The organism is Bacillus sp. UNC41MFS5 (assembly GCF_000686805.1).
In genome coordinates this window covers 58,307-115,977 of the sequence record NZ_JMLP01000005.1, presented here as the reverse complement: position 1 = coordinate 115,977, position 57,671 = coordinate 58,307, and the positions used below count along the sequence as shown (strand labels likewise).

The following is a 57,671-nucleotide window of genomic DNA, read 5'->3' as shown; positions in this document are numbered from 1 at the left end:
GTGAGCTTTCCTCTGTATCGGCCCAAAAAACACGGGGGGAAGTAACATTACCGAAAAATCCAAGTTTGTTGATGTTCAATGTTAGTGATGTCTCATCGCTAAGGGCAATTTTAACGTTTTTAACTGCTTCTGTTAATTTATCAGACGGAGCACCGCCAAGAAACGCTAGGGTTATATGTAAATCCTGATAATGGACCCATCGGCTAAACGGGATCCTTTCCCTGATTTTTTCCACATGGTCTCTCATCACTAGTTTCGTATGCTCTGGTATTCTTACGGCAAAGAAATAATGGGATTGTTTTTCCATAGTTATGTTCCCTTCTATAAATAATTCTAGTCTATTTTGTCCTAAATGTATCTATTAGCAGACAGACAATTAGCCGATTTTTTTTACAAAGAGTTAATATTTATTTATTATTAGTTATGAAATTAAGTATTAGGTATTTACTTCAAAGGATGGAAAGGACGCGGGCCTCTTGAAAGTAGTCAATAATATAGCTGAACTAATCGGAGATACACCACTCGTTAAACTAAATCGATTAGCACCTAAGGATGGGGCATCGGTTTATTTAAAGTTGGAATACTTTAATCCTAGTAAAAGTGTAAAAGACCGTGCAGCATTTAATATGATTGTGGAAGCTGAAAAGGCTGGAAAATTAACCAAAGGTTCCACTATTATCGAGCCGACAAGTGGAAATACAGGGATTGGCCTTGCCATGAATGCTGCGGCACGAGGATATAAATCTATTATCGTCATGCCTGATACGATGACGCAAGAAAGAATCAGTATTTTAAGGGCATACGGTGCGGAAGTTGTCCTTACACGTGGGGATGAAAAAATGCCAGGGGCCATAAAAAAAGCACTTGAATTAGCCAGCGAGATTCCCAATAGCTTTGTCCCGATGCAATTTGAAAATCATGCGAACTCAGATGCACACCGACATACGACCGCTGTAGAAATTATCGCAGCAATGAACGAACTTGGAAAACCGCTTGCTGCCTTTGTTGCCACCGCCGGAACAGGGGGAACCATTACTGGTACAGGCGAAACCTTAAAAGCACATTTTGAAAATATAACCGTCCACGTGGTGGAACCAAAAGGCTCGCCTGTTTTGTCTGGCGGCAAACCTGGTAAGCACAAACTTGTTGGAACAAGTCCAGGATTTATTCCAGACATACTTAATCAGGATGTCTATGATGAAATCCATCAAATCAATGATGAAGATGCCTATGATATTGCGCGCAGGCTGGCTACAGAAGAAGGAATTCTTGTCGGGCCATCCTCGGGTGGGGCTTGCTTTGCTGCGATAGAAGTTGCCAAACGATTAACCCCTAATGATGTCGTTGTTTGTATTGCTTGCGATACAGGGGAACGGTATTTAACTAGTGATTTATTTCAATTTTAAGTAAAAGACGTGGACACTTCCGTGTTCACGTCTTTATTGCTATTGAAGAATTTTGTCAATAAGTGCTCCACATTGTTTTTCAATTTCTAGCTCAAACCATTCCTGCAATCTTTGGGTGACAGGACCAGGTAAACCATCCCCTACACGCTTCCCATCCACTTCAATAATTGGCATTACTTCTGCCGTCGTACTTGAAAGGAACACTTCCTCAGCATCTTTTAATTCATCAAGAGTAAATGTTCGTTCCTCAACAACAATGTTATTTCTTTCGCAGACCTGCAAAATAACATCTTTTGTAATTCCTTTTAAAATTAAGTTATCCGACTGATGTGTGATTATCTTGCCATTTTTAATTATATAAATATTTGATGAACTTCCTTCCGTCACATCCCCGCTGCGATGTTGAATTGCCTCAAAGCAGTCCACTTCGGAAGCTTTTTGTTTTGCTAATAAATTTCCTAGTAAATTTAAACTTTTAATATCACAGCGCAGCCAGCGAATATCTTCTGTAACGATTGTTTTTACACCCATCTTCAAACTCTCTAACGGCCTAGATACTTCCTTCGTATATGCTACTAGACTTGGCCTCACATTTTCTGTTGGGAAAGCATGATTACGAGGGGCGACTCCTCTCGAAATTTGCATATAAATCGTTCCTAGCTGAAGGTTATTTTTCTCAATCAGTTCTTTCAGCAAATTTGTTAATTGATCCATCGTATATGGGAGTTTGATTCCGATACTATCTAAACTTTTCACTAAACGATTTAGATGTTCAGTACCTGTGAACATTTTTCCGTTGTAGACACGGACCACCTCGTATACACCATCCCCAAATTGATAGCCACGATCTTCTACATCCACCTTTGCCTCTGTTCGCTCAATTATTTTTCCATCCATGATTGCAAATTTCATTCTCCCATTTCCCCTTTATTTTTTATTTAAATCATTATTAAAGTAACCATATCATTTTTCCAAATCTGTTATCAATTTTGCTTCGACTTTTTATTATGCAAAATTAAAAATAATAATTTAACTAAAAATTCAAATAATTTGTCATAATCCATACATTATAACCCATAACCTATAGTAAGAGTACTGCAAGGGAGGGCGAATAACCGAACAATTTTTGTTAATTTTTGAAGATTATTTTGTAAAATAAAGTATATTGGTGGAAATTTTCAGATTTTGTGGTTACAATAAGGGTAGATGGACAACATCTACGTATCCACAGTAATCATCCATAAAAAGGAGTTGTCTGCGCGGAAAAGAAAACTACATATTTCTTGAAGAGGAATCTTCAAACAGGCTGTCGGTAGAGGGATTAAGCCATAGGTTTGAAAAAAGGATAGGGAGTGGTTCTTTGAAACCTTCGACTAACCGGATGTTAAACCGCATCAAATGTATCTACATGTTTATTCGCAATAATGGAACTGTCACAACGCAGGAACTTGTAGAGGAATTTGGTATCACTCCTCGCACCATACAACGAGATTTAAATGTCTTAGCCTATAATGACTTGGTAATAAGCCCAAGCCGCGGAAAATGGACGACTACACAAAAGAGAGTTAAAATGTCTTCTTAACACGAAAAGTAAAGTAACAGGATAGCATAAAAAAGCACACGAGATATTCTCGGTGCTTTTTGTTTGTCAAAATATTAAGTCCGGCCATGTACATGATTAGTGATTTTGTTATATTCTTGTTCACTTAAGATGCCGAGCTTTCTAAAAACATATGAATACATGAAAATTCTCCGCTGCAATCGAGGGGTTATGAACATATTTATCATCCTCCTAATTTACTTTATTTATATTCGCCACTTCAAACAAAGTTTCCTTCAACCAAAAAAAATTCTTCTGGTTAATATTTTAACCTACTGTCAAAATTCCCAATGAAATAATGCGTCTATCCAGGTCAAAATGGGGATATGGCTTATCTGCTCAGTCTTCGACTCCATTTGACAGATTTAAATAGTATGGTAATATACTATTATAGAAAAATACTTTAGCGCTTAAAAGCGTTTAAGTGAAAAAGTTTAGTGGGAGAAGAGTATGAAAAAAAATCATCAGAACTTACAAAAAGGATTATTACCAAGGCATGTCCAGTTTATGGCTTTGGCAGGTATGATTGGGACGGGAATATTTAAAGGCAGTTCCGATACATTAGCCATTGCTGGACCTAGTGTAGTCGTTGCCTATTTAATTGGCGGTCTATTACTATTTATCATAATGGCTGCCCTTGGGGAAATGGCGCTCGCTTTTCCAAACTTAAATGTCCAGCACTTAGTAAACAAAGCATTTGGATTCCAAGTTTCTTATATGGTGGGATGGCTGTACTGGATCAACTGGACTCTTGTTACGGTTGTTGAATTATTAGCAGCGGGAAGTTTTCTACAATTTTGGTTTCCTACGATACCTTTATGGCTGTTAAGTTTCCTTTGTGCAGTTGTAATCGTGGGAATCAATTTAACTCAAGTAAAAAATTATGGGGAGCTAGAATTTTGGTTTGCAGGAATTAAAATCTTTGCACTAGTGGCCTTTATTATCTTAGGCTTTTCACTCCTCTTTGGTATCATTCCTAGTTCGATTCATGATCCGCTCTCAAACTATACCGCACATGGCGGATTTTTCCCGCACGGAATGGGTGGAACGTTTAGTGCCTTTTTAGTCGTCATGTTTTCTTATGGTGGTGCGGAATTAATCGGGGTAGCTATAACCGAAACAAAGGATGCCGAGCGAGTATTGCCAAAAATTATTAAAGGTGCCGTATGGCGTGTCATGATTTTTTATATTTTACCAATTCTAATCATTTGTGGACTCATGCCTTGGGACAAAGTTACTGGTACAGACAGTCCCTTCGTTCAGGTCTTTAGTGCAACCGGGTTACCTGGCGCAGCGCATATTATGAACTTTGTCCTTTTGACTGCTGTTTTATCTGCTGCAAATTCGGGAATCTATGCGACATCAAGAACGCTATTTTCAATGGCACAAAGTGGAGTTGCTCCTAAGGTTTTAGCAAAACTCTCTGCAAAGGGAATCCCAATAACAGGAATCATGCTTACGAGTGCATGTATTCTTGGAGCTGTCTTTTTAGCCTATTTAACACCTAGTCAGGTAATCGGCTATCTTATGACCATTCCAGGTTTTACAGTCATGATGCTCTGGAGTAGCATTTGTGCAGCGCAGTTAAAACTAAGACCACTTTACAAAAATCAACCAGCGTTCCAAGTAAAATGGTTTCCATATACGACAATCTTCGCACTTGTATCTTTAAGTATTATCTTTATTGGATTTGTGTTTAATCCAAATAATATTATTGGTACATCGGTAAGCCTAGCAACAATAGGCTTGCTAATCATCCTCTCTTTTCTTGTTAGAAAAAATGGGTTGAATGAAATTACAGTTTAATATGAACAGAAAAGGCCACCAAAAAATTGGTTGGCCTTTTTTGCTTTTTCAAAATTCTCATTCCTTATTATCCGTTGGCGTATCTTGCTCATCCGACTCCACAAATAGCCTAAGGGCTGATAATTTATTTTCCCAAAATAACTCAAAATATTTGAGCCAATCTTTTAATTCATATAACGGTTCCGGCTCCAGCTTGTACCTTGTTTCCCTGCCAGCTTTCCGTTCCTTGACCAGCCCTGCCTCCGCTAATACACGAAGATGCTTAGACACGGCGGTACGGCTTATCGGGAAGTGTTCACTTATTGCCGTTACGGGCATCTCTTCTTTGCTAAGCAGTTTTAACAGCTTTCTTCTTGTTGGATCAGCGATGGCTTGAAAGACATCATGCTTTGCCGAGGAAGCTGCCATTTATGCCTCAACATATCCCTGCAATTTTTTCACAAGACCTGCCCAGCCTTGATTCATGTGTTCACGGATTGGAGTATGCGGTTGACCAAATTCAGTGACTTTATTTGCATCCCAACCGCCATGGATTAATGTTAACTCCGTTTTATCATCTAGTTCTTTTAGTTCAAATGTCAGTGTCCAATCCTTGCCCCAATTAAATGATAGACGGTTTGGAGGATCAACATGTGTTACCTTACATGGAGACATACCAAATTGCACTGCATTTAAATGAAATTCATGACCTTCAATAGGCTGAAGATCATTCGGCATGAACCAAGCACCCAAACCCTCTGCTGTCGCTACTGCATCCCATACTTTTGCAATCGGAGCATTATAAACAACCGTATACTTTATATCCTCTAATGTTGCCTGTGACTCGTTACTCATATTAATTGCCTCCTCGAATTTTGCTACGATATTTTTCATTACGAAACCATTTGGTTTCATAAAGTCACTATATAACACCATTTGGTTGCACGTCAAGCAATTTTTTAAGGCTTTTTGCATCTACGTGACTTTAATCTTGATTCTGACATGATTTAAGTCACGTAGACTCCTTCTACGTGACCTTAGTCTTAGATTCAAATTCTGTTTGGGTCACGTAGAACTGATTTACACCACTGTCTTTATATTTCTACTTCTTATCATGCTATTGAACAATATTTTTCCCATAAAAGATTTCATCCATTTCAATCTTTAACCGCTCAGTAATTTCAATATGTTCATCAGGGGTTAATGTATCCTTGGTATATCCAAATAAATAATTATTTAAATCGAATTCACGCAGTTTGCATTTCGTGTGAAAAATATGCTCCTGATAAACATTGACGTCAATCATATCGAATAGTTCGCCAACATCATCCGGAATATAATTCTGAATCGAATTGATTTCATGGTCAATAAAGAGCTTGTGCCCCGATTTATCCCGTGTAAACCCGCGCACACGATAATCAATCGTCATTACATCTGTTTCAAACGATCTGATTAAGTAATGAAGAGCTTTCAGCGGCGAAATCTCCCCGCAAGTGGAAACATCAATATCCGCTCTAAACGTACTGATACCTTCATCAGGGTGAAATTCCGGGTATGTATGAACCGTGATATGACTCTTATCTAACTGCATAACTACCGATTCTGGCAGTGGTCCTGGTGATTCTTCAAATGATTCATCTGGTGCATTCGCAACCGGCCCCTCAGAAACCAATAAAGTCACGCTCGCCCCAGCCGGTTCAAAGTCTTGGCTTGCAACATTTAAAACATGGGCACCAATGATATCTGATACATGCTTTAATATTTTTTGCAGCCTGTCCGCACTGTATTGTTCATCAATATACTTTAAATAAGCTTCACGCTCTTCCCTCGTTCTAGTAAAACAAATGTCATACATATTAAAACTTAACGATTTCGTCAAGTTATTAAAGCCGTGTAACTCTATTGCCTGCTCGTGTGTAAGTTTCATGACAGTTCCCCCTTAATATTAAGTTATCCTTTTCAAGTAAATATTATTAAGATACCCAGAAATCCGTATAGTTAATTATTTTTTTGACTTATTTATAATAATTATAATTTAATATTTACTTTTAATTGATATGTGTTATAATTAATTCAGATAAGAAATTAGGAGGAATGCTAAATGACAGTCGAACAAATAATCAACCAACAAATTGCCAACTGGAATGTACTATATACTAAATTACATCGTTTTCACTGGTATGTGAAAGGTCCTCACTTCTTTACCTTACACGCAAAATTTGAAGAATTATATGAAGAAGCAGCCGCTACAATTGATGAGTTTGCAGAACAATTATTAACGATCGGAGGCCGTCCTGTTTCTACCCTTAAAGAGTATCTTCAACTTGCAACAATTGAAGAAACAAATGAAACACTTACAGCCGAAGAAATGGTACAAGCAATTGTACATGACTTTTCTTTAATCATTGATGAGTTAAAAGTTGGGATGGAGGTCGCTGACCAAAATAATGACGAAGTCACCAGTGATATGTTTTTAGGTTTAGTCGGAACACTCAACAAACATAACTGGATGTTGCAAGCTTTTTTACAGGCTTAACCCGAAAATGAAAAAAGGACAAGGCTTATGGCTTGTCCTTTTTTCATGGGATAAAACTGATTTCTTCCAATATTAAATTTAGAAGTTCGCTGATAGAATGTGAAAATTCGCTGATTGAACTTAGAAATTCGCCGATAGAATGCGAAAATTCGCTGATTGAACCTTAAAATTCGCTGATAGAAATATTTATTCGAGAAAAAAGCTGTACCTAGTACTATAAAAAGAGAAAAAGCAGCTTCCAATGAGGCTGCTTTTTCACATATATAGCTATTTCACTTGATAATTTCGGAGTAACTCCACTTCTTCATCAGTTAGTTCTCGATATTCACCTAATTCCAGTGTCTCATCGAGTGGCAATGGACCCATCGAAATCCGCTGAAGATAGACTACTCTTTTCCCAACGGCTTCAAACATTCTTTTCACCTGATGAAATTTCCCTTCCGTGATTGTTAATTCAATGTCAGAACGGATGCCAGATTTTAAAATTTTCAATTCACCGGGCTTGGTTTCATAGCCATCATCCAAGGTAACGCCATTAGCAAACGCCTCAATATCGTCCTCAGTCACTTCACGATCAATGACCGCAAAATACGTCTTCGGAACATGCTTTTTCGGTGAAAGCAACCGGTGGGCTAATTGACCATCATTGGTGATAAGCAGCAACCCTTCTGTATCCTTATCCAATCTACCAACAGGAAACGGTTCATAAACTTGGTCCTCGAGTTCCAATAAATCGATGACTGTTTCGGTAGAACTATCTTCTGTGGCTGATAGCACACCTTGGGGCTTGTTCATCATTAAATAAATAAATTCTTTGTATTCGATAATTTCTCCGTTTAAGGTTACAGTTTGTGTGGATGGATCCACATGCTGTTTGGCATCTTTTACAACCACATCATCTACTTTAACCGCACTGCTTTTTAACAGTTGCTTAACTTCTTTTCTGCTTCCATAGCCTAGGTTTGCAAGCATTTTGTCAATTCTCAACGCTTCTCTTCCTCCCAGGTAATTTTAATTTGTTCATGATCCGATCAAGTTTATCTCCAAATAAACGGCTGGCAAGTCCTGATTTTAAGCCAAGATAAAAATAAATCCCAGCGCCCACTGCCGCACAAATAACAATCATTATAACAGATTGAATTTTTGATGCCGGAGAAAGAAATAACAATAATAGTTTGTACATTAATTCTGTGCCCACCCACATGAATCCAGCAAAGATGACAATTAACAAGCTCCTTCTCCAAACAAGTCGGAATGGATAACGGGCATATGCCTTAATAACAATAAAATTGATGAGAATGGCTGCAACATATCCAAGTGTTGTTGCCAATACTGCCCCTCTTGTTTCCATCATTTTTATTAACGGAATATTTAGAGACAGTTTAATTAATAATCCAACAAGTAAACTTAACACCGTAAATCGTTGTTCGTTGATCCCTTGTAATATGGCTGCAGTGACAGAATATAAGGAAAAAAGAATGGCTACAGGTGCGTATGCCCTTAATACTTCCGTACCAATTACATCATGCTGATAGAATGCCGTATAAACAGGTTCTGCCAATAACGAAAGACCGATAGCTGCAGGTAACGTTAAAAATAACAGGACCTGAAATGTCTGATTTAACTGTTGGTTTAGGCTTTCTCCTTCTCCCTCAACGAAGGCCCTCGTTATACTTGGTACAAGGGTTAACGAAAATCCTGTTGCCAGCGAAACTGGAATAATGACAATTTTATGGGATTCAAAGTTCAAAATAGAGAAAAAGGATTCTGCAAATTTCGCTTTCCCTATTTCTGCCATTGCCTGACTAAAGGTAAATTGATCAATAGCCTGAAATAAAGGGTTGGCAATTCCCACTAACACGAACGGAAAAGCATAAACAAGAATTTCCTTATAGATATCCTTAAGTGAGATATCAATTGTGCCCTTATCATGTAAAAGGAGTTCGTCTAAATACGGTTTTCGTTTATACCAATACCAAAATAAAACGAATAAACCGCCTATAGCGCCAATAAAGGCAGCAAACGTCGCCACACTTACAGCTGTTACCATTTTGCCATTAAAAAAATGTAAGACAGCGAAGGCCCCTAGAAGGGTAAACGCAATCCTGACAACTTGCTCCACGACTTGAGAAAGTGCAGAGGGTCCCATCGATTGGTGCCCTTGAAAGAAACCCCTAATGAGGCTCATGAATGGAACAACAATTAACGCAAAGCTTACAGCTCGCATGACCGTTGTGACACTATCTAAATTTGCCTTTTTATCACCAACACTCATTTCCGCTAATGTCGGTGCCGCAAGATACATCACTAGAAAAGCCATAACCCCTGTTAACATCATAATGACTAAACCCGATTTAAACAGCTTCCTGCCAACTGCATATTCCTCAAGAGCATTATATTTTGAAATAAATTTCGAAACGGCGAGCGGCACACCAGCTGTTGCAACGCTAATAAAAATCGTATACGGCACATAGGAAAACTGATAAAGCGTAGTCCCCTCCCGACCGACAATTTGAAAAAATGGTATAACATAAATTAAGCCAATAACCTTTGAAAGAATCGTTCCTAGCGTTAATATAAATGTTCCTCTTAAAAGCTTAGACTGCATAAAATCCCTTCCTACCCGAAGAAATACGTGCGCTTTTTCACAAAAATAAATAGACTTTTTTGCACACTATAGTAGTTTACAACTTCTTGCTCCCGGACGCTACTAACAACCAAGTGAAATTTATGAAAATATGGGCACATTCGTTTTATTTTGATGATAAATGTTTATAATGGAGTGATGGATTAATAAAAAGTTGGTGTATATATGGAATATGATGTAATTGTCATCGGCGGCGGCCCATCAGGGTTAATGGCGGCCATTGCCGCTGGTGAAAAAGGCGCAAAAGTTCTTTTAATAGATAAAGGTGACAAACTTGGCAGAAAACTAGCGATATCCGGAGGCGGACGCTGTAACGTTACCAATCGCCTGCCAATTGAAGAAATCATCAAGCACTTGCCGGGTAACGGGAAATTTTTATATAGTGCCTTTTCTATCTTTAGTAATGAAGATATTATTAAATTCTTTGAGAAATTAGGGATTGCCTTAAAGGAAGAAGATCACGGGCGGATGTTTCCAGTCAGTAATAAAGCACAGTCCGTTGTGGACGCATTACTAAATCAATTAGAAAAACTTCATGTACGAGTCTTTAAAAATAGCCCTGTCCGCGAAATAATTTATGAGGATGAGCGTGTCTCGGCTGTATCTCTTAAGGATGGTCAAACAATTTCAGCTAAATCAATTGTGATTGCTGTCGGGGGAAAGTCTGTCCCTCATACAGGTTCTACAGGTGATGGCTATGCCTGGGCCCAAAAAGCTGGTCATACCATTACTGAACTTTTTCCAACCGAGGTTCCAGTGACATCGAATGAACCATTTATAAAAAACAAAGTCCTTCAAGGGTTATCGTTAAGAGATATCGACTTAAGTGTTTTGAACCCAAAAGGAAAGCCCCTCATCTCGCATCGAATGGATATGATTTTTACACATTTTGGGCTAAGCGGTCCAGCCGTCCTTCGCTGCAGCCAGTTCGTGGTGAAAGCAATGAAAAAGTGGAAACTATCAGAAGTAACTATGAGCCTTGATGTCTTGCCTGATAAGAAAGAGGAAGAAGTTTTTCAAGAAATTCTTTCGCTCGTTAAAAGTGAGCCTAAGAAAAGCATTAAAAATACACTCAAAGGGCTCGTCCCTGAACGTTACCTTCTGTTTCTTTTAGAGCATAACGGGATTGACCCATCTGAACAAGGCAGTACTTTTTCTAATGAAAAAATTCGTAGTTTTACAAAAAGCTGCAAGCACTTTCCTATTAAAGTCAACGGCACCCTGCCACTTGAAAAAGCGTTTGTCACTGGCGGCGGTGTGTCTGTAAAAGAAATTGAACCGCAAACGATGGGATCGAAACTAATGAATGGTTTATATTTTTGCGGTGAAATCCTAGATATCCATGGGTACACAGGAGGATATAATATTACCTCTGCACTTGTAACTGGAAGATTAGCTGGAACTAATGCAGCCCTATCCGCAAAAAATAATAAGGTCTGACAAGTTGTCAGGCCTTATAAATAATCATCGCTGAAAAACAGTAAATCTGCTCCTCTTCTTCTTCCTCTGCCATTGCGGCCACATTATATTTAATATCAAGCAGACTTGTTTCATCCAGCCCTTTTAAAAAACGATTCATTTCCTTTTCCAAATCCTTCTCATGCTCCCTGTCAAACAACTTCACCTGTATCAATGTTCTCTCCCTTTCTTTTTTACTACTATTCTTACCAGTTTTCTGAATTTTAAAAATCCACTCCTCGTAAAAAGTTAAGTTTATTTTAAGTTTAAGCTTGTAAACTTCCTTTTAGAAAACTGTTTTTCATTTTAAAAGGAGAATAAACATGGATAATAAACAACGAATCTCATGGGGCGTTAGTTTTGGAAGCTTAGCATTAGTAGCCGGATTGGTCTCCTATTTTGGACTATCTAACAACAATCAAGCAGCGCTTAACCAAGGGCAAACTGCAGATAATAATTCCATTCAGCAATCACAGGATGGCTTTTCTACACAGCAGCGCTACGGACATGGACATGGTTTCGACCAATCCATGAGTGGAGATGGCTCATCGGAAACTGATGGTTCAACCAATAATTTTAATAATAATGATCAATCCTCGACAAGTAATGATCCATTCTATGGAAATAGCAATCAACAAGGGCAATTCTCAAATGAGGGCGGTCCTGGAATGGGACAACAGGGCGGCTTTGATACAACTACAGGTGGTACCTAATGGATACCTACAGCCGTTTCCGTACTGATAGTGAAACCGTTCTTATACTCGGTGAACAAGAAGGCCAAGAGTGGATAACTAGAAAAGGACTTACGGCTGTGTTGTTTTGAAATGTTTTAAGAAGCCCAAATTTCGGAATCTCAATTAACCATATACCTACTGAAGTCGATTCCTTAATGTACAGGAAATCGGCTTTTTTAATGGGAGGAGACACTTTCTTTACGTTGTTAAACCGCATTTTCCTGACGTGGTGACTCAATTTTCCCCCAGAATAAATGACAAAAATCAGCATTTGTAATATAGCACCTCCCGGACAAGCAGCATTTAATATACAGAAGTCAAAAATAAAGTAAAACAAAGGAAGGAAGATTTATATGTGTGGATCAAATCATAATAAAAGAAATTGCTGCCCGGATGCACAGATTTTACAAGAAGAAATTTGTGGTAACCTAACTGGACCAATTGGTATTGGGCCGGATTTCCCGGCTCCTTTTGCAGTATGGACTGCACCAACAACAGGGGGGAAATGATTTTATTCAAGGGACCTTTTCAGTATTCAATGCTGGACCGGGAGATATAATTTTTGCAGTAACATTTGAAGGTGGGCAAACTGCAGATATAACTGTACCAGCTGGAACTACCAGATCAGTATCAGTTATCAATCCCACTTCGCTCTGAGTTATTGTACCAGCTGGAACACGAGGCAAATTTTGCATTAACCTGTTCAAGCGTGTTTTCGCTTAATCCATCCATTCATAAAAGAAGGGAGGACAGACTCTACCGACTTATCCGGTGGTCTGCCTCCCTTTTATTTTTGTTCTTAACCCTAGAGGAATCAATTATTCTGTGTATTCCGTCTCTCCAGTCCAGGCCAGCATCCCACCAACCATATTGCGGACCTTATAACCCTGGTCCTGCAAATAATGGCAGACATTCCCGCTTCGTGCACTGGAGCGGCAGATAAAGATATACTCTTTTTCCTTGTCAAAATAGTCGAGATGATCAGGAATCTCACCCATACGGATATGCTTTGCCCCTGGGACCATCCCAAATACAACCTCATGATCTTCCCTTACATCAACCAGCTCAAGTTTTTCCCCTGCCTCAAGCTTTTTTTGTAATTCTTCTGGTGTAATCGTTTGAATTTCTTCCATCAAATCCATCCCCTTTAGGAAAAACAGCCCCAGGAAAGGGGCTGCTCTTTTTATTAATTTGCGACTATATTTACAAGCTTCCCAGGAACAGTAATAACTTTGCGGATTGTTTTTCCTTCAATTTGTTCCTTAATTTGGGCATCTTCCATTGCGATACCTTCAAGTGACTCTTTGCTTGCATCTGTTGGTACCATTAGCTTTGCTTTTACTTTCCCATTAACCTGTACGACAATCTCAACTTCGTCATCCACTAATTTTGCTTCATCATAGGCAGGCCATGCTTCGTAAGTTATCGTTTCACTGTGACCTAACTTTTCCCAAAGCTCTTCAGCAATATGCGGGCAAACAGGGGCAAGCATTTTAACGAATCCTTCAATGTACTCTTTTGGTAGGACCGTTGCTTTATAGGCATCATTAATGAATACCATCATTTGTGAAATTGCCGTATTAAATCTTAAACCTTCATAATCCTCAGTCACTTTTTTCACCGTTTGGTGGTACACTTTTTCTAAATTAGAGACTTCTTCATTTGCTTGGATCTTTGGATTTAATTCCCCATTTTCTTCAACCAATAAACGCCAGATTCGATCTAAGAAACGGCGGGAACCATCCAGTCCATTTGTCGACCAGGCAATCGAAGCATCCAGCGGCCCCATGAACATTTCATAAAGGCGAAGGGTATCAGCACCGTGGCTGCCAACGATATCGTCAGGGTTTACGACATTCCCTTTTGACTTACTCATTTTTTCATTTCCTTCGCCTAAAATCATTCCTTGGTTAAATAACTTTTGGAATGGTTCTTTGGTTGGAACAACACCAATATCAAACAAGAATTTATGCCAGAAGCGCGCATAAAGTAAATGTAAAACGGCATGTTCGGCCCCGCCAATGTATATATCAACAGGTAACCAATGATTTAATTTTTCCTCCGAAGCAAGTGCCTGATCATTTTTCGGATCAATATAACGTAAATAATACCAGCAGCTGCCAGCCCATTGAGGCATCGTATTTGTTTCACGGCGTCCCTTTTTACCTGTTTCTGGATCTATAACATTCACGAAATCTGAGATAACCGCAAGTGGCGATTCTCCAGTTCCTGATGGACGGATTTCTTTCGTTTTTGGTAACATCAGTGGAAGCTGGTCTTCAGGGACGGCTGTCATCGTACCATCTTCCCAGTGAATAATCGGAATTGGTTCTCCCCAATAACGTTGGCGGCTAAACAACCAATCACGAAGGCGGAAGGTAACTTTCTTTGTGCCGATTCCTTTTTCTTCCAACCAAGCAATCATTTTTTGAATGCCTTCAGATTTATCCGTGCCATTTAAGAATTCTGAGTTAATGTGTTCCCCATCGCCTGTGTAAGCTTCTTTTTCTATATCTCCACCCGCGACAACGGCTTTAATCGGAAGGTTAAATTCTTTTGCGAATTCAAAGTCACGCTCATCGTGAGCAGGTACCGCCATAATTGCCCCTGTACCGTAACTAACTAATACATAATCAGCAATCCAGATTGGCATTTTCTCGCCATTTGCAGGATTAATTGCATATGCTCCTGTAAATACGCCTGTTTTCTCTTTTGCAAGATCAGTACGCTCTAAATCGCTCTTTGTCTTCACTTTATCCAAATAAGCATCAACCGCAGCGCGTTGTTCAGCTGTTGTAATTTTATCAACAAATGCATGTTCAGGAGCAAGCACTGCATACGTAGCACCGAATAAGGTATCAGGGCGAGTAGTGAATACTGTGAATGTCTCTTCGTGGCCTTCGATCGAGAAAGTTACTTCCGCACCTTCTGAACGGCCGATCCAGTTGCGCTGCATTTCTTTTAGGCTTTCCGGCCAATCCAGTTCTTCTAAATCTTCAAGTAAACGGTCACCGTAAGCTGTAATTCTTAACATCCATTGCTTCATCGGACGGCGTTCAACGGGATGCCCGCCACGTTCACTTTTGCCATCTATGACCTCTTCGTTTGCAAGTACCGTTCCAAGTGCCGGACACCAGTTTACTGCAACTTCATCAATATAGGCTAAGCCTTTTTCAAATAGCTTTAAGAAAATCCATTGGGTCCATTTGTAGTATTCAGGGTCAGTGGTGTTGACTTCCCGATCCCAATCATAGGAGAATCCTAATGATTTAATTTGGCGGCGGAAAGTGTTGATGTTCTGCTCTGTAAATTCCGCAGGGTCGTTCCCCGTATCTAAGGCATACTGCTCTGCCGGTAAGCCAAACGCGTCCCAGCCCATTGGGTGAAGCACATTGTATCCCTGCATCCGCTTTAAGCGGGAAAGAATGTCGGTTGCAGTATAACCTTCAGGGTGTCCAACGTGTAGTCCTGCACCTGATGGATATGGAAACATATCTAAAGCGTAGAATTTTCTTTTATCGTATTCCTCGCTTGTTTTGAATGTTTTTTCTTCTTCCCATTTCTTTTGCCACTTCTGTTCGATGTGATTATGATCGAAACTCATACTGCTCTTCCTCCTAAAAAAAAATAAAAAACCCCCTCATCCCAAAAAGGGACGAGAGGATTGTATGTATCTTCCCGCGGTACCACCCACATTAGTGTTGTAAACACTCGCTTCATTCATCCTTAACGCGGAAAACGGCAAGCCTTACTATTCCTTCACGCTTGCAACTCAAAGGCGAGTTCATGATGTACCCGGTTGACTTCCACCAGCCGTCAACTCTCTTTCGCACGGGTATTAACCATTACTACTCCTAATCACAGTCTTTTCAATATAAACTATTACGGTTATTGTAATAAATTTTTAATGAATATGCAAGTAAGGTTAAATAATTAGGGCTTTTCCCCAAGCAAAGAGCTGTTAACTTACATTCTATATTATTAAAAAGGAATGATTTTCTTATGGGACCTACGTTTTATAGTTGGAGTAAACCATTCAAGTCTTTTTCTGATTCTAATACCGATACCAATTCTGCCTCTGATTCTGATTCTGATTCTGATTCTGGCTCTGGCTCTGATTCTGATTCTGGCTCCAGTTTATCCCCAGACCAGGAAATAAGCGAGATGGTATGTAATAATATTTGTGGGAATTTGTTATTGAGCGACCAGGTTTCAAAATTGGAGATATGGAGAAAGAGCATTGAGCAAGATGCTACTGTAACTATTACCGTATTCAATAGCGCTAGGAACTCTGCAGCCATTCAAGTTATTGTGATTAGAACTGTAGGAACTCCTCTTCAATTCACCGTTCCTCCCGGCAATACCATTTCTGCAACAATTGATGGTGCTGAATCAGTAAGAGTAGCTCGAATAGGATCAGGGATAACTGAGGGTAAATTTTGTTTGGATGTGTGTTTCCCTGTTTTTAGCGATGACAATAATTAAAATAACAAAAGATGAAATGTGTTAAAAATAGTATCCTCACTTAGTAACCTCTTGCTTTTTCGTATAACAAAAGCAAGTAAAAAGCAAAATTCCTATATTTTGGAACTTTGCTTTTTACTACATACTCCACTTTTACTCATCGTTTTGTCCACCTCACGTGTACAAACGTTAGATTTGTCCATGTATGGTGCCTGACACCATTTTTGTTTTTAAACTTCGATCGTAAAGTAATGTGGTTACGATTGCGATTAGGAATAGCCCAATCAATACTATGAATAATGCTGACATGTTATAGATGTCGACAATCATTCCACCTAATAAGGGTCCTATCATTCTTCCGCCGGTGGCTGTACTGTTGACGATCCCTTGGTAAAAGCCTTCACGGCCTTTTGGAGCTAAGTCAAAAGCGACTGTAGGTACTGCCGGCCAAATAAACATTTCACCAATTGTTAGGATAATCATCCCGACTAAAAATCCAGAGAATTCGGTTGCCTTCCCTGCGACTAAAAATGAAACCATAAAAATACCAATTCCAATGATCATTTGCAGTTTTAGTGATGCTGTAAGATGCTTTAACACACCATTTAAAAGCGGTTGACCAACGACAATTAGAGCTCCGTTTATCGACCATAATAAGCTGTATTGCGTTAAAGAGATATGGATTTCCTGTGTATAAGAGGCAATCGTTGTTTGCCATTGTACGTATGCGACCCAACACAGCAAATAACCTGTACACAAGATCAATAAGGCATAAAGATTTTTTCTGTTCTTAACAGTTGGAACATTTACATCGATCGTTGTTTGTTTTCCAGAATCAACTAAGATTCCTCTATAGCCAAATACAGCTATTAGTAAAAAGACGATATACATGACTGTATTTGCTAGGAAGATGAGCTGAAAGGAATAAGCGGCAACAATTCCGCCAAGAGATGCACCCAAGGCTACCCCAAGGTTTTGGGCCACATAAATGGCGTTAAAGGCTTTCCGCCCACCTTCTTTCCAAACCGCCCCTGCCATCGCATACATCGATGGAAAAATAATTCCAGTACCAAAACCAATGATGATTTGGAAGACAATAAATGCGGGCCAGCCATGCCAAAATGTTAAGCCGATGAGTGCTGCAAGGGTAATACTAATTCCTATTATGATAGATTTGTAGCCGCCTATTTTATCAAATAGACTGCCGCCATATAGGTTTCCAATCACACTCGCTGCTGAATTTAACATCAAAACAATCCCGGCAACCGATAGTGATTTACCCAAATGGTCGTGAATATAGATTGTATTTAGAGGCCACAGAAATGAAGAGCCTGTTACATTAACAATCATCCCAATTATTAAGAGCCATAAGGCACGTGGCATACATAAAAGCCCCTTTACATATTACAATTTCAATTACCAAGGATATATTCTATTATTTTTTCTAAATGGGTGCAATGCTTTTTGTTTTCCAGTGGGGGGGAGATATGAAGATTTGGTGTTCCTAAATTTAATAGAAAAAAGAAAACACTGTCCACATAAAAGCAACAGTGTTTTCCTGACTACAATATTAAAGGTTATTTCTTCGGTACTACTGGTACTACCGGTGCTTGCGCAGGGAAGTAGCTATTCACAGCTGCATCTTTTTTCTTCTCATTATCTTTTTCGTCGAAAACAGCCTTTTTCACTTTTTCAATTTCCTTGTCTACTTCTTCCATGTCAACACCTTTTTTAACAAGCTCCTCTGTGGCAAGCCGGACTGCTTTGTTGGATTGGACAACTGATTCTCTTAGTGAATCCATCGAACCCTGTGGATTATGGAAACCGGCAGAGTTTTCAGCTGCGATAATATCCCAAAACCATTGTCCTTTCCTAACATATTCTTGCGCTTGCTTGACTTTTTCTTGATTGACATCAGAAGTAATCATTTTATTTACATAATAGTGTGATGTTGTTGAAATGTCTTGTGCTTCGTGTAATGCACTGACATTGGCTTCTTGGATTTCAAGTACACGCTCTTTAAGTTTATCTAATTCACGGTCACCATGACATTGACCGCAAGAAGTTTGCATTGTTTTAAGTGGTGAAGTCCACCAGTGTGAGGTGATTTTTCTTTTTCCATCGACACGCTCATATGGCATATGGCAGTCAGCACAGGAAACATTCGCTTTACCGTGCGTACCTGATGAATGTGTTTCATATTCGGGGTGCTGCGACTTTAACATCGATGTCCCAGAAATATTACTAATCCAGTCTTTTTCAAAACCCTTTTCTTTAGCAATGGTGCTGTAATACTCATACATTTCTTCTGGTTTAAATCCTTTTGTCCACGGGAATGTTACTTCACTATTATCGGCTGCAAAATAATATTCCACATGACATTGTCCACAAACATAACTGCGCATATCGTTCTTTGTTGGATTGGATGTATCTACACCTTTCGCTTCCAATGCCTTATAGAAACTTGGACGAGTCACACGCAAATCCATTGTTTTTGGATCATGACAATCGGAACAGCCGATTGGGGAATGACCCATCGCTTCACCCTTTGGCCAAATATCTTTATTAAAATTAGCCCCCCAATAGCTGTCGCCCATTTCTTCAATCATTTTTGGAACAGCTGTTGATTTACAAGTATAACAAGAACCAACCGATTTATCTGTAATCCGTTTAACGCTGCGAATATCTTCTAAAGCGTATGTATGTCCACGCTCCTCATTATACTCGGTCGCAAATCCATATCCGTTGAAAAGGATGGGTAACAATGGCTCTTTATCTGCCTCATACTTACTGCGCTTTACAGAGCCCCCGTAAGTAGTATCTTCCATCTTTTCATTCTTTTTGTAACTATTATATTGAAGTGGAAATAAGTCCTTAAACGCTTCATTGCTAATTTCATCGGCTGAGAGTCCTGTAGTCTTCTTTCCTGCAGCAGAGGCTGTTTTCTCACTGGATTCGTTGCTGCACCCAGTAATCATCAAAACAATTGCTAGCAGGAGAAGATATGCCCCATATCGATACCTTCCCATTTCTAAAATCCTCCCTTATTTTCTAATAACTCTCCTGAAACAGGTGGCTTATTATAACTATCATCTTTAAAGCCTTTCCCGTGTGGTACTGTTTTGTGACAGGATATACACTTTTCCTTTGCATCATGAGATACATTCCTTAGCGTACTCTTGTGACAAGAACTACAGTTGTCATTCATGATTTTTTCGGTGCGATCGGTGGCCTCAATCACATCCGGAATCTTCTTTGTTCCGAGTGTGTTGAAATAAATATGTGTCATCCCTGCGCGGCCTTTAAAAAATAATTTCCCCACTTCACTTTTATGTGGCAGATGGCAGTCATTACACTGTAAATCCGAGTGCGTAGAATCCATAAATGACTTATGTACGGATTTCATCGTATGACAGTTTTGACAAAAACCAGGAGAATCTAAATAGGCCATTGTTTTTACAGTTGAAAAAGATAAAAACACACCAATCAGAAGTGCCAATACAATTAAAAACTTTTTGTCCATTTTCAGAAATTTTTTAACCATTCCTTCACCTCCCATAGAATTTCTCTTCTCTCTTTTTATATAGTTAAAGTACATTTCTGTACCTTAATCCCAATGAATCACCTTTTTCTCTTCCTTATCAAAAATGTTATTGCACCCACTGAGAGGACTCCAATCCCACTAATTGCTCCAATTGCAACATTGGTTGGTTTATAATCCGTCGTCTTTTCACTGGTTTTTGCATTCATCAGTTCAGATGTGGGTTTGGATTCGCTGCGTATGTAGGATAGGGTAAAGTTTTTTACCTCACCAGCTTTTACATCTTGAAAAAAATAGGAATGGGTATTTTCCTTACCGCCATGTTTCTGTTTTTCTGCAGGTGCAGGTGTAAGCGTGACATTTTTTGCCCCAGATGGCTCAGTAAAGGTTACATTCACCAAGTCAATATCGGCAAAACTTTTAAATTGGTACTGAAGAGATTTCACATCTTTTTTTACATGGATGCTGTCTGAAAAAAACTCAATCACAAATTTATAACGTTCGTTAGGTGCAATTACTTCACTTGTTGTCCAGGAGATGGTCCCTTTTTCAGGATCATTTATGTATTCAATTTCATAAGTCTTGCTAAAATCACTTGAGTAATCTGCAACATAGCCAATCCGAAAATCCTTATCTTTCATTGGAAGTGGAATTTCGATTCTTCCTGTTAGTGGCTGGTTCGAGTTGTTAACCATTGAACCTTGATATCCAATTAATAGTGGTACATGATCCTTCTGGTGTTCGTTTGGATGGTAGGCAAATTCGGGCATTACTTGAATGGATAGCTCTTCCATTCTTAGAATATTTGTATCTTCAGCGAAACTATGTGATGGGCATAAAAAGGTAAGGAATGTGCTGACAATCAATAGGTACTTTTTCATTCAATTTCTCCTTTATTAGATGTAGATTAAAATGTGAACTCGTTCACATAATAGTCAAAAAAAGGTGTTAGACGAACATTTCTTCCTTGATTTATCTAACATAGATTAGAGGATTATGAGCTGAAATTTCTTATCCATATCTTATTTAAACCATGAGTTGAAAGCGCAAACTGTGACGTACGTCACATATAAATTAACACTTGTTACCAAACTGTGAACGGGGTTTTCCTTCTATTTTCAAGGTGTTTTTAATGTAAAATTGTTATTCCAAGTGATTTTTTGCACTTTTTTATGTATTTTTCGAAAAATTAATTTACAAAAAAAGAACCCCTCAAATGAAAAAAATTGAGGGATTCTTCCTTGTTTTATGAGGACTGGCCTTTTTCTTGGTGGAATTTGGATTTTACTGGCTGCCCACCTGATTTTTCATAATTCTTCTTCGCTTGCTTAACAAGATCGAAATCTTGTCCAAGTTCTAAATCTTGATTATTTATTCCATTTCGTGTTTTCTGTTCAGGGTTTTGTTGCTTAGAACGCTTTTTCAAAGGTTTTCCCCCTCTAAAATCATGGTATTCTGAAGCTGTTGCAGCTGGAGTCTCATTCTATGGAGCTGTTCACGTTGCTGCGAGTTAGCACTAATTGCCATTTTAGCAATATCTTGATAAGTATCTTCAAGCTGCTGTAATGCTTGTGCGTAATTATCATCATTATAATGCTCTTGGAGACTGCTTTGTTTGTATTGTTCTTCGGCAAAGCGAATCGTATCCTCAACCTGCTGCATTAAATTGTCCATTGAGTCGCGAGTAGCCATCTAAGAACCCCCTTCTGAAATAACTGGAATCCCCTTGTTAGAAGCACAATGCTTCATTTCTTATTTTGTTCTCCATTTTCTTTCCTATAACATAAACAATTGAATAATTATTACCAGCCAGTTCCGTAAATAATTACATTTGGATTAGCTAGCCACATCATGATAAAATTGATGTTATGCGCTTTTTATTTTTTATAAGGAGGTTTTCTGATTGGTTCAGATGAGACCTTTTATATATGCTTCTGATGATAAACGTTACCATACTTGGAATTACCACTTGCGCCAAGAATTTGGCCATAAGGTCTTTAAAGTCGCACTGGATGGCGGCTTTGATTGTCCAAACCGGGATGGATCGGTTGCACACGGTGGCTGTACGTTTTGTAGTGCCTCAGGATCTGGTGATTTCGCAGGAAATCGAGTCGAGTCCCTAGAAACTCAATTCAATGACATTAAAGAAAAAATGCACACGAAATGGAAAGATGGCAAATACATGGCATATTTTCAGGCATTTACAAATACCCATGCACCGGTAGATGTTTTACGTGAAAAATTTGAATCCGTCCTTAAGGAGGACGGTGTTGTAGGTTTATCGATTGCCACACGTCCTGACTGTCTGCCCGATGATGTGGTCGAGTATTTAGCGGAACTAAATGAACGAACCTACTTATGGGTTGAGCTTGGTCTTCAGACTGTTCATGAACGCACAGCCTTACTCATCAATCGTGCCCATGATTTTCAATGTTATAAAGATGGGGTTAATAAGCTAAGAAAGCACGGAATTCGTATCTGCTCCCATATTATTAACGGATTACCACTTGAGAACTATGACATGATGATGGAAACTGCTCGTGAAGTGGCCAAATTAGATGTTCAGGGGATAAAAATTCATTTGCTCCATTTGTTAAAAGGAACACCCATGGTCAAGCAATATGAAAAAGGAATGCTCGAGTTTATGTCCCAAGATGACTATGTAAAATTAGTATGTGACCAATTAGAGATTTTACCACCCGAAATGATTGTTCACCGGATTACAGGTGATGGACCAATTGATTTAATGGTTGGACCGATGTGGAGTGTGAACAAGTGGGAAGTCTTAAATGCCATTGATGCGGACCTGAAGGAACGAGACAGCTGGCAGGGGAAATTTTATCAAGGTCAATTGGTGAAGTAATCATGAAAATAGACAAGATTCTTCCGTTTGCGAAAAATCTCCTCAAAAAAGCGGTTCATCCTGGCGATGTCGTAATTGATGCGACAGTCGGAAATGGCTATGATACAGTTTTCTTGGCAGAACTTGTTGGAGCCTCAGGCCACGTATTTGGATTTGATATTCAAGAGGAAGCAATTGCCTCAAGCAAGGAACGTTTAACCAAGAAGGGCCTGTCGGAGCAAGTTACACTTTATCAATCAGGGCACGAACACCTATCCCAAATGATTCCTAACATCTGCCAAGGGAATATAAAGGGGGCAATATTTAACTTAGGATATCTGCCTGGCAGTGATAAAACGATTGTAACTCGACCTGAAACAACGGTCGCTGCCCTTCAACAACTATTGGAAATGATTGCTCCTGAAGGAATCATCGTTCTCGTTATTTATCATGGCCACAAAGGCGGGGCCGAAGAACGTGTTTCCCTGCTTGATTATTGCCAAAAAATTGACCAAAAAACCGCACATGTGCTTCAATATCAATTTATCAATCAACAAAACAGTCCAGCTTTTATTATTGCAATCGAGAAAATATAAAAACCAGGCCAAAAAATTGGCCTGGTTTTATTTTGAAATTAACCTTGTGACAAAAGCGGGGACTGATTTTTGCACTGAACGGTAGGCAAGACCATTGAAATAGAAGAAATAGCTAATCCAACCGCCCGTTTTAATCATACCTTTGGCTAATTTCCGCACATTTTTCTGTTTGCGAACCTTGGTATCCGATAAATAAATACCCAACAGACCGCGGTTAATCAAACGATGGAAATTTTTGTGGGGAAGAAATTCCGTGTGCCGATCTGCTTCTCTAACAAAATGGTTCAACCGCTGAAACAACGTTTCCTCATTACGATAGTAGGTACAAAAGTTTAAGTCTCCCCCTATAAGGTCTTCTTCTTGATCAATAAAATAATCTAAAAGAATATGTAAGCCCTGAATATATGGAAAGTATCCATTTCGAATATTATCCGCATCACTCAACTGAAAATCATCACGATGAGCATAGGACACTAGGCAAAAAATACCCAAGGTAGAACCCGAACAAGCTGAAAATTCATACCACTCCATATCAGGTAAGTGGGGTTGGTTTTTTTGAAACCATTTTTCAAGACGTGGGACACGCTCCTCAGGGATGACATGTTTGTGAATTTGCAGTTCACAATAGTACTGGCATAATTCAAGTAAATAATCTTTAATTTCTTCATAATTCTTAATATCTCTTAGGACAGAGCGGCAGGTTTCCGATAAATCATATAAATAATTATCATCGTCCTGGTCTTCGCGGAGCCGGTAATAATTTTTCTTATCTGCCTTAAGGACGAGCGCATCTGCCATGGATTCATGGAGCGCTGCAAAATCCTCAGGATCCAGTGAGGTAGACCTGTCACAAAGATTATCCAAATAATCACTAATCGTTTGATAAGCAACGATAAATTTTATCGCTTTTTTATAATCCTCTTTTGCAGTTAGTGCAAGGATAGCTCCTCCCTCGCAATGAAACGTTTTATGATTGATACTTGCAAGGGCTTGAGTCCTCAGTTCCTTGTTCGGGATTTTTTCTGCACGGCTTTTCCAATAAGCCAATTCTTTGTGTACTGCTGGGAGTATTTTGCTGTATACCCTCGACATAAGGGTGATTGGCATCATTAAAACCGACAACCTTTCTAAACAATATAACCGATTGCTTTTAATTGACTATAAACAAAATCCTTTGCATATTCAAATACCTCTTCCCGCTCCGGTTCATTAAAAATTTCATGGTAGCATTTCGGCCATTCCTTGAATCTTTTTTCTGAAAGCGGGACGTGATTAAACCATTCTTTTACAGTGCTTTTATTGACAATTTTATCATCTCCAGCCTGCATGACAAGCATGGGGATATCTTGTGTTTTTTCAAGTGCCTGAAAGGCCTCTTTCATGGCACTCACTAATTCCCGATACCATCGAACCGATACTTTGGTTATATAAAGGGTATCATTCGAATCCGCTTCACGGACCTCTTCGTTTTTTGTTGCCATTTGGACCGATAATCCAGAATTTATCCGAAGTGAAGGAAAAACCACATTCAGACCATGCGATAGAATATCAAGAATTTTAGACGGGGTATGAACTAACCCTAAACACGGCGATGAGAGGATTACTCCAGCGACATTCAGCCTCTCTTCCTGTAACAGTCGGATGGAAATTAATCCTCCCATACTGTGACCAAGTAAGAATACTGGTAAATTATAGCGGTAGGCCGCCTGAATCCAATCCTTTACTTCAAAGATATAATCATCGAAGGAAGAAATATGACCGCGGTTAGCCCTTGTCGTCATCCCCTGGCCCGGAAGGTCTGCCATAATCACATGGAATCCGGCTGAACGCCACATTTCGATTAGCCAGCCATAACGGCGATGATGTTCCATCGCACCATGGACCATCACAATGACTGCCTTAGCTTCCCCTTCTGCTTCCCACTTCCACATAGTTTTCCCCCCTAGAGTAGTTATAACCAATTAGTGAATAGATTTCCAATGCACCCAAAATTCACTAATTCAAAAAAGACGAATTATTTTTAATCGCCTCCTACTTCCGATAAAATAATATCATCATGGAAAAGGAGCGAGAAGAATGATCTATCCTTATAAAGATAAGTATCCTCACATAGCGGATACTGCTTATATTGCCGACTATGTGACAATTACTGGTGATGTTGTAATTGGCGATGAATCAAGTGTCTGGTTTAATACTGTCATTAGAGGGGATGTAGCCCCAACCATTATTGGTAAGAAAGTAAATATCCAAGATAATTCTATCTTACACCAAAGTCCCAATAACCCGCTAATTTTAGAGGATGAAGTGACCATTGGACACCAGGTAATTTTACACAGTTGTATCATTAGAAAAAAAGCACTCATCGGAATGGGATCGATTATCCTTGATAATGCTGAAATTGGAGAAGGTGCATTTATTGGTGCCGGCAGTCTGGTTCCCCAAGGGAAAAAGATCCCGCCTAATACCTTAGCATTTGGCAGACCTGCAAAAGTTATTAGAGAATTAACACCTGACGACATTAAAGATATGGTAAGAATCTCTAAAGAATATGCGGAGAAGGGACAATATTATAAGTCCATTCAACCTTAAACTCAAAAAATAAAGCACCCAAGAAATTTGGGTGCTTTATTTTTAATTTTTCGATGTTTGCAATGCTTTTTCTAATGCATAATCTCTCTGAAAGGAATAGACATCTTCCACATACACTTGATGCCATACCATAAACATTAGTACAGTCCAGATTTTTCTGCTGTTATCTGCCTTGCCTTGGCAGTGATCTTCAAGCAACTGAAGAACATAGGATTTATTAATCAAATGATCTGTATTGCTTTCACGGATAATTGTTTTGGCCCAATCGTTCATTTCATCCTTCAACCAGTGACGGATTGGAACAGGGAAACCTAGTTTCTTTCGGTCAAGGACATGGGCAGGCACGACGCCTTCTGCTGCTTTACGCAAGATATACTTCGTTGTCCCATGAGCTGTTTTCAGGCTAGTTGGAATTTTGGATGCCACTTCGAAGACAGCTTTATCAAGGAATGGAACACGAAGTTCTAATGAATGAGCCATGGTCATCTTATCGGCCTTCAGTAAAATATCACCGCGCATCCAAGTATGAATATCAATATACTGCATTCGATCAACCGGATCGTAGCCTCGCGATTCCGCGTAAAGAGGCTTCGTAATATCCTTATAATCTAATCCTTCACGATAGACATTTAATAGTTCGCGTTTCTCTTCTTCCATAAACATTTTTGCATTACCGATATAGCGTTCTTCCATCGGCGTTACACCACGTTCGATAAAGCTTTTTCCTCTCATTCCTTCAGGCATCATACCCGCAATCCCTTTTAAAAGCACTTTTCCTGCTCTTGGGATTTTATTAAATACCTCTAATGACTGAGGTTCACGATAAATATTATAGCCGCCAAATAATTCATCTGCACCTTCACCAGACAGAACAACGGTTACGTGCTTTCTTGCCTCACGAGCAACAAAATAAAGAGGTACGCAGGCTGGGTCTGCTAGCGGGTCATCCATATGCCACATGATTTTTGGAATTTCATTCATGTATTCCTGCGGGGAAATCACATAACTGATATTTTCAACACCAAGCTTTTCTGCGGTCTCTTTGGCGACATCAATTTCACTGAAGCCATTATGCTCAAAGCCAACCGAGAAGGTTTTAATGGCAGGATGATATTCTTTGGCAATCGATGCAATGATCGAAGAATCTATTCCGCCTGATAGGAACGAACCAACTGGAACATCACTGCGCATATGCATTTTGACTGAATCAAAGAGGACATCTTTAATTTCTTTTATAAAATCAGGCTCTGATTTTTGAACAGGTTTAAAATGTGCTTTCCAATATCTTTTGATTTCCATTGGAGAGCCAATTTTTTTGGTAAAATAATGACCTGGTTCTAATTTCTTAATTCCATCAGACAAAGTGGTTGGCTCCGGAACAAATTGATAGGTTAAATAATGCTGCAAGGAATCATAATTGAGCACATCATTTTCAAGGCCTAACAAAATACTCTTTTTCTCTGAAGCAAAAAACGTTCTGTCCCCATCTTCAAAATAAAAGAACGGTTTAATTCCAAAAGGATCGCGTGCCCCATAAAGGCTTTGCTCTTGTTTATCCCAGATAACGAAAGAGAACATTCCACGCAGTTTTTCAACGGCTTTTTCCTTTAAATGACTGTAAAGGGCAATAATAACCTCCGTATCAGAACTTGTTGCAAACGTTAATCCTTCAGCTAATAGTTCTTCACGCAGCTCAACATAGTTATAAACTTCACCGTTAAAGATAATCCAGTAGCGTTCATTTTCATAGGTTAACGGTTGATGACCGCTCTCAATATCAATGATACTTAAACGTCGGAATCCAAATTGAATATGATCATCATAATAAAAACCATCATCATCTGGTCCACGATGAGTGATAATATCGTTCATATTTTTAAATTGTTGTTTTTGTACTTCACTATAGTTTTGTGTTGTATCGTGTACACAACCTATAAAGCCACACATTATGTACCTCACCTCTTCTAAATATCCTATTATAAGGATGTAATCCAAAAAACATACCCTCTAATACTACCACTTTTTTTTGAAAAAATGCACTGTGAACAATAGGTAAATTTACTATCCACATTTTTTACTTCTTTTGGCCTGCATAAACATTTCACTTTATGCAAATATCGATTCATTGTACAGGTAAAAAGACGTACAAATAAAAACAGGAGTTACATGTCGTATGTAACTCCCCTCTTCTATTTATATATTTGCTTGCGCACGTAATGCCTCTACTTTGTCTGTACGCTCCCAAGGTAGGTCTACATCTGTACGGCCAAAGTGACCATAGGCTGCAGTTTGTTTGTAAATTGGACGGCGAAGATCCAACATGTTGATGATTCCAGCTGGGCGAAGGTCAAAGTTTTCACTAACAAGATCGACTAATGTATCTTCGCTTACTTTGCCAGTACCAAACGTATCAACTGCAATCGAAACAGGTCGTGCCACACCAATCGCATAAGCCAGCTGCACTTCACACTTTTCAGCAAGCCCTGCAGCGACGATGTTTTTAGCAACATAACGTGCTGCATATGCAGCGGAACGGTCCACTTTTGTAGGATCCTTACCTGAGAATGCACCACCGCCATGACGAGCATATCCGCCATACGTATCAACAATAATTTTACGGCCAGTTAAGCCTGCATCCCCTTGTGGTCCACCAATGACGAAACGGCCGGTTGGATTAATAAAATACTTTGTGTTCTCATCGATAAGTTCTTTTGGTACGACAGGGTTGATGACATATTCTTTCAAGTTACGTTGAATTTGCTCTAACGTCACTTCTGGATTGTGTTGCGTAGAAATAACAATGGTATCAATCCGTACCGGTTTATCGTTCTCATCATATTCCACCGTTACTTGGGTTTTTCCGTCTGGACGAAGGTAATCAAGAACATTATCTTTCCGCACTTCTGTTAATTTACGAGCAAGCTTATGTGCAAGTGAGATTGGAAGCGGCATAAGCTCTTTCGTTTCATTACATGCAAAACCAAACATTAAACCTTGGTCCCCTGCTCCAATTGCTTCGATTTGTTCATCAGACATTTGACCTTCACGGGCTTCCAAAGCTTGATCAACACCCATAGCGATGTCTGGAGACTGTTCATCAATAGATGTTAAAACGGCACATGTCTCGGAGTCAAAGCCATATTTCGCACGATCATAACCTATCCCTTTAATCGTTTCACGCACGATTTTTGGAATATCCACATATGTAGATGTTGTGATTTCCCCTGCAACTAACACTAATCCAGTTGTTACTGAAGTTTCAGCCGCAACACGAGCATTAGCATCCTTTGCTAAAATAGCATCTAAAATGGAATCAGAAATTTGGTCACAGATTTTATCAGGATGACCTTCAGTAACTGATTCAGAAGTGAACAAACGCGCGTTTCTTGACATCTGAATTCCTCCTATATTATGAGATCACGAGGTTTTTTTTCGAAGGTTACAGGTATACTTCTTAAACCTCGAGAATTTGATACGGTACTCATTCCCTTAGTATGTAATAAACAAAGGATTTTTATTAGAGACTCATTTCATAAAAGGACTTATACAAAACAAAAAACCTTACCATAGAGGAAAGGTTGTTTTCGGGCCTTTCGCTCTTATCGTTCAAGGCATTAGCCTTGCGTCAGATTAGCACCTTCGCACTTGAAAAGGACCTTTTAAAGTGGTTCATCTTTTCATACTGCAGGTTGCTGGGTTTCATTGGGCCTGTCCCTCCACCAGCTCAGGATAAGAGAGTATCCGTTCAACTTAGAATAATATCATACTGGATAACAATGTCAATGTATTTTTTAGAAATATCTTCCTCATCAAATGGGAAAAATACGGTGTAAGTCATTAAACCTTTTATAAATATTTTTTATATCTTCATTTAAAGTTTTAAAATATATAAATTCAGATAAATAGGATACATTAATTCAACTAATGTGTTATACTTTTTGTATTATAACAACATAAAAACTTAAATAAAGGAAGGTCTCATTAAATGAATTCTGTTGATACTCCTAATGAATTAAATCAATTGTTGAATGAAAGTCATGTTCATGTGCAATTATCTGTTCCTCAGTTAGTTGAAAAAGTCTTAACCCGTCATGAAGGGGCACTAACTTCAACGGGAGCAATTAGTGTCGCTACTGGTAAATATACTGGCCGGTCTCCACAGGATAAATTCATTGTTGTAGAAGATTCAACTAAAGATAAAATTGAATGGGGCACGACCAATCAACCAATTTCAGAGCCGGTTTTCACAAAGCTTTATCAAAAGGTCATTAATTATTTACAACAGAAAAATGAGATCTTTGTTTTTAAAGGCTTTGCTGGTGCCGATAAAAAATCGCGTTTACCTATCCAGGTTGTAAATGAATTAGCATGGCAAAATTTATTTGTACACCAGTTATTTATTCGCCCAACTGAAGAAGAGCTACTTGATCATGGTGATGGTTTTACCGTTATTTCTGCCCCTAATTTCAAGGCCGATCCAGCAATCGATGGTACGAATTCGGAAGCCTTTGTTATTATCTCATTTGAGAAAAGAATTGTTTTAATCGGTGGAACAGAATACGCAGGCGAGATGAAGAAGTCTATTTTCTCGGTCATGAACTATCTACTTCCTGAAAATAATATTTTTTCCATGCACTGTTCTGCAAATGTTGGCCTTGAAGGCGATGTTGCATTATTCTTTGGCTTATCCGGAACTGGAAAAACCACCTTATCAGCGGATCCAAATCGTCGATTAATTGGCGATGATGAGCACGGCTGGTCATCCACTGGTGTCTTTAATATCGAGGGAGGCTGCTATGCAAAATGTATTAATCTTTCTCGTGAAAAAGAGCCACAAATTTTTGATGCGATTCGCTTTGGAACGGTATTGGAAAATGTTACTTTGAATCAGGAATCCAGAATACCTGATTATGATGATGGCACATTAACAGAAAATACACGTGCCGCTTATCCGATTCATGCGATTGATAATATTGTTCAACCAAGTATTGCTGGTCATCCAAACACTATCATTTTCTTGACTGCTGACGCTTTTGGTGTATTGCCTCCTATTTCAAAACTAACTAAGGAACAAGCAATGTATCATTTTTTAAGTGGTTATACTTCAAAGCTAGCCGGAACAGAGCGTGGAATAACCTCACCACAAGCTACCTTCTCTACCTGCTTTGGTGCACCATTCTTGCCGCTGCCTGCAACCCGATACGCAGAAATGTTAGGTGAAAAGATTCTTGAGCACAATGCGAATGTATTTCTTGTGAATACAGGCTGGACCGGCGGTGAATATGGAGTCGGTAATCGGATGAAACTTTCCTATACTCGCGCTATGATCCAGGCGGCGCTTGAAGGGGAACTAAATCATGTAGAAACAACCAAGGATAAAATTTTCGGCTTAAATATTCCTCTTCATATTGCTGGAGTACCAGATGAAGTCCTTCAACCTAGTAAAACATGGTCTGATCCGTTTGCTTATGAAAAGAAGGCTGTAGAATTAGCCACACAGTTCCGAGAAAACTTCAAAAAATTCACGAACGTCTCAGTAGAAATAGAACAAAAAGGCGGACCAATTGCATAAGCGAAAAGCGCCCAATATATTCTAAAAGCCCATATCATTTCGATATGGGCTTTTAATATATCATTAGTTCGTTGAATTTAATGAAATTAATTGATAAGTGATGGTCGTGCTGTTATTCTGCAGCTCGACTTTTTTTATTAATGCAGTACCACTTGAATCACTATCCATTGTTTTTCTTACATCAATCGGAATCTCAATGGGATAAAGTCTGTACCCTTCTTTTTCTAATGTGAAGACATTTTCCTCTACTCGTAGTTCTCTTCCTTTTGTCACAATCATCGTATTTAACTCAAGAGGCATACCCATATCTCTAATCCGCTCCTCTGCTTGTTTTACCTATATATTAACATCTTTTACGCTGACTTTTCATCCACTTTGATAAATCTGTAACCACTTTTCTATTTACTTCAGGAGGGAAGTAATGTGTAAACTCATCAAAATACCAACAATCTACCGGCTTATCTAATACTCTAAGCCTTCTTTCCAATCGATAGGCGTGCTCGACTGAGACATTATCATCGTTTACACCATGGATAATCAGGACTGGAGCAGCCAGTTTCTCTAGGGTATATAGAGGGGTTCTGTCTTGATAACGTTTCGGATATTTTTGTGGAGTCCCGCCAATCACTCGTTTCATCATTCTTCGTAAGTCTTTCCGCTCCATATAGGTAAGGGACATATCACTGACTCCTCCCCAGGTGACTACAGACGCAGTTTCAGGGAATTCGATCCCAGTCAAAAGTGCCATCACTCCACCGCGCGAGAACCCAAAAATATGTATGTTAAGAACACTTGGCAAAGATTTTAACAGCAAAAAGGCCGCAAACGCATCTTCCCGATCGTTCCCGGCAAAATCCTCATTACCCTCACCACCTTGATTGCCACGATAATAAGGGGCAAAAACAATGAAACCTTCAGCGGCAAACTGGGCAATCCTTGCTGGTCGAACTTTGCCTACATTTTTGATGCCTCCGCGTAAATAAAGGAATCCATCATACTCACCTTTTCCAATGGGTTCCGCCAACATTCCTTTGACTCTTAAACCATTGGAAAGGTAGGTGATGACCTTTAATTCAACAGTTGGATTTGGAGAAGGAAAACGCATGATCTCAACGATTTTTCCTTCAAGGCTTTGGTTCATCTGCACAACTTCCCTCTTTTTGTAAAATTTATAACAATAAGGCATTCACACATTTTTCTCCCCTTCATACGATATCTTAGGCAATTAGCCCAGATTTTTTATGAAATATAAGGAGGCTTTCTTCATGAAAAAATCATTAAAATTCAGTTTCTCCTTTCTGCTCATCACTATACTCATGTTTTCACTTGTCGCTTGTAATAGCACCACAAAAAATGAAACGAAGAAAATTGAAAAGGTTCGTATCGCTGAAGTTACTAGGTCCATATTCTATGCCCCACAGTATGTTGCTCTAGCAAAAGGATTTTTCAAGGCTGAAGGTTTAGATGTGACGCTAACAACAACGCCAGGCGGCGACAAAACCATGACTACATTAATTTCCGGAGGAGCTGACGTTGCTCTGGTTGGATCAGAGACCTCGATTTATGTATATGCGCAAGGCGCAAACGATCCTGTTATTAATTTTGCGCAATTAACTCAGACAGATGGTACATTCCTCGTTTCTAGAGAAAAAATAGAGAATTTCTCATGGGATCTCCTTAAAGGAAAAACCTTCTTAGGTCAACGTAAAGGCGGCATGCCACAAATGGTTGGCGAGTTTGTTTTAAAGAAGCATGGTATTGATCCGCATAAAGATTTGAACTTAATTCAGAACATTGATTTTGCTAATATTGCCAATGCTTTTGCCTCAGGAACGGGCGAATTTGTTCAATTATTTGAACCAACTGCCAGTATTTTTGAAAAAGAAGGCAAAGGTCATATTGTCGCCTCCTTCGGGAAAGAATCTGGCCACGTTCCATATACCACGTTTATGTCCAAAGAGAGTTATATGAATGAAAATAAAGAAACGATCGAAAAGTTTACTAGAGCTATTTACAAAGCACAACAGTGGGTTGAATCCCATAGTGCCGAAGAAATTGCCAAAGCGGTCGAATCATTTTTCCCAGACACAGACTTAGCAATTATGACCACCGTTGTGGATCGCTATAAAAGTCAAGGTTCCTTTGCCACAGATCCAATTCTCGACCAAGCCGAATGGGATAATCTTCAGAACATCATGAATGAAGCGGGAGAACTACCAAAAGAAGTAGACCATCAAACACTTGTTAACACAAAGGTAGCTGAAAAAATTATTAACGAATAAAGGAAAGGGAGGCCGTCTCCATGAGTTTTTTGTCCGTTCAAAATATTCATCATACCTATTTTACCAAAGCCTCGGCTGCCACGGCCCTCTCCGATATTTCATTAACCGTTGAGGAGGGAGAGTTTGTCTCCCTTCTCGGCCCTAGCGGCTGTGGTAAGACGACTCTGCTTTCCATTATCTCTAGTTTGCTTAAACCAACACAAGGTACGGTCTTGTTAGAGAATAAGCCTGTAACAACCGCCAAAAACCAAATCGGTTACATGCTCCAGCAAGATTATTTGTTTCCATGGAAAACGATTGAAGAGAATATCCTGTTAGGTCTGAAATTATCGAAGCAGTTGAATGACCAAACAAGATCGACGGCCCTTGGCCTGTTAGAGCAAATCGGATTAACTGGTGTGGAAAAACAACTGCCACGACAGTTATCTGGGGGGATGAGGCAGCGGGTAGCGCTTGTCCGAACCCTCGCAACAGAACCAAAACTGCTTATGCTTGATGAGCCCTTTTCAGCTCTCGACTATCAAACAAAATTGAACTTGGAGGACCTAGTCTCACGAACATTAGATGAATTTGGCAAAACCGCCATTCTAGTGACACATGATATTGGTGAGGCTATAGCCATGAGTGACCGGGTCTATTTGCTTTCACCAAGTCCCGGAAGGATATATAAAATATTTACGATGCCAGATGAACTAAGAAAGATCTCCCCGTTTGAAGCCAGAAATCATGAAGCATTTTCAAGTATCTTTCAAACCATATGGAAGGAGTTGGAGTCACTTGAGCGAGAAAAAGAATAAGCTGGAACTCCTCCATAGAAACTATATTCAATCGTTGAAAGTGGAAAAAAGATGGGTTAGATTTTATCAAGCGATTATTTTTATCGTCTTTTTCGCAAGTTGGGAATTTTCTAGTCAAAAACAGTGGATTGACCCGCTTCTTTTCAGTTCTCCATCGAAAATTTGGAACTTGCTTCTGGAAAAGATTAACGATGGAACATTAGTCAACCATATTGGGGTGACCTTAACAGAAACTGTCCTAGGATTTATTCTTGGCACACTTCTTGGCACGATATTAGCGGCTATTCTCTGGTGGTCACCAATGATTTCAAGGGTGCTAGATCCTTATCTAGTCATCTTAAATGCCATGCCCAAGGTCGCATTAGGGCCGATCTTGATTGTTGCGCTAGGACCAGGATATCCATCAATTATTGCCATGGGTGCGATTATCTCCATTATCATTACCACTATCGTTGTTTATACCTCATTCAAAGAGGTGGATCCGAATTATCTAAAAGTGCTCCAAACTTTCGGAGCCACCCGTTTGCAATGCTTCAAGGAAGCGATCCTCCCTGCTAGTTTTCCGACGATTATATCTACCTTAAAGGTCAATGTCGGCTTATCATGGGTCGGCGTTATTGTTGGGGAATTCCTTGTATCCTCGAGAGGGCTTGGCTACATGATCATCTATGGCTTCCAAGTATTTAATTTTACCCTCGTTTTCTTATCACTCATGATTATTGCCGTATTTGCCACCATTATGTACCAACTCGTTGAATTACTCGAGAAAAAACTTATCAAGGAATAGCAGATATAGAAAAGCGGAGGCGCCTTGATCAGGGGCTTATGACCCCGAGCCCCTAGGCGCTGGAGCAAGACAATGTCTGCTATTCCATTTCACTTTTTAACTTTTGTATAACTTTCACACATTGCTCAACAACCTGATCTTTCATAATAAAGCTGTACGTATCTCCAAAGCGCTGTGATAATATATCACCCTGAACTAGCACGGGGCCATTGGTTTCATAGTAATCAGATGTTTGCTCTACCCTTTTAACTTTCCCCCAAAAGACAGATTTCACAAAAGATTTCGGTGGGTCATAAATTTTATACTCAGCTAAAAATTTAAGCTCAGCTAATAGTGCACCTGTCTCTTCATAGGCCTCTCGTCGCGCTGCCTCTTCGAGAGTTTCACTTGATTCCATTTTACCTCCTGGAAATTCAAGGCCTCTTTGTTTATGGTTCGTCAACAACCATTCATCTCCATGTTGGCAGATGACTAACACATGTTTTGCCTTCTCTTGGAAAGAATTTGGTCTAAAAGACAGTTCAACTTTATTCCCATTTGCATCTAAAAAATGTATCATTCTATATTCCGCCTCAACATTTGTTGCTCTTATTATAATCAAAAAAAGAAAAATCCTAAAGGAAGGATTTTTCTTACAAGTTACTTTGTTAAAATATATTCTATTTTACTTTGGTAATATATTCATGCTTTCAATGTGGCTTTTTGCTTCTTCATCACCCAACTTATGCAGCATTCCATACACTTGTTGGAGCGTATTATCATAGGCATCATTTTCACGGTCGTAATGATACTCGACATATGGAACATGGGCTCGAAAGAAGTTCTTCCATTCGGTTGAATAATTTTGATTAAAAAGTTCTCGCAGTTGAGTAATTTCTTCATCGCTTGCTTGGATTTTATAACTCCAAGTTGAACTTGTTGCACTTTGCGAAATTTCTCCGCTCCCTACATCAATATAATAGGTTTTCTTTTGCTCATCCATTATGTCATCCCCTTTTACTCATTAGTAATTTGCAAATAGAAAAAATTTATTCTCTGCCAAATTTCGATTCATTTTTTAGAAATGAATACGATATAATAAACATACAACTGAAGAAACAGACTTTTCTGTCAATTTACAAAAAAGGAAGTTAGAATTATTTTATCCTTAAAAGGGAAAAGAATATAACAAGGAGGTGTACTAAATGAAATTAGTCGATGAATTGTATGAAATGTACCGTAATAAGTTAACCGGTGACGAAGAGGATATCGATATGCTCGCATTTGCCTTTCTAGAAGAAATGTCACATGAGGATTTACTTGCATTAATCCAAGACATGGATAAACAGGAATTATATAATCTAATGGGCATTTATTTAATTGAAAGTTTAAAAGGTAAATTTGCCCAAGAAGAGTACGGCCAGCATCGCACGAATACTTATCATCCTCGAAATATTCATTGATTATACATAATAGTGTAGAAACGGAAGCCAATACAGAGGGCTTCCCTTTTTCGTTTCTCAACAAAACATCAAATCATGATACAATAGAGGAAAAAAAGGAGGCCGCCTACACAAATGTATGTAGTAGCCGTAATTTGTATTATTATTGTTTTCGTAGTTCTATTTCTAGCCGTGGGCACCACTTCTAAAGCCTACAATTATAAACATACGGTAGACCCATTAGAAAATAACCCACATCTTGATCAGGAAAAAAATCAGGATGAAAAGAAAGCTTAAAAAAATTCCTATTCACGTCGAATAGGAATTTTTTTAAAAATAATCATGCAAAAACTTGCTTGAGGTCTTCTTTGCTTTGCTCGAGCCAGAAACGCATTAAACGCTTGGCACCTTCTAGGTCATGCAGTTTTGCTTGACCACATTGTCTTTCATTCGCAGCAGGAATTTCAATAATTTCAAGGGCATCTTTCATTGTATCTTCCATAAGATCAATGATTTCCTCCACAGTAGGTTCGCCGCTAACGACTAGGTAATAACCTGTTTGGCAGCCCATTGGTGAAATATCGATAATATCGAAGTGGTCATACTTCTCAGAATGCTTACGAAGATTAAAAGCAAGCAAGTGCTCTAATGTATGAATCACATCTGGTTTCATTGCTTGTTTATTGGGCTGGCAAAAACGAATATCATATTTATTAACAACACCGTCACTACCAACTTTGTGAACACCACAATGTCTCACATAAGGGGCTTTAACAGCGTTATGATCTAAATCAAAGCTTTCAACTGAAGGCATCGAAATCACTCCTTTTTTTATCTACTAGTATCATACAATAAATTCCGAGTTTTTTCATCTACTTACATTTATTTAACAATTTAGACGTTACTATTAAATTATGGTATGTTGTAGATAATTGTAATAAAGGAGTGTTCCGAATGGTAAAAAATTTTTTCCTTGCTATTATTCGTTTTTATCAAGTTGTGATCTCACCATTAAAACCACCCACCTGCCGATTTTATCCGACATGTTCTCATTATGGGGTAGAAGCTATTCAACGGTATGGTGCCTTAAAAGGCGGTTGGCTTACGGTCAAAAGGATATCGAAATGTCATCCGTTTCATCCGGGAGGGTTGGACCCAGTTCCCGAGAAGGATTCACATTAATTCTTATAACCATCCACAATAAGATCCAGTTTCCCTGTCTTAGGGTCAATGACTAAGCCATGCACAGGAACATCCTTCGGCATTAACGGATGATTTTTAATAATTCCTACGCTGTGTTCTACACTTTCGGTAACATTGTCAAACCCATGCAGCCATTCTTTTATATTAATCCCTGAATATGTAAGCGTATCGATCGTTTCCTCCGATATTCCCCGCTCTTTCATGTTTTCAATTACTGGTTCTGCCTTCATACCGCTCATCCCGCAATCATAATGAGCAATCACCAAAACCTCTTGAGCCTTTAATTGATAAAGTGCAATCAATATACTTCTCATCACACTGCCAAATGGGTGTGAGATTAAGGCACCAGCATCTTTGATTATTTTCGCATCGCCATTTCCCAAGTTCAATGCTTTGGGTAATAGTTCGAGCAGCCTTGTATCCATACACGTTAGGATGACCATTCGTTTATTCGGGAATTTGGTTGTTTCATACTTTTCATACTCATGGTCTTCCACAAATTTTTCATTAAAGTCTAGAAGCTCATTCAGCAATTTTGAATTATTCAAGTTAACCACCCTTCCTTTTTTCTATCTAAGCATACATAATATTTGATGAAGAAACAAAATTTAATACTTGCTTTTGAAGAAAAAATTTTGTAAGATACTAATGGAAATCGGAATCGTTCCGTATTATGTAGTTTTATTATTTCAGAATTCAAAAAAATTTTCGAAAATAAATCGTAATAAATCCGATTTATAAACATATGAAGGAGTTCCTATGAAAAAAATCATCCTTATCCTATCTATTTTATTACCATTAAGTCTGCTGATGTCTGCGTGTTCAAATGGTAAAGAACAAGTACAAAAAAAGAAGGACCAATTAACCATATATACCACTGTATTTCCACTTCAATACTTTACATCACAAATAGGTGGAAAATATGTAAATGTTAACACGATCTATCCACCTGGGGCAGATGAACATACATTTGAACCTTCCCAAAAAGATATGATGAGGTTAGCTGATTCAGACTTATTTTTCTACATCGGGCTTGGGCTTGAAGGGTTTGTAGAAAAATCAAAAGAAACTTTGAAAAATGAGCATGTCAAACTAGTGCCTACCGCAGAGGACATTAATCTCCCAAAATCGACCGAAACACATGTTGAGGAGGAAGAGCATCATGAAACAGATGCAGATGTTAACCCACATGTATGGCTTGACCCCATTTATTCTAAGGAAATGGCAGCTGTCATTCGTGATGCATTAATTAAACAGATGCCGGAGCACAAAGACCTATTCAATAAAAATTTTCAACAACTTGCCCTTAAGTTAGATGAACTTAATACCAATTATAAACAGACAATTACAAAGGCAAAACATAAAAAGATCATCGTTACACATGCAGCATTTGGTTACTGGGAAAAACGATATGGAATTGAACAGATTAGCATTTCAGGGCTATCGACTGCTAATGAACCTACCCAAAAGGAGTTAGAAAAGATCATTTCCATTGCTGAGGATGAAGGATTGCACTATATGATGTTTGAACAAAATGTCCAATCGAAACTTGGAAACATCGTTCAAAAAGAAATTGGAGCTAAAGCATTACCTATTCATAACCTTGCAATATTATCGAAAGACAATATTAAAAACAAAGAAACATATTTTTCATTAATGAATCAAAATCTTAAATCATTAAAAACAGCTTTAAACAACTAAATAGATGAGGAAATGAACCAGGTCTACAACTGGTTCATTTTTTATTAACATCCTTCACCTCAAAAAATAATGGTATCTTTCCATTGCAAGACTTGCTGAAGTCGTTTCTCGTTAATCTCAAAACCGATTCCAGGACTCGATGGTACGGCTACAGAACCGTTTTGAACGTTTACTTCAGGAGTTATGATATCCTCTTCCCAAAAGCGATTGGATGAAGAAATATCCCCTGGGATTGAAAAGCCTGGTAAGGAAGCTAGTGAAATATTATGGGCCCGGGATATTCCGAATTCAATCATCCCCCCACACCAGACAGGTATCCCCTTTTCAAAGCAAAAGTCATGAATACGTTTCGCTTCATTCAACCCACCAACCCTGCCCACTTTAATATTAATCACTTTGCAACTTCCGAACTCGATTGCTTTTCGGGCATCATCAAAACTGCAAATACTTTCATCTAAGCAAATCGGTGTTTTGATTTCCTTTTGAAGCAACGCGTGTTCAAGAATATCATCAAAGCTGAGAGGCTGCTCAATCATCATTAAATTGAAGTCATCGAGAGCTTTAATTCGATCAATATCAGCTAATGTATAGGCAGAATTCGCATCTGCCATGATTGCCAGGTCAGGATACTCACAGCGAATCTCAGATAGTAAAGAATAGTCTAGTTTTGGACTAATTTTTACTTTAATGCGCTGATACCCTTCCTGAAGATATCGGTCAATCTGTCGGAGTGCGTTTGTGGTGGAATCTGTCGCCACCACGACACCTGAAGCAACAATCGAACGTGTACCTTCAAGCGTTTTTGATAATGTCTGTGAAGTACTCTTCGCATATAAATCCCATAAAGCAGTTTCTAAAGCGGCTTTAGCCATATTGTTCCTTCGTACTGAACTAAAAAGCTGTGACACTTGGCCAGGATGATCGATTGGATTTTTTTGAAGTAGTGGAATTAGAATATCAGTTATCATATGTAAACTTGTTTTAACTGTTTCTTCTGTATACCACGGAGTCGAAAAAGCAACTCCCTCACCGAATCCTGAAACACCATCTGAATTGTTTATTTTAATGATAATCCCCTCACGCACCTCTACCGCCCCTAAATGGGTCAGAAACGGGTCCTTTAATGGCATTTCAATGACATTTATCTCGATGGAGGTTAACTTAATCAATGGTGATGCCCTCCTTTACCCACTCACGGAGCTCCCTGCGAAGTAGTTTTTTGGAGGCATTTCTAGGCAGTTCCTTCGTAAAATAAAATGCTTTTGGCACTTTATATTTGGCCAATTTCTGTTGGCAAAATTGCTTAAGTTCTTCTCCCGAAAGGTTCGCTCCGCTTCTTGTCACAATAAAGGCTATCGGTATCTGTCCCCACTCCTCATCCTCTGTATGTGTCACACCTGCCTCGCTCACATTAGGGTGTGACAGTAATGCAGCTTCTATTTCTGCGGGGTAAATATTTTCTCCCCCTGAAATGATTAAGTCTGAACGCCGGTCGAGGACATATAAGAATCCCTCTTCGTCTAGGTAACCAATATCACCGGTGTAAAACCAACCATTCCTGAACTTCTCTTTTGTAACATCCGTACGAAATAAATAGCCAGGAGTAACATTGGGTCCTTTAATGACAATTTCTCCTGGGATATCCGATGGAACCTCTTCTCCATCCTCAGTAACGATCTGAATTTGTGAGGGAAACAATGGCTTCCCTGCAGAACCCAGCCTTGTCAAACTGTATTCGGGTGCAAGGGTAACGATTTGCGAGGAGGATTCAGTCATACCATAGGTTTGGAATACAGGAATATCCTTTTCGACACATGCTTCGAGTAATGGTAATGGTGCGGGTCCACCTCCAAGAAGCATACAGCGGAATTGTTTTGGGAGGCGGCGTTCTTGAAGAGCTTCAACGATTCTTGTCAGCGTGGTTCCAACAACAGACATAATCGTCACCCTCTTGTCATGGATATCTGCAATTATCCTTTCCACATCAAAATGGTCATGAAGAACAATTGGCATGCCATAAATGACACTGCGCATTAAAATGGAAAACCCACTAATATGGAACAATGGAACATTACAGAGCCAGCAATCCCCGTCGATTAAGCCTAAATTTAAGGCTGAACCCACCGAACTCCACCAGTGATTACCATAGGTTTGGATGACCCCTTTGGGATTACCTGTGGTTCCTGATGTATACATAATGGTACATATATCGGCCAGCGATATTTCTTCCTTGATTTTCGGCACATGTGTGGCACTGGAAAATATATCGTCTTTTGTTAAGGTATTTAGCGATGGGATTTGTTTATTTATGAAAGTTTTTGTTTCATTAAAAGAATCATCAAGAATTAATGAAACCGCCTTTGAATCGTTAAGCTGCCAGGAAAGTTCCGATGGAGAGAGGCGGTTATTCAGTATCACGGATCTAACTCCTAAAAACTGCAGGGCAAATAATATGACAACTGTATCAATATTGTTTTTTAATAAAACACCAACATAGTGGTCTTCTTGAACACCTAATCCTTGTAGTTTCCCAGCAACCTGATAAGAACGTTGATAGAGTTGTTTAAAGGTTACTACTTCTTCATGAAAATAAATGGCAGTTCGTGCTGGGGTTAGAAACGCTCTTTTCTTCAAAAAATTAGGCATCATTTCGTTCTGCATAACGGTTCACCTTTCTTCCTTTGTTTAACACAGCCTCGCCTTCCTATCAAAAACAGCCTGATGGAAACCATCCATCAAGCTGCAAAAAGTATAATAATCAAGGAAAACGCGGGAATTTCCCAAAGTCAGGCTTACGTTTTTCTTTAAAGGAATCTCGTCCTTCTTTTGCTTCATCAGTTGTGTAGTAAAGCAGGGTTGCATCCCCGGCAAATTGTTGTAGACCAGCCAAGCCGTCTGTATCTGCATTCATTGCTGCTTTTAAGAAGCGCAGGGCTGTTGGACTTTTCTCAAGAATTTCATTACACCATTGAATCGTTTCTTCTTCTACTTTCTCAAGTGGAACAACGGTATTAACTAAGCCCATATCAAGTGCTTCTTGGGCATTATATTGACGGCATAAGTACCAAATTTCACGAGCTTTTTTATGACCAATGATCCTTGCAAGGTAACCAGAGCCATAGCCAGCATCAAAACTTCCAACCTTTGGTCCAGTTTGTCCAAACACAGCATTATCAGCAGCAATTGTTAGGTCACAAACGACGTGAAGAACATGCCCGCCGCCAATCGCATATCCTTTTACCATTGCGATTACAGGTTTTGGAATCACACGGATAAGGCGCTGAAGGTCAAGAACATTTAGACGAGGAATCTGATCCTCTCCTACATATCCTCCATGGCCGCGTACACTTTGGTCTCCACCTGAACAAAATGCTTTATCTCCAGCACCTGTTAAGACAATAACCCCTATACTTGCATCATCACGCGCATAGGCAAATGCGTCAATTAATTCAGAAACTGTTCTCGGTGTAAATGCATTATGTACATGTGGGCGGTTGATGGTAATTTTGGCAATACCATTGGATGTTTCATATAAAATTTCTTCATATTTACGTCCTGCAATCCATTCTACTGTCAATATTATCTCCTCCTTTATTTACATTCGACAAAAAGTCACTTACTATTGTACCAAACTTTTCAGGTTCTTCCACATGAATTGCATGACCGCTGCCTTCCATCACTACCCAAGAGCTATTTTTTAGCTCCTTCATCATTCGTTTAGCTGTGGCACAAAATTTATGATCCTCTGAACCTGTTAATAGCAAAACTTCACAAGTTAATTCAGCTAATTTACTCCACCAGGAAGGTTGTGAACCTGTTCCCATTCCAAGCAAACTATTAGCAAGACCTATTGGCGAATTTTTCAAACGCTGTTTCCTAATCTTTTCTTGAGTTTCCCGAGGGAGGAACTTCATGGTGGAAAAAAGGGGGATCTCTTCCCAAAAATCCACAAACGCTATGATTCCCTTTTCCTTAATAAAGTTAGCAAGTTCGGCATCTTTCATACGGCGATGTTGTTTTTCGTCCTCTGTCGCCAAGCCCGGTGATGTACTTTCAAGTATTAATTTTCGGACACGCCCTGGGTACAAAAGGGCAAAGGTTAATGCAAGTCTACCACCCATGGAATAACCAAGTAGATCTACTTGCTCAATCCCCATATGATCAAGAATCGTGTTTAGATCAGAAGCTGCGGCATCCATTTGATATCGCTTCAGCGCCTCTGGAGACTCTGTTTTTCCGTGTCCAATAATATCAGGGATAATGAGCTTTGTCGACTTTCTCCAGCATTTATGAAAAGGAGCCCATGTGGTAGAGTCTCCCGTAAAACCATGCAGCAATACAAGTGGAACAATGCCAAGGCTGTCACCACAAACTTCGACATAGTAACGACTTCCATCGATAACGATATACATTTATTGTACACCTTTGACAAAGTTTGATATTTCCTGGGAAACATAATTCCAGAATTCGCGGTGTTCATCACGATTTCTCTCTCTGTTGGTTACCAACTCGAATACATTTATCCCAGTCGAATGGATCGATTTCCTCATTTCTGCTCCAAAATGGTCCCAATCCTCAATCTTTATGTAATTACCATTAAACATTTTAACAGCATGCTCAAAATCAATTCCGAGCGGAGTGCCGAACAAAAGTTCAAAGTTTTTCGGATGCTCTGATTGCGGGAGGAAGGAGAAGATTCCGCCGCCATTATTGTTGATAAGAATAATATTAATATTTATATTGTACAGTTTTGCTGCAATGAGCCCATTTAAGTCATGGAAAAAGGTTAAATCACCAAGGACAAGGTACAAGGATGATGAGTTTAATGCTGCACCCAAGGCAGTAGAAACCGTACCGTCAATCCCATTTGCCCCCCTATTTGCCATTACTTTAATTGTTTTATGATTGTTAAGAAAAAAGCTATCTAAGTCGCGGATTGGCATACTATTGCCTACAAATAGTGCAGCTCCTTCAGGAAGCATTTCGGCTAATTGATAGAACAGCCTGCCTTCACTTAATTCTGTTATATCGCTAAGCGATATCATTGTATCTTTGGTTAATTGGTTAACCCTTTTCCAAGCTGTTAGAAAATCGACAGAAGATTTCTCAACTGTATATGTTTCTATTTTCTCGCAGAATAACGATTCATTACAGAAAATCATATTTGTTGATAACGATGCTGGATCACGCCAGCCACCGCCGCCATCGATTACATATTGTTCTGCGTCACCATTTTCTTTTATAAAAATAGTTAATGCTTTAGAAATGGGCATAGCTCCAAATCTAAGAATAACATCCGGCTTTAAGAAGACTTTTGCATCGTCGTTTCTTAAAAAGGTATCATATGCTTCAATGATATTTTCAAGGCTATGTTTCCCACTTCTTAATTGTGACAAGGGGTCAGCAATAATTGGGAAATTTAGTTTTTCAGCTAGCCGTGTTACAGCCTCAGGAAAAATATCAGCGACAATATTTCCACAAACAATGATTCCCCTAGTTGTTTTTGACAGTTTTTCGGCAATTTCTTTATATTGTTCCTCCGCCATTGTTAAATCACCAGTATGAACTTTCACATAACCGTTCGGACGTTCACGAAGCTGGAAGATTTCATCATCCAGCTTGGGTACTAATGGTTCCCTAAAAGGAAAATTCAAATGGACAGGACCAGAAGGCGCACTTTTCGCAATGGCTACCGCTCGCGCACAAATGGTTCGAGCATAACGAATGATTTCATCACTTTTTTCAGGTAAAGCCATTTCGGTGAACCATTTTACATGTTTCCCATATAAATGGATTTGATCGATTGCTTGTGGTGCACCTACTTCTCTGAGTTCATGCGGCCGATCTGCCGTTAACACAATCAAAGGCACTCGTGCATAACGTGCTTCAACAATCGCAGGAAAATAATTCGCTGCGGCCGTACCTGACGTACAAAGGATCGCAACTGGCTTATTTAAAGACTTGGCTATTCCTAAAGCAAAAAAAGCAGCTGACCGTTCATCCACATGTATATGAACATTAAGTTCAGGATGTTCTGCCATAATCATCGCCATTGGAGTTGACCGCGAACCAGGGCTGACAACCACATCGGTTACTCCCGTGAAGATAAGTTCTGAAACAATAGCTGCTATATAGGCTGTTAACGATTCTTGATGATGCATATCAATTTCCTCCAAGGGCTCGGAGCATAGGTTTAAATTTCAAACTCGTCTCCAAATATTCACTTTCTGAGTCAGAATCTGTCACCACTCCGCATCCTGCAAACAACGAAACTTCTTCCCCCTGAATGAGTCCAGAGCGAATGGAAACAGCAAATTCACCATTTTTTCTGTAATCCATCCAGCCTAATGGAGCAGCGTAGAAACCACGATCCAGTTCTTCTACTTCTCTAATCTTAACAACTGCTTCCTCCTTCGGAAGTCCACCCAGTGCGGGTGTGGGATGCAGTCTTTCCACCAATAACATTAATGAAGCATCCTTATGGCATTTTCCGACCACAGGGGTATAGAGATGCTGAATATCTCTTATCTTCATTAACTGTGGCTTTTCAGGCAGAATAATTTCTTCGCATGATTCCTCCAGAGCTTCCTTTATCATTTCCACAACAAAACCATGCTCTTTCAGGTTTTTTTGGTCATTTAATAACATCTGACCCAGTTTTAGGTCTTCCTCTTCTGTTTTGCCTCGTGAGATTGAGCCAGCAAGACACGTTGAATACACTTCATTTCCTTGCTTTTTCACCAGTCTTTCAGGCGATGCGCCAATAAAACAATCACCATTTGATTCAAACGCAAAAATAAAGCTTTCATGCTGCTGCATATACAAATTATTTAGGACATCCTCTGCCATAACTTGATCGTCAAACACAAGTCTCAATTCACGAGCAAGCACAACCTTTTTTAGGGGACCATCTGTTAATTCCTTCACAACTCCATCAACCGTTTTCTTCCACATCTCAGGTCCAATCTCTTTCATTTCTAGAAGTGCAGCAGCCAACTTTTTGCGGTCATTTTGATGGAGAGCATTTAATATTTCATTTCTCTCTTCGCTTACTTTTTTAAATAAGTAAGGATCTTCGTGAGGAGTACAAACCGTATTTGTTGTTAAGAACGTTTGACCATCAATGATACTCAATAAATATTTCGGCAGATGGAACAAAGAATTGGCGTACTTCGACCAAAGGTCAGTTTTTTCTTTGTAGGGGTCAAACGAAAAGCCGCCGAACATGACTGGCCCTACCCCCATTTCAGTATATGGATTGAAAATAAGGCAGTCCCTTAAAAATTTCTCCCATTCTTTTTCAACATGAAAAAAGCGGTCAGAAGTCTGATCCGACTGAATCTGTTTAGAAATCCCGAGTCCAATAAGTACAGTTTCATCTGCTGGGTCCTTCCAAAAGAATCGTTCACCGCGAAATTGTTCTTTTCCTATATTAAAAAATGATAGTGGGTTTATCGTGTCCATTTTATGAACTTCACTAATTAAAATGGGCCGGCCTAGTTCTTTTGCGCGTTTGAGTGCCAAAAGACCTCGTTCCATTATTTCCAATTCTTGAATGGTAATCAAACAAATCCCTCCAAAACAGCCGAAATGACTGTTATCCATTCATATTAAAGCAAATTTTAGCATACTACTTTCATTGTAAAGAAGTCAGTAATACTTGTCACTAACAAACCTGCTACATTCCTATTATATCTTAAGATTTCACCTAATTGATAAAATCAGCTCTCTCATTGATTTTTTCATTTTTATCATTTTCCCACCAACCATCCAATAATAATCAAACAGGTATAATCTTCTAAATTTGATAGGAAAAATTAATTGACACTAATCCTTGAATTACATACACTTAGTTTTGGGCAAGGCCCATTTATACATTGAACCTAACCTTTTATATAGAGAAAGAAACAAAAAAAGGGAGAGAAGAATATGCAACCAACAATACAGAAGAGTTCTGAACCTGTAGTTGAATCAAACCGTGGCTTTCAAGTATGGTGGCAAATGACCCGTCCCCATACATTAACTGCTGCATTCGTACCAGTTCTGCTTGGTACAGCCCTATCCCTTAAACATGGGAACATTCATTTTGGGCTATTCTTTGCCATGCTTATTGCAAGTTTATTGATTCAAGCTGCAACCAATATGTTTAATGAATATTTCGATTTCAAACGCGGGCTGGATACGGCTCAATCCGTTGGGATTGGCGGCACCATTGTTCGTGACGGAATCAAACCAAAAACAGTCCTAAACCTTGCATTTGTCTTTTATGGGATTGCCCTATTTTTAGGAATCTATATTTGCGCCAATAGCAGCTGGTGGTTAGCGGTGGTGGGGCTAATTTGTATGGCTGTGGGTTATTTTTATACTGGAGGCCCTTTCCCCATCGCTTATACACCATTTGGTGAAATTCTTTCAGGTTTCTTTATGGGGATGCTGATTATTCTAATCTCCTTCTTTATTCAAACGGGAACAGTCAGTACCACGAGCATTCTCGTCTCAGTTCCAAGTATGATATTGGTTGGGATGATTATGTTATCAAATAACATCCGTGACCTGGATGGCGACAAAGAAAACGGGCGTAAAACAGTGGCCATTCTTTTAGGGAAGAAACGTGCAATTTACTTATTAACAGGGATGTTCACTTTTTCCTTTCTTTGGGTCTTGGGACTCATTATTATAGGTGTTTTGCCAATTTGGACAGCACTTGTGATCCTTAGTGCTCCAAAAGCTATTAAAGCAACTAAAGGCTTTATTGAAAATACGATTCCAATTAAAATGGCTCCAGCTATGAAAGCAACCGCACAAACAAATACCATATTTGGATTTTTATTAGCGATTGGAATATTTATTGGGCACTATCTATAAAAAAAGGCTTCTGCGATGGCAGAAGCTTTTTTTAATGCAGAGGCTTAATACCCCATATATCATCAGCGTATTCCTTAATGGTGCGGTCGCTTGAAAAGTAACCAGCTTGGGCGATATTTCTTAAGCTCATTTGCTGCCAACGTAATCGATCAGTAAATGTTTCACCAATTAAACGTTGTTTGTCCGCATAGGATGCAAAATCCTTTAAGACAAAATATTGATCATTTTCCTGAAGGAGCGAATCGAATATTGGTTCAAATTCGTTATAGACCCCAGGGAAAAATCCATTAACAAGTTGATCTACTGCTTGGCGGATCCGATAATCATGGTGGTAATATTCATCCGATTGATAACCACCGTACTGATAGTAGTGGAGAACTTCATCGGCTGTCAAGCCAAATGTGAAGATATTATCGTCACCGACTAATTCACGAATTTCAATATTTGCACCATCTAAAGTTCCTACCGTTAATGCTCCATTTATCATAAATTTCATATTTCCTGTTCCAGAGGCTTCCTTGCTTGCAGTAGAAATTTGTTCACTTACATCTGCAGCAGGGAAGATTTTTTCCGCCAACGACACTCGATAATTTTCGAGAAAAATCACCTTCATTTTATCGCCAATTACAGGATCATTGTTGACCTTTTCCGCAACAGAGTTTATTAATTTGATAATTTTCTTTGCATAATAGTAGCCTGGCGATGCTTTGGCACCAAAAATAAATACTCTAGGAACAACAGGGTAGCTTGAATCTTCTTTGAGTCGGTTATAAAGATGCATAATATGTAAAACATTTAAAAGTTGCCGCTTATACGCATGCAGACGCTTTACTTGTACATCAAAAATAGCACCAGTATCCACCGCAGTTCCCGTCTTTTCGAGAATAACTTTCGCAAGTGTTTGTTTGTTTTCATTTTTTATTTTTAAGAGTTGTTCCAAAAACGAAGAATCATTTTGATAATTAAGCAGTTGGGAAAGTTCTGTCGCTTGATAGGTCCAATCGGAACCGATTGTTTCTGTAATGAATGAAGATAATCTTGGATTTGCTTTTAACAGCCAGCGCCGATAGGCAATTCCGTTTGTTTTATTGTTAAATTTCTCAGGAAACAGTTGATAAAATTGATTCATCTCACGTTTCTTTAAAATTTCGGTATGGAGTTGTGCCACACCATTAACACTAAAACTTCCGACAATGGCTAAATGAGCCATTTTAACATAATTGTCTGCAATAATGGCAAGTCCCTTAATCCGATCCCAGTCCCCTGGAGTTTGTTCCCATAACTCTTGGCAAAACCTCTCATTGATTTCTTCTACAATCATATAAATCCTTGGAAGCAACGGTTGGAAAATATGTATCGGCCACTTCTCTAAAGCCTCAGACAAGGTCGTATGATTCGTGTAGGAAATTGTTTGTTTGGTAATATGCCATGCCTGTTCCCAATCATATCCTTCTTCATCAAGCAGAATTCTCATTAGTTCTGGAATGGCAAGTACAGGATGCGTATCATTGATATGAATACAGATATGTTCATGAAGTTGTTTCAGGCTGCTGTGTTGCTTCCGATAAGCCTTTAAAATAGATTGGATACTGGCAGATACTAAAAAGTATTGCTGTTTCAATCGTAAAATCTTTCCTTCATCATGGGTATCATCAGGATATAAAAACTCCGATATCATTTCCGTTTCCCGCTTATATTTTAAGATATCCTTATGTAAGGGAAATTGGGATGGTTCGGCATTCCAGAGTCTTAATGTATTAATCGTTTTTGACTGATACCCAATGACAGGCATATCGTGAGGCACTGCTGTAACCGTTTCTGCATTTAGATGATGAAAAACAAGACGGCCGTTTTCCATCTTCGCCTCTACCTTCCCCCAAAAGGGAATTTTAATAGAACTATCGGTTTTGCGTATTTCCCATACATTCCCATTCTTGAGCCATTGTTCTGGCAATTCAACCTGATACCCATCAACAATCTTTTGTTCAAATAAACCATGTTTGTAACGAATACCATGACCATGGCCAGGTAGACTTAGTGATGCTAATGAATCTAGAAAACAGGCGGCTAATCTTCCTAAGCCGCCATTTCCTAAGCCTGCATCAGCCTCAATTTCCTCTAACTCACCTAAATCTATACCTAATTCCATCAATCCAACTTGAACCGTTTCTTCCACACCGAGGTTGATTAGATTTTGTCTAAGTAATTTCCCCAATAAATATTCAATGGAGAGATAATAAACCTGCTTTCCCTTTGCAGCTAGATGTTTTTCGTTTGTAGTTATCCAATCACCACTAACAAATTCACTAATCATCGTACCAAGGGTTTGATATTGGTCTCTGGCTGAGCTTTCTGAGAAACTCTTCCCACATACCATCTCAATCCTTTTTAGAAAGGTTTCTTTAAACTCGACCGTATTAGAAAACATGTGTTTCACTCCTTGCAACGATCTCTGCATATAATTGATTATAGCTATACGCTGACTGTGCCCAGCTATAATCCATTTCCATTGCTTGTTTTACAATGGAGTTCCACGAATTTGAATCATGGTACACTCTTAGTGCTCGTTTAATCGTATAGAGCATATCGTGGGCATTAAAATTTGAGAAGGAAAATCCGTTTCCTTTTCCTGTAAATTCATTCCAAGAATTTATTGTATCATTTAAACCGCCTGTTTCCCTAACAATCGGGATAGCACCATATTTCATTGCGATTAATTGTCCAAGTCCGCAAGGTTCGAATTGGGAAGGCATTAAAAACAAATCCGCTGCTGCATAAAGTTTATGTGCAAGCCCTTCATTAAATCCTGTATGAACTTTTAATTTTTCAGGATAGATCCGTGCGGCCTGTCTTAAATGTTCTTCGTATTCATAATCCCCTGTACCCAAGATAATTACCTGGACGTCCTCCTGCAAAATTTCACGAAGGACACACTTAACTAAATCAAGGCCTTTTTGTTTTGTGAGTCTTGTAATCATCACTAATAAAGGTGTACGTGACGACTGTGGCAATCCAAAGTGATTTTGAATCTCACTTTTATTTACTGCCTTTTTCTGATGATGTTTAACCGTATACGTTTGATAAATTAATGGATCTTTTGCAGGATTATAGAAATCTTCATCAATCCCGTTTAGAATTCCAATCAAGTCCTCTTTTCTTGCTCTTAATAAACCATCTAATTTTTCACCATAGGCGGGAGTTTGAATTTCCTCTTTATAGGTTGGGCTTACCGTCGTAATTTTGTCCGCCGCGACAAGTGCACCCTTCATATAATTAATATTTCCGAAAAACTCTAAGTGACCGGAATGAAAGGAATTATAATCCATTCCTAACAAATCTCCTAATACTTCTTTCGGAAATACCCCTTGGAATTGTAGGTTATGAATGGTAAACACCGTTCGTATGTGACCGTATCCCTTTCGTTTATTATATTCTGTCCGTAAAAGGAAAGGAATCATTGCCGTATGCCAATCATGGCAATGCAGCACATCAGGAATAAAATTAAGCTCCGCGATTGTTTCTAATACTGCTCGATTAAAATAAGCAAATCTTTCCCCATCATCAAAATATCCATATAAACCTTCTCGTTTGAAATAATACTCATTATCGATAAAATAGAAGGTTACTCCTTGATAGGTAAGTTCCTCTATCCCACAAAATTGATTTCTCCAGCCTACAGAAACAGTGAACTCTTTCACCTTTTTCATTTCACTCTTAAATTCATCTGCAATGGTTCCGTATTTTGGTAGAATGACTCTAACATCGGTTCCCAAACTTTTTAATTCTTTTGGAAGGGAACCTGCAACATCGGCCAATCCTCCCGATTTTGCAAATGGTCCACATTCCGAAACTGCAAATAATACTTTCACGAGTTCATCATCGCTCCTTGTTTGGTCCCTTTACGAATTACAAATGGTGATTGTGCTGTGCCAGACAAATGCGTTCCAGCCTCCACTTTAACGTCTTTGTCTAAAATTACGGAATCAAGATAACAGTTCTCTTCAATTTGGCACTTTTGCATGATGATACAGTTCTTAATAACTGCACCTTTGCCAATCTTTACTCCTCGAGAAATAATACTATTTTCTACCGAACCGTTGATTACACAGCCATTGGCAATCATTGAATTTTTTACTTCAGACCCCTTTACATGCTTCGTTGGTGGTTCATCCTTAACTTTAGTAAAGATTGGCTGATCTTTTGGAAATAGCTGTTGCCAAACCTCAGACTGTAATAAATTCATGCTAGTAGAAAAATAGTTTTCGATTGAATCTATCATCACGGCATAACCGTCATATTCATAGTGACAAACAGAGTTAAGGGTCTGAAGGTCATTTACCACATCCTTCATACATGTATACCCTGTTTCATTCCGTGTTTCAATTAACTTAATTAGCAGGGATGTTTTAATTAAGTACATCTCCATTGAACCGCCATCTTTGTGATGGATTTCGGTGATGTCACAGCCAGAACGACTATGCCAATCTAGGATCGGTCTAAAGTTCATGTTGGACACGGTATAACAATTAGAAATGATGGCATACTCTTGCGTGCTGCGATAAAAGAAGTCTAAATTCGCTGCAAAATTTTCAAACGAGCCGATTTTATTTCCATCAAAATCAACGATAGGAGAAGGGAAAAAGAAAAGACCATCCCGTTTTCTGTTTAAATCCCAATTCTTACCGGAACCCAAATGATCCATAAGCGAACGGTACTGCATTTTTGGAAAAATTGCCACACTACGAATACCTGAATTCACCATATTCGATAACACAAAATCAATAATCCGGTAACGTCCCGCAAATGGCAGGGCAGCGAGTGAGCGATGCGTTAATAAATCCTCTAAATCGTCATGATATGTTGTGGCGTCAATTACACCTAATAGCTTTCTTTTCAATCAAAGTCCCTCCTGGATTTTTATTAAAAAGCAGGATAAAGCCCGCTTAACATTTCATTAGTAACTAAAATAATCTCATCATCAAACGAGCGAATAACGGTCCCATCTGGAACTTTTACATCTTCTTGAACAATTGCTTTCTCAATCAAACAATTACTGCCAATGATCGCATCAGGCATGATGACAGACTCTTTAATAATCGTTCCTTTTCCGACCGTCACACCTTGAAAGAGAACAGATTTGTCAACTTCCCCTTCAATCGTACACCCTTCATTAATAAGTGACTCTTTTACAATTGCATCTGAAGAAATATATTGAGGCGGCTGGTTTGGATTGACAGAATAAATCCTCCAACCGTGATCAAATAAATCTAAATCACAATCTTCACTTAACAAATCCATGTTAGCTTCCCAAAGGCTTCTAACTGTACCGACATCTTTCCAATATCCTTTAAACGGATAGGCAAATAATTTCTTATTTTCCTCTAAAAGCATTGGGATTACATCTTTACCAAAGTCATGACTTGAATCAGGATTTCGTTCGTCCATTTCTAAATATTCTTTAAGTATATTCCAGCTAAAAATATAAATGCCCATTGATGCAAGATTATTCTTCGGATTGTCTGGCTTTTCATCAAAATCGACAATTCTTAAATCCTCATCCGTATCCATGATTCCAAACCGGCTGGCTTCGTTCCATGGAACTTCTATTAAGGAAATTGTTACATCTGCTCTTTTTTCAATATGGTACTCCAGCATACTCTCATAGTTCATTTTGTAAATATGGTCACCTGATAAAATGAGAACATATTCAGGCTGGTATTGTTTGAGGTAATTAAGATTTTGATAAATGGCACTGGCCGTCCCCGTATACCATTTTACTTCTGATGATTCAGCATAGGGTGGTAAAACAGTTACCCCGCCATCCTTTCGATCAAGATCCCAAGCACTGCCAATCCCAATATAGGAATTTAATAATAATGGTTGGTATTGTGTTAAAACCCCTACTGTATCAATGTTAGAATTAGCACAATTGCTTAATGGGAAATCAATAATACGATATTTCCCTCCAAAAGGAACAGCAGGTTTCGCCAGATCCTTTGTCAGTGAATTAAGCCTACTACCCTTTCCTCCTGCTAATAACATGGCTACGCACTTTTTCTTTGCCATTTCCTTTTCGCTCCTTTCGCTTTTTAACCGGTCTGATGATTTGAAATCCAAACGCAGGAATTGCTATATTAATTGAATGCGGCTGACCATGGTATGGCTCTTCAGCAGCTATAATTGTTTTTTTATTAACCAATCCAGCCCCGCCGTATTCTTCATGATCACTATTGAAAATTTCGCGGTATTCACCACTTTTAGGAACACCTATTGTATAGACAGGATAACTAACGCCTGTAAAATTACAAATAACTACTAAATTTTCATCTTCCTTTTTCCCTTTTCTTATAAATGAAAAAATAGATTGTTCACTGTTATCTGCATCTATCCATTGGAATCCGTCTTGTAAATAATCAAGTTCATAGAGAGCCTTAGATCGTTTATAAACTTTCGTTAGGAACTTAACATAAGCATTTAATTTTTGGTGCATTTCATAGTCCAATAAGTTCCAGTCTAGCTGCTCTTTATCTTTCCATTCAGCAAACTGTCCTAATTCAAAGCCCATAAACAGAAGTTTTTTTCCTGGATGAGCAAACATATAACCTAACAAAAGCCTTAGTTGCGCAAATTTTTCCCAATAATTTCCTGGCATCTTATCTAATAATGACTTTTTCCCATGAACCACTTCATCGTGTGAAAACGGAAGCATAAAGTTTTCTACAAAAGCATATAAAAACGAAAACGTTACTTTGGAATGATCATGTGACCGAAAAAACGGCGGTGTTTCCATATATTCCAACATGTCATTCATCCAGCCCATATTCCATTTATAATCAAACCCAAGACCACCGTAACTAACTGAGGTTGTAACATTTGGGTATTCGGTTGAGTCCTCCCCAATCATTACAAAATGTGGATCATGCTCATGGACTTGAGTATTTAATTTTTTCAAGAAGTTTATGCCAAATGGATTTTCTCGTCTTTCATTAGTGGCGTTTGGCCAGTATATGATATTTGCTACTGCATCCATACGAAAACCATCAATATGGAAATAATCAATCCAAAATAGGGCATTGGAGATAAGGAAACTTTGTACCTCACCTTTTCCAAGGTCAAAGTTTGCTGTTCCCCATACAGCATTTTCTCGATCACTTTCGGTGGAATAGGAATAAATATGCGTCCCATCGAAACGGTAAAGTCCATGCGCATCCTTGCAAAAATGACCAGGAACCCAATCAAGAATGACTCCTATACCATGTTGATGCATTTGATCAACAAATTCTCTAAATTCATCCGGCGTCCCATACCTGGATGTTACCGAAAAGTAACCAATTCCTTGATAGCCCCACGAGGCGTCCAACGGGTGCTCAACAAGCGGTAAAATCTCAATATGGGTAAAACCATGTTCCAATACATATGGAATAAGTTCTGCTGCCAGTTCTAAATAAGTTAGGTACTCCCCATTTTCTTTCTTTTTCCAAGACCCTAGATGCACTTCATAAATCACGGCCGGCTCTGAAAGAAGGGTCTTTTTTCCTCTTCGAGTCATCCATTGATTGTCCTGCCATTTATAATTTTCTAACGAGTAAACAATCGAAGCTGTATTGGGTCTTAATTCAGAATAAAAAGCAAATGGATCTGATTTAAGCAACTTCTCACCTGTTTTTGAGAATATTTCATACTTATAAATATTTCCTGTTAGATCCCTGTTTAAAATTAGAATCCATACTCCTTCATCGTTAACCCTTTGCAATTCATACCCTTTACCATCCCAGTTATTAAAATCCCCCGTAAGCCTAACTTCCGTTGCATTAGGGGCCCATACGCAAAATCGTGTATAAATTTTATCGGAATTCTTAAAGATATGAGCGCCAAAAAGCTGATGACTTTGAAAAAAATTTCCTTCGTGAAATAAATGCAACTGATAGTCAGTCGGAAAAAACGTATTCACTGTCATGGCTCTCCTCATCCTCAATGAAAATATGTATTTCAAAGTCCAATTATAAGTGTATTTAATTAATATTTCTCATAAACTTTTTTATCTTTTCTGACAATAATCGATATAGTATTCCACCAGAAACTATAATTCGTCATATTTCGACGTCATTCTTCAATATATCTATCGTCAATCGCCAAAATATTATAAAAATTTTTTAGTTTTTTAAAATTTACCAGGCCGAAAATGTTATTTTATATATAATTCAAAATAATCCTAAAAGGTGGGAATGTAAGCGTTATCAACAGAATTTCAAAAAGGTAAGACCGGAAAATATTATATTAATATAATACTATTCGGTGAAAAGCTATCCGTTTATCAGTATGTGGTTTGGCAGACCCCAATGGGTATATTGGGCTAAATCAATAGGCATTAAGTAGAGAATTTCTAGTTGAAGTAGAAAATTCAAGGTGCATTAATAGATGTTTTGCAGCCTAGTTTAATATTGGCTACAATCATCTTTTAGCAAAAGTAAGCATAAAAAAACTGATAACAAAATTGTTATCAGTTTTCTATGACCCCTACGGGACTCGAACCCGTGTTACCTCCGTGAAAGGGAGGTGTCTTAACCGCTTGACCAAGGGGCCATAAGTTATGGCGGAGAAGGAGGGATTTGAACCCTCGCGCCGGTTACCCGACCTACACCCTTAGCAGGGGCGCCTCTTCAGCCACTTGAGTACTTCCCCGTTTGGCTCCGCAGGTAGGACTCGAACCTACGACCGATCGGTTAACAGCCGATAGCTCTACCACTGAGCTACTGCGGAACAATATATGGTGGGCCTAAATGGACTCGAACCATCGACCTCACGCTTATCAGGCGTGCGCTCTAACCAGCTGAGCTATAGGCCC

At 38.9% G+C, this 57,671-nt stretch carries 58 protein-coding genes, 4 tRNA genes, 1 riboswitch and 1 other annotated feature (1 of these 64 cut by a window edge); of the genes, 20 read left to right on the top strand and 42 right to left on the bottom strand.

Translation table 11 applies throughout. From position 1 onward, the window contains the following. On the bottom strand, positions 1-307 hold the 5' portion of the coding sequence (thpR, locus tag BR30_RS0100645) for an RNA 2',3'-cyclic phosphodiesterase (protein ID WP_026563265.1). The gene continues 272 nt to the left of window position 1, outside the view; the window shows 307 of its 579 coding nt (coding positions 1-307); its start codon is at positions 305-307; its stop codon lies beyond the left edge, outside the window. Between the two features lie 169 nt (positions 308-476). Here thpR and cysK point away from each other — a divergent pair, with 169 nt between their 5' ends. After that, complete coding sequence (cysK, locus tag BR30_RS0100640) at positions 477-1,406, top strand: cysteine synthase A (RefSeq protein ID WP_026563264.1); 930 nt, start codon at positions 477-479, stop codon at positions 1,404-1,406. A 39-nt stretch (positions 1,407-1,445) separates the two neighbouring features. Here the strand turns inward: cysK and dat are convergent, their stop codons facing one another. Beyond that, the gene (gene dat, locus BR30_RS0100635) at positions 1,446-2,318 is read right to left on the bottom strand and encodes a D-amino-acid transaminase (protein WP_026563263.1); all 873 of its coding nucleotides are present in this window, start codon (positions 2,316-2,318) and stop codon (positions 1,446-1,448) included. 448 nt (positions 2,319-2,766) lie between these two features. Between dat and BR30_RS35535 the strand changes: the two genes are divergently transcribed. Continuing rightward, the gene (locus BR30_RS35535; RefSeq protein WP_081825309.1) at positions 2,767-2,988 is read left to right on the top strand and encodes a DeoR family transcriptional regulator; all 222 of its coding nucleotides are present in this window, start codon (positions 2,767-2,769) and stop codon (positions 2,986-2,988) included. Positions 2,989-3,456: 468 nt separating this feature from the next. After that, complete coding sequence (locus BR30_RS0100630) at positions 3,457-4,812, top strand: amino acid permease (RefSeq protein WP_026563262.1); 1,356 nt, start codon at positions 3,457-3,459, stop codon at positions 4,810-4,812. Between the two features lie 57 nt (positions 4,813-4,869). Here the strand turns inward: BR30_RS0100630 and BR30_RS0100625 are convergent, their stop codons facing one another. From BR30_RS0100625 to speD, 3 genes are all read right to left on the bottom strand, one after another. Then, positions 4,870-5,220, bottom strand: a complete 351-nt coding sequence (locus BR30_RS0100625) for an ArsR/SmtB family transcription factor (protein WP_026563261.1) — start codon at positions 5,218-5,220, stop codon at positions 4,870-4,872. Beyond that, the gene (locus BR30_RS0100620; RefSeq protein ID WP_026563260.1) at positions 5,221-5,646 is read right to left on the bottom strand and encodes an SRPBCC family protein; all 426 of its coding nucleotides are present in this window, start codon (positions 5,644-5,646) and stop codon (positions 5,221-5,223) included. A 262-nt stretch (positions 5,647-5,908) separates the two neighbouring features. Further along, positions 5,909-6,718, bottom strand: a complete 810-nt coding sequence (gene speD, locus BR30_RS0100615; protein WP_026563259.1) for an adenosylmethionine decarboxylase — start codon at positions 6,716-6,718, stop codon at positions 5,909-5,911. Positions 6,719-6,892: 174 nt separating this feature from the next. Here speD and BR30_RS0100610 point away from each other — a divergent pair, with 174 nt between their 5' ends. Further along, positions 6,893-7,327, top strand: coding sequence for a Dps family protein (locus tag BR30_RS0100610; protein ID WP_026563258.1), 435 nt, complete (start codon positions 6,893-6,895; stop codon positions 7,325-7,327). A gap of 267 nt (positions 7,328-7,594) precedes the next feature. Here the strand turns inward: BR30_RS0100610 and BR30_RS0100605 are convergent, their stop codons facing one another. Both BR30_RS0100605 and BR30_RS0100600 read right to left on the bottom strand, forming a co-directional pair. Further along, the gene (locus BR30_RS0100605; RefSeq protein ID WP_026563257.1) at positions 7,595-8,314 is read right to left on the bottom strand and encodes a 16S rRNA pseudouridine(516) synthase; all 720 of its coding nucleotides are present in this window, start codon (positions 8,312-8,314) and stop codon (positions 7,595-7,597) included. Further along, complete coding sequence (locus tag BR30_RS0100600; protein WP_026563256.1) at positions 8,304-9,935, bottom strand: putative polysaccharide biosynthesis protein; 1,632 nt, start codon at positions 9,933-9,935, stop codon at positions 8,304-8,306. The genes BR30_RS0100605 and BR30_RS0100600 overlap by 11 nt, the downstream gene beginning before the upstream one ends. Before the next feature lie 204 nt (positions 9,936-10,139). On the opposite strand from BR30_RS0100600, the gene BR30_RS0100595 reads away from it, so the two are divergent. After that, positions 10,140-11,414 carry a BaiN/RdsA family NAD(P)/FAD-dependent oxidoreductase gene (locus tag BR30_RS0100595; protein ID WP_026563255.1) on the top strand — a complete coding sequence of 425 codons (1,275 nt, stop codon included), beginning with the start codon at positions 10,140-10,142 and terminating at the stop codon, positions 11,412-11,414. A 7-nt stretch (positions 11,415-11,421) separates the two neighbouring features. On the opposite strand, the gene BR30_RS0100590 is transcribed toward BR30_RS0100595, so the two are convergent. After that, positions 11,422-11,607: a sporulation protein Cse60 gene (locus BR30_RS0100590; RefSeq protein WP_026563254.1), complete on the bottom strand. Its 186-nt coding sequence runs from the start codon at positions 11,605-11,607 to the stop codon at positions 11,422-11,424. A gap of 148 nt (positions 11,608-11,755) precedes the next feature. Here BR30_RS0100590 and BR30_RS0100585 point away from each other — a divergent pair, with 148 nt between their 5' ends. Both BR30_RS0100585 and BR30_RS36430 read left to right on the top strand, forming a co-directional pair. Beyond that, a complete protein-coding gene (locus BR30_RS0100585) occupies positions 11,756-12,145 on the top strand; it encodes a hypothetical protein (protein WP_026563253.1) in 390 nt (129 codons plus the stop codon). A gap of 374 nt (positions 12,146-12,519) precedes the next feature. Next, entirely contained in the window at positions 12,520-12,675 is a 156-nt protein-coding gene (locus tag BR30_RS36430) for a hypothetical protein (RefSeq protein ID WP_155928398.1), read from the top strand. 309 nt (positions 12,676-12,984) lie between these two features. Here the strand turns inward: BR30_RS36430 and BR30_RS0100570 are convergent, their stop codons facing one another. From BR30_RS0100570 to BR30_RS37600, 3 genes are all read right to left on the bottom strand, one after another. Further along, positions 12,985-13,299, bottom strand: coding sequence for a rhodanese-like domain-containing protein (locus tag BR30_RS0100570; protein WP_026563252.1), 315 nt, complete (start codon positions 13,297-13,299; stop codon positions 12,985-12,987). A 53-nt stretch (positions 13,300-13,352) separates the two neighbouring features. Beyond that, positions 13,353-15,770: a leucine--tRNA ligase gene (gene leuS, locus BR30_RS0100565; protein WP_026563251.1), complete on the bottom strand. Its 2,418-nt coding sequence runs from the start codon at positions 15,768-15,770 to the stop codon at positions 13,353-13,355. A gap of 44 nt (positions 15,771-15,814) precedes the next feature. After that, positions 15,815-16,037, bottom strand: a binding site (T-box leader). A gap of 145 nt (positions 16,038-16,182) precedes the next feature. Beyond that, complete coding sequence (locus BR30_RS37600; RefSeq protein WP_231507600.1) at positions 16,183-16,467, bottom strand: hypothetical protein; 285 nt, start codon at positions 16,465-16,467, stop codon at positions 16,183-16,185. Here BR30_RS37600 and BR30_RS38770 point away from each other — a divergent pair. Next, the gene (locus tag BR30_RS38770) at positions 16,358-16,651 is read left to right on the top strand and encodes an S-Ena type endospore appendage (RefSeq protein WP_442852954.1); all 294 of its coding nucleotides are present in this window, start codon (positions 16,358-16,360) and stop codon (positions 16,649-16,651) included. The two genes, BR30_RS37600 and BR30_RS38770, sit on opposite strands and share 110 nt — an antisense overlap. Positions 16,652-16,819: 168 nt before the next feature. On the opposite strand, the gene BR30_RS0100555 is transcribed toward BR30_RS38770, so the two are convergent. From BR30_RS0100555 to BR30_RS0100530, 6 genes are all read right to left on the bottom strand, one after another. Further along, complete coding sequence (locus tag BR30_RS0100555) at positions 16,820-18,013, bottom strand: MDR family MFS transporter (RefSeq protein WP_026563250.1); 1,194 nt, start codon at positions 18,011-18,013, stop codon at positions 16,820-16,822. Positions 18,014-18,207: 194 nt separating this feature from the next. Next, entirely contained in the window at positions 18,208-19,659 is a 1,452-nt protein-coding gene (locus tag BR30_RS0100550) for an ammonia-forming cytochrome c nitrite reductase subunit c552 (RefSeq protein ID WP_026563249.1), read from the bottom strand. A gap of 2 nt (positions 19,660-19,661) precedes the next feature. Beyond that, positions 19,662-20,174 (bottom strand): NapC/NirT family cytochrome c, encoded by a 513-nt coding sequence (locus tag BR30_RS0100545; RefSeq protein WP_026563248.1) that lies wholly within the window; start codon positions 20,172-20,174, stop codon positions 19,662-19,664. Between the two features lie 77 nt (positions 20,175-20,251). Continuing rightward, complete coding sequence (locus BR30_RS0100540) at positions 20,252-21,052, bottom strand: hypothetical protein (RefSeq protein WP_026563247.1); 801 nt, start codon at positions 21,050-21,052, stop codon at positions 20,252-20,254. Between the two features lie 365 nt (positions 21,053-21,417). Continuing rightward, entirely contained in the window at positions 21,418-21,597 is a 180-nt protein-coding gene (locus BR30_RS0100535; RefSeq protein WP_026563246.1) for a hypothetical protein, read from the bottom strand. Then, the gene (locus tag BR30_RS0100530; RefSeq protein ID WP_026563245.1) at positions 21,594-21,863 is read right to left on the bottom strand and encodes a YtzC family protein; all 270 of its coding nucleotides are present in this window, start codon (positions 21,861-21,863) and stop codon (positions 21,594-21,596) included. Before BR30_RS0100530 ends, BR30_RS0100535 begins: the two co-directional genes overlap by 4 nt. Positions 21,864-22,074: 211 nt before the next feature. Between BR30_RS0100530 and BR30_RS0100525 the strand changes: the two genes are divergently transcribed. Further along, positions 22,075-23,034, top strand: coding sequence for a tRNA modification radical SAM protein MnmL/YtqA (locus tag BR30_RS0100525; protein WP_026563244.1), 960 nt, complete (start codon positions 22,075-22,077; stop codon positions 23,032-23,034). Between the two features lie 2 nt (positions 23,035-23,036). Beyond that, positions 23,037-23,609 carry a tRNA 5-(aminomethyl)-2-thiouridylate-methyltransferase MnmM gene (locus BR30_RS0100520; RefSeq protein ID WP_026563243.1) on the top strand — a complete coding sequence of 191 codons (573 nt, stop codon included), beginning with the start codon at positions 23,037-23,039 and terminating at the stop codon, positions 23,607-23,609. 27 nt (positions 23,610-23,636) lie between these two features. Here the strand turns inward: BR30_RS0100520 and BR30_RS0100515 are convergent, their stop codons facing one another. Together BR30_RS0100515 and BR30_RS0100510 are read right to left on the bottom strand one after the other, a co-directional pair. Continuing rightward, positions 23,637-24,731, bottom strand: coding sequence for a tetraprenyl-beta-curcumene synthase family protein (locus BR30_RS0100515; protein WP_026563242.1), 1,095 nt, complete (start codon positions 24,729-24,731; stop codon positions 23,637-23,639). A 5-nt stretch (positions 24,732-24,736) separates the two neighbouring features. Further along, positions 24,737-25,540 carry an alpha/beta hydrolase gene (locus BR30_RS0100510; RefSeq protein ID WP_026563241.1) on the bottom strand — a complete coding sequence of 268 codons (804 nt, stop codon included), beginning with the start codon at positions 25,538-25,540 and terminating at the stop codon, positions 24,737-24,739. Between the two features lie 145 nt (positions 25,541-25,685). Between BR30_RS0100510 and BR30_RS0100505 the strand changes: the two genes are divergently transcribed. Continuing rightward, positions 25,686-26,198 (top strand): gamma carbonic anhydrase, encoded by a 513-nt coding sequence (locus BR30_RS0100505; protein WP_026563240.1) that lies wholly within the window; start codon positions 25,686-25,688, stop codon positions 26,196-26,198. Between the two features lie 42 nt (positions 26,199-26,240). On the opposite strand, the gene asnB is transcribed toward BR30_RS0100505, so the two are convergent. Both asnB and metK read right to left on the bottom strand, forming a co-directional pair. Further along, a complete protein-coding gene (gene asnB / locus BR30_RS0100500; RefSeq protein ID WP_026563239.1) occupies positions 26,241-28,145 on the bottom strand; it encodes an asparagine synthase (glutamine-hydrolyzing) in 1,905 nt (634 codons plus the stop codon). A gap of 246 nt (positions 28,146-28,391) precedes the next feature. Next, the gene (metK, locus tag BR30_RS0100495; RefSeq protein ID WP_026563238.1) at positions 28,392-29,591 is read right to left on the bottom strand and encodes a methionine adenosyltransferase; all 1,200 of its coding nucleotides are present in this window, start codon (positions 29,589-29,591) and stop codon (positions 28,392-28,394) included. A gap of 203 nt (positions 29,592-29,794) precedes the next feature. Further along, a riboswitch (SAM riboswitch) is annotated at positions 29,795-29,934 on the bottom strand. 249 nt (positions 29,935-30,183) lie between these two features. On the opposite strand from metK, the gene pckA reads away from it, so the two are divergent. Beyond that, complete coding sequence (gene pckA, locus BR30_RS0100490) at positions 30,184-31,770, top strand: phosphoenolpyruvate carboxykinase (ATP) (RefSeq protein WP_026563237.1); 1,587 nt, start codon at positions 30,184-30,186, stop codon at positions 31,768-31,770. Between the two features lie 63 nt (positions 31,771-31,833). Here the strand turns inward: pckA and BR30_RS0100485 are convergent, their stop codons facing one another. Together BR30_RS0100485 and BR30_RS0100480 are read right to left on the bottom strand one after the other, a co-directional pair. Then, complete coding sequence (locus BR30_RS0100485; RefSeq protein WP_026563236.1) at positions 31,834-32,076, bottom strand: DUF2584 domain-containing protein; 243 nt, start codon at positions 32,074-32,076, stop codon at positions 31,834-31,836. 37 nt (positions 32,077-32,113) lie between these two features. Further along, positions 32,114-32,911, bottom strand: a complete 798-nt coding sequence (locus BR30_RS0100480) for an alpha/beta hydrolase family protein (protein ID WP_026563235.1) — start codon at positions 32,909-32,911, stop codon at positions 32,114-32,116. A 175-nt stretch (positions 32,912-33,086) separates the two neighbouring features. Here BR30_RS0100480 and BR30_RS0100475 point away from each other — a divergent pair, with 175 nt between their 5' ends. From BR30_RS0100475 to BR30_RS0100465, 3 genes are read left to right on the top strand one after another with little or no spacing between them, the layout of a single operon-like run. Further along, a complete protein-coding gene (locus tag BR30_RS0100475) occupies positions 33,087-34,052 on the top strand; it encodes an ABC transporter substrate-binding protein (protein ID WP_442852953.1) in 966 nt (321 codons plus the stop codon). 20 nt (positions 34,053-34,072) lie between these two features. After that, positions 34,073-34,849, top strand: coding sequence for an ABC transporter ATP-binding protein (locus BR30_RS0100470; RefSeq protein WP_026563233.1), 777 nt, complete (start codon positions 34,073-34,075; stop codon positions 34,847-34,849). Continuing rightward, positions 34,830-35,636, top strand: coding sequence for an ABC transporter permease (locus BR30_RS0100465; RefSeq protein ID WP_026563232.1), 807 nt, complete (start codon positions 34,830-34,832; stop codon positions 35,634-35,636). The genes BR30_RS0100470 and BR30_RS0100465 overlap by 20 nt, the downstream gene beginning before the upstream one ends. A 79-nt stretch (positions 35,637-35,715) precedes the next feature. On the opposite strand, the gene ytkD is transcribed toward BR30_RS0100465, so the two are convergent. Beyond that, complete coding sequence (gene ytkD / locus BR30_RS0100460; protein ID WP_026563231.1) at positions 35,716-36,195, bottom strand: RNA deprotection pyrophosphohydrolase; 480 nt, start codon at positions 36,193-36,195, stop codon at positions 35,716-35,718. A 105-nt stretch (positions 36,196-36,300) separates the two neighbouring features. Beyond that, positions 36,301-36,618: a hypothetical protein gene (locus BR30_RS0100455; protein ID WP_035444912.1), complete on the bottom strand. Its 318-nt coding sequence runs from the start codon at positions 36,616-36,618 to the stop codon at positions 36,301-36,303. A gap of 202 nt (positions 36,619-36,820) precedes the next feature. Between BR30_RS0100455 and BR30_RS0100450 the strand changes: the two genes are divergently transcribed. Together BR30_RS0100450 and ytzI are read left to right on the top strand one after the other, a co-directional pair. Next, complete coding sequence (locus BR30_RS0100450; RefSeq protein WP_026563229.1) at positions 36,821-37,078, top strand: DUF6154 family protein; 258 nt, start codon at positions 36,821-36,823, stop codon at positions 37,076-37,078. A 114-nt stretch (positions 37,079-37,192) separates the two neighbouring features. Next, positions 37,193-37,354, top strand: a complete 162-nt coding sequence (gene ytzI, locus BR30_RS35530) for a YtzI protein (RefSeq protein WP_081825308.1) — start codon at positions 37,193-37,195, stop codon at positions 37,352-37,354. Positions 37,355-37,397: 43 nt separating this feature from the next. On the opposite strand, the gene BR30_RS0100440 is transcribed toward ytzI, so the two are convergent. Next, a complete protein-coding gene (locus BR30_RS0100440) occupies positions 37,398-37,871 on the bottom strand; it encodes an S-ribosylhomocysteine lyase (protein WP_026563228.1) in 474 nt (157 codons plus the stop codon). A gap of 140 nt (positions 37,872-38,011) precedes the next feature. On the opposite strand from BR30_RS0100440, the gene yidD reads away from it, so the two are divergent. Next, positions 38,012-38,239 carry a membrane protein insertion efficiency factor YidD gene (gene yidD, locus BR30_RS0100435; protein WP_026563227.1) on the top strand — a complete coding sequence of 76 codons (228 nt, stop codon included), beginning with the start codon at positions 38,012-38,014 and terminating at the stop codon, positions 38,237-38,239. Here yidD and BR30_RS0100430 read toward each other — a convergent pair. Beyond that, on the bottom strand, positions 38,236-38,808 hold the full coding sequence (locus BR30_RS0100430) for a beta-class carbonic anhydrase (RefSeq protein WP_035444911.1): 573 nt from the start codon (positions 38,806-38,808) through the stop codon (positions 38,236-38,238). The genes yidD and BR30_RS0100430 overlap by 4 nt on opposite strands. A gap of 211 nt (positions 38,809-39,019) precedes the next feature. Here BR30_RS0100430 and BR30_RS0100425 point away from each other — a divergent pair, with 211 nt between their 5' ends. After that, positions 39,020-39,961 carry a metal ABC transporter solute-binding protein, Zn/Mn family gene (locus tag BR30_RS0100425; protein WP_026563225.1) on the top strand — a complete coding sequence of 314 codons (942 nt, stop codon included), beginning with the start codon at positions 39,020-39,022 and terminating at the stop codon, positions 39,959-39,961. Positions 39,962-40,020: 59 nt separating this feature from the next. Here the strand turns inward: BR30_RS0100425 and menC are convergent, their stop codons facing one another. From menC to BR30_RS0100395, 6 genes are all read right to left on the bottom strand, one after another. Further along, entirely contained in the window at positions 40,021-41,130 is a 1,110-nt protein-coding gene (gene menC / locus BR30_RS0100420) for an o-succinylbenzoate synthase (protein WP_026563224.1), read from the bottom strand. Further along, positions 41,123-42,622 (bottom strand): o-succinylbenzoate--CoA ligase, encoded by a 1,500-nt coding sequence (locus BR30_RS0100415; protein WP_026563223.1) that lies wholly within the window; start codon positions 42,620-42,622, stop codon positions 41,123-41,125. Before BR30_RS0100415 ends, menC begins: the two co-directional genes overlap by 8 nt. Positions 42,623-42,719: 97 nt before the next feature. Continuing rightward, positions 42,720-43,538 carry a 1,4-dihydroxy-2-naphthoyl-CoA synthase gene (menB, locus tag BR30_RS0100410; RefSeq protein ID WP_026563222.1) on the bottom strand — a complete coding sequence of 273 codons (819 nt, stop codon included), beginning with the start codon at positions 43,536-43,538 and terminating at the stop codon, positions 42,720-42,722. Next, the gene (gene menH, locus BR30_RS0100405; RefSeq protein WP_026563221.1) at positions 43,510-44,373 is read right to left on the bottom strand and encodes a 2-succinyl-6-hydroxy-2,4-cyclohexadiene-1-carboxylate synthase; all 864 of its coding nucleotides are present in this window, start codon (positions 44,371-44,373) and stop codon (positions 43,510-43,512) included. Before menH ends, menB begins: the two co-directional genes overlap by 29 nt. After that, positions 44,374-46,122 carry a 2-succinyl-5-enolpyruvyl-6-hydroxy-3-cyclohexene-1-carboxylic-acid synthase gene (gene menD / locus BR30_RS0100400; protein ID WP_026563220.1) on the bottom strand — a complete coding sequence of 583 codons (1,749 nt, stop codon included), beginning with the start codon at positions 46,120-46,122 and terminating at the stop codon, positions 44,374-44,376. A 1-nt stretch (position 46,123) separates the two neighbouring features. Continuing rightward, on the bottom strand, positions 46,124-47,527 hold the full coding sequence (locus BR30_RS0100395; RefSeq protein WP_026563219.1) for an isochorismate synthase: 1,404 nt from the start codon (positions 47,525-47,527) through the stop codon (positions 46,124-46,126). A 363-nt stretch (positions 47,528-47,890) separates the two neighbouring features. Here BR30_RS0100395 and BR30_RS0100390 point away from each other — a divergent pair, with 363 nt between their 5' ends. Then, entirely contained in the window at positions 47,891-48,826 is a 936-nt protein-coding gene (locus BR30_RS0100390) for a 1,4-dihydroxy-2-naphthoate polyprenyltransferase (RefSeq protein ID WP_026563218.1), read from the top strand. 31 nt (positions 48,827-48,857) lie between these two features. On the opposite strand, the gene BR30_RS0100385 is transcribed toward BR30_RS0100390, so the two are convergent. The 9 genes from BR30_RS0100385 to BR30_RS0100345 form a co-directional block, all read right to left on the bottom strand. Further along, positions 48,858-51,254 (bottom strand): glycogen/starch/alpha-glucan phosphorylase, encoded by a 2,397-nt coding sequence (locus BR30_RS0100385; RefSeq protein ID WP_026563217.1) that lies wholly within the window; start codon positions 51,252-51,254, stop codon positions 48,858-48,860. Next, on the bottom strand, positions 51,244-52,695 hold the full coding sequence (gene glgA, locus BR30_RS0100380; protein WP_026563216.1) for a glycogen synthase GlgA: 1,452 nt from the start codon (positions 52,693-52,695) through the stop codon (positions 51,244-51,246). Before glgA ends, BR30_RS0100385 begins: the two co-directional genes overlap by 11 nt. Then, entirely contained in the window at positions 52,692-53,723 is a 1,032-nt protein-coding gene (locus BR30_RS0100375) for a GlgC family sugar phosphate nucleotidyltransferase (RefSeq protein ID WP_026563215.1), read from the bottom strand. The genes glgA and BR30_RS0100375 overlap by 4 nt, the downstream gene beginning before the upstream one ends. A 23-nt stretch (positions 53,724-53,746) precedes the next feature. Further along, positions 53,747-54,892, bottom strand: a complete 1,146-nt coding sequence (locus tag BR30_RS0100370) for a glucose-1-phosphate adenylyltransferase (RefSeq protein WP_026563214.1) — start codon at positions 54,890-54,892, stop codon at positions 53,747-53,749. Next, the gene (glgB, locus tag BR30_RS0100365) at positions 54,843-56,783 is read right to left on the bottom strand and encodes a 1,4-alpha-glucan branching protein GlgB (protein WP_026563213.1); all 1,941 of its coding nucleotides are present in this window, start codon (positions 56,781-56,783) and stop codon (positions 54,843-54,845) included. The genes BR30_RS0100370 and glgB overlap by 50 nt, the downstream gene beginning before the upstream one ends. A gap of 554 nt (positions 56,784-57,337) precedes the next feature. Next, a tRNA-Glu gene (locus BR30_RS0100360) sits at positions 57,338-57,409 on the bottom strand. An 8-nt stretch (positions 57,410-57,417) separates the two neighbouring features. Next, positions 57,418-57,508: transfer RNA gene (locus BR30_RS0100355), tRNA-Ser, on the bottom strand. Between the two features lie 3 nt (positions 57,509-57,511). Further along, positions 57,512-57,586, bottom strand: a tRNA-Asn gene (locus BR30_RS0100350). Between the two features lie 8 nt (positions 57,587-57,594). Continuing rightward, positions 57,595-57,671: transfer RNA gene (locus tag BR30_RS0100345), tRNA-Ile, on the bottom strand.

Coding starts and splice junctions, on each gene's coding strand:
- dat (WP_026563263.1), bottom strand. CDS start 2,318: ATGAAATTTGCAATCATGGATGGAAAAATAATTGAGCGAACAGAGGCA.
- BR30_RS0100630 (WP_026563262.1), top strand. CDS start 3,457: ATGAAAAAAAATCATCAGAACTTACAAAAAGGATTATTACCAAGGCAT.
- BR30_RS0100625 (WP_026563261.1), bottom strand. CDS start 5,220: ATGGCAGCTTCCTCGGCAAAGCATGATGTCTTTCAAGCCATCGCTGAT.
- BR30_RS0100620 (WP_026563260.1), bottom strand. CDS start 5,646: ATGAGTAACGAGTCACAGGCAACATTAGAGGATATAAAGTATACGGTT.
- speD (WP_026563259.1), bottom strand. CDS start 6,718: ATGAAACTTACACACGAGCAGGCAATAGAGTTACACGGCTTTAATAAC.
- BR30_RS0100610 (WP_026563258.1), top strand. CDS start 6,893: ATGACAGTCGAACAAATAATCAACCAACAAATTGCCAACTGGAATGTA.
- BR30_RS0100600 (WP_026563256.1), bottom strand. CDS start 9,935: ATGCAGTCTAAGCTTTTAAGAGGAACATTTATATTAACGCTAGGAACG.
- BR30_RS0100595 (WP_026563255.1), top strand. CDS start 10,140: ATGGAATATGATGTAATTGTCATCGGCGGCGGCCCATCAGGGTTAATG.
- BR30_RS0100585 (WP_026563253.1), top strand. CDS start 11,756: ATGGATAATAAACAACGAATCTCATGGGGCGTTAGTTTTGGAAGCTTA.
- BR30_RS36430 (WP_155928398.1), top strand. CDS start 12,520: ATGTGTGGATCAAATCATAATAAAAGAAATTGCTGCCCGGATGCACAG.
- BR30_RS0100570 (WP_026563252.1), bottom strand. CDS start 13,299: ATGGAAGAAATTCAAACGATTACACCAGAAGAATTACAAAAAAAGCTT.
- leuS (WP_026563251.1), bottom strand. CDS start 15,770: ATGAGTTTCGATCATAATCACATCGAACAGAAGTGGCAAAAGAAATGG.
- BR30_RS37600 (WP_231507600.1), bottom strand. CDS start 16,467: ATGGCTGCAGAGTTCCTAGCGCTATTGAATACGGTAATAGTTACAGTA.
- BR30_RS0100555 (WP_026563250.1), bottom strand. CDS start 18,013: ATGCCACGTGCCTTATGGCTCTTAATAATTGGGATGATTGTTAATGTA.
- BR30_RS0100550 (WP_026563249.1), bottom strand. CDS start 19,659: ATGGGAAGGTATCGATATGGGGCATATCTTCTCCTGCTAGCAATTGTT.
- BR30_RS0100545 (WP_026563248.1), bottom strand. CDS start 20,174: ATGGTTAAAAAATTTCTGAAAATGGACAAAAAGTTTTTAATTGTATTG.
- BR30_RS0100540 (WP_026563247.1), bottom strand. CDS start 21,052: ATGAAAAAGTACCTATTGATTGTCAGCACATTCCTTACCTTTTTATGC.
- BR30_RS0100530 (WP_026563245.1), bottom strand. CDS start 21,863: ATGGCTACTCGCGACTCAATGGACAATTTAATGCAGCAGGTTGAGGAT.
- BR30_RS0100520 (WP_026563243.1), top strand. CDS start 23,037: ATGAAAATAGACAAGATTCTTCCGTTTGCGAAAAATCTCCTCAAAAAA.
- BR30_RS0100510 (WP_026563241.1), bottom strand. CDS start 25,540: ATGTGGAAGTGGGAAGCAGAAGGGGAAGCTAAGGCAGTCATTGTGATG.
- BR30_RS0100505 (WP_026563240.1), top strand. CDS start 25,686: ATGATCTATCCTTATAAAGATAAGTATCCTCACATAGCGGATACTGCT.
- asnB (WP_026563239.1), bottom strand. CDS start 28,145: ATGTGTGGCTTTATAGGTTGTGTACACGATACAACACAAAACTATAGT.
- metK (WP_026563238.1), bottom strand. CDS start 29,591: ATGTCAAGAAACGCGCGTTTGTTCACTTCTGAATCAGTTACTGAAGGT.
- pckA (WP_026563237.1), top strand. CDS start 30,184: ATGAATTCTGTTGATACTCCTAATGAATTAAATCAATTGTTGAATGAA.
- BR30_RS0100485 (WP_026563236.1), bottom strand. CDS start 32,076: ATGGGTATGCCTCTTGAGTTAAATACGATGATTGTGACAAAAGGAAGA.
- BR30_RS0100480 (WP_026563235.1), bottom strand. CDS start 32,911: ATGAACCAAAGCCTTGAAGGAAAAATCGTTGAGATCATGCGTTTTCCT.
- BR30_RS0100475 (WP_442852953.1), top strand. CDS start 33,087: ATGTTTTCACTTGTCGCTTGTAATAGCACCACAAAAAATGAAACGAAG.
- BR30_RS0100470 (WP_026563233.1), top strand. CDS start 34,073: ATGAGTTTTTTGTCCGTTCAAAATATTCATCATACCTATTTTACCAAA.
- ytkD (WP_026563231.1), bottom strand. CDS start 36,195: ATGATACATTTTTTAGATGCAAATGGGAATAAAGTTGAACTGTCTTTT.
- BR30_RS0100455 (WP_035444912.1), bottom strand. CDS start 36,618: ATGGATGAGCAAAAGAAAACCTATTATATTGATGTAGGGAGCGGAGAA.
- BR30_RS0100450 (WP_026563229.1), top strand. CDS start 36,821: ATGAAATTAGTCGATGAATTGTATGAAATGTACCGTAATAAGTTAACC.
- ytzI (WP_081825308.1), top strand. CDS start 37,193: ATGTATGTAGTAGCCGTAATTTGTATTATTATTGTTTTCGTAGTTCTA.
- BR30_RS0100440 (WP_026563228.1), bottom strand. CDS start 37,871: ATGCCTTCAGTTGAAAGCTTTGATTTAGATCATAACGCTGTTAAAGCC.
- yidD (WP_026563227.1), top strand. CDS start 38,012: ATGGTAAAAAATTTTTTCCTTGCTATTATTCGTTTTTATCAAGTTGTG.
- BR30_RS0100425 (WP_026563225.1), top strand. CDS start 39,020: ATGAAAAAAATCATCCTTATCCTATCTATTTTATTACCATTAAGTCTG.
- BR30_RS0100415 (WP_026563223.1), bottom strand. CDS start 42,622: ATGCAGAACGAAATGATGCCTAATTTTTTGAAGAAAAGAGCGTTTCTA.
- menH (WP_026563221.1), bottom strand. CDS start 44,373: ATGTATATCGTTATCGATGGAAGTCGTTACTATGTCGAAGTTTGTGGT.
- menD (WP_026563220.1), bottom strand. CDS start 46,122: ATGCATCATCAAGAATCGTTAACAGCCTATATAGCAGCTATTGTTTCA.
- BR30_RS0100390 (WP_026563218.1), top strand. CDS start 47,891: ATGCAACCAACAATACAGAAGAGTTCTGAACCTGTAGTTGAATCAAAC.
- BR30_RS0100385 (WP_026563217.1), bottom strand. CDS start 51,254: ATGTTTTCTAATACGGTCGAGTTTAAAGAAACCTTTCTAAAAAGGATT.
- BR30_RS0100370 (WP_026563214.1), bottom strand. CDS start 54,892: ATGGCAAAGAAAAAGTGCGTAGCCATGTTATTAGCAGGAGGAAAGGGT.
- glgB (WP_026563213.1), bottom strand. CDS start 56,783: ATGACAGTGAATACGTTTTTTCCGACTGACTATCAGTTGCATTTATTT.